Origin of the sequence: Corynebacterium ulceribovis DSM 45146, assembly GCF_000372445.1 — a bacterium.
In the GTDB taxonomy this organism is placed as follows: domain Bacteria; phylum Actinomycetota; class Actinomycetes; order Mycobacteriales; family Mycobacteriaceae; genus Corynebacterium; species Corynebacterium ulceribovis.
The window spans coordinates 113,438-171,108 of sequence record NZ_AQUY01000003.1; the positions used below are offsets into that span (position 1 = coordinate 113,438).

At 59.6% G+C, this 57,671-nt stretch carries 47 protein-coding genes (1 of these 47 cut by a window edge); 22 read left to right on the forward strand and 25 right to left on the reverse strand.

Translation table 11 applies throughout. The features are described from left to right. Positions 1–1,149: the 3' end of a Pls/PosA family non-ribosomal peptide synthetase gene (locus tag A3EC_RS0109085; protein WP_018024871.1), read on the forward strand. The gene continues 2,808 nt to the left of window position 1, outside the view; only the last 1,149 of its 3,957 coding nucleotides appear in the window; its start codon lies beyond the left edge, outside the window; the stop codon is at positions 1,147–1,149. A gap of 1,507 nt (positions 1,150–2,656) precedes the next feature. After that, positions 2,657–5,443 carry a DUF5979 domain-containing protein gene (locus A3EC_RS12560; protein WP_051061053.1) on the forward strand — a complete coding sequence of 929 codons (2,787 nt, stop codon included), beginning with the start codon at positions 2,657–2,659 and terminating at the stop codon, positions 5,441–5,443. Between the two features lie 271 nt (positions 5,444–5,714). Here the strand turns inward: A3EC_RS12560 and ppk2 are convergent, their stop codons facing one another. The 8 genes from ppk2 to A3EC_RS0109140 form a co-directional block, all read right to left on the reverse strand. After that, positions 5,715–6,614, reverse strand: coding sequence for a polyphosphate kinase 2 (gene ppk2 / locus A3EC_RS0109100; RefSeq protein ID WP_018024873.1), 900 nt, complete (start codon positions 6,612–6,614; stop codon positions 5,715–5,717). A 408-nt stretch (positions 6,615–7,022) separates the two neighbouring features. Continuing rightward, complete coding sequence (locus A3EC_RS0109110; RefSeq protein ID WP_018024874.1) at positions 7,023–7,208, reverse strand: hypothetical protein; 186 nt, start codon at positions 7,206–7,208, stop codon at positions 7,023–7,025. A 39-nt stretch (positions 7,209–7,247) separates the two neighbouring features. Beyond that, positions 7,248–7,418 carry a PorACj family cell wall channel-forming small protein gene (locus A3EC_RS12960; RefSeq protein ID WP_018024875.1) on the reverse strand — a complete coding sequence of 57 codons (171 nt, stop codon included), beginning with the start codon at positions 7,416–7,418 and terminating at the stop codon, positions 7,248–7,250. Between the two features lie 593 nt (positions 7,419–8,011). Further along, positions 8,012–8,203 carry a hypothetical protein gene (locus A3EC_RS0109120; RefSeq protein WP_018024876.1) on the reverse strand — a complete coding sequence of 64 codons (192 nt, stop codon included), beginning with the start codon at positions 8,201–8,203 and terminating at the stop codon, positions 8,012–8,014. A 450-nt stretch (positions 8,204–8,653) separates the two neighbouring features. Then, entirely contained in the window at positions 8,654–10,276 is a 1,623-nt protein-coding gene (gene groL, locus A3EC_RS0109125) for a chaperonin GroEL (protein WP_018024877.1), read from the reverse strand. Positions 10,277–10,423: 147 nt separating this feature from the next. Then, a complete protein-coding gene (locus A3EC_RS11970) occupies positions 10,424–11,341 on the reverse strand; it encodes a hypothetical protein (protein WP_018024878.1) in 918 nt (305 codons plus the stop codon). 26 nt (positions 11,342–11,367) lie between these two features. Then, a complete protein-coding gene (locus tag A3EC_RS0109135; RefSeq protein ID WP_018024879.1) occupies positions 11,368–12,090 on the reverse strand; it encodes a hypothetical protein in 723 nt (240 codons plus the stop codon). A gap of 61 nt (positions 12,091–12,151) precedes the next feature. Continuing rightward, positions 12,152–12,595, reverse strand: coding sequence for a hypothetical protein (locus A3EC_RS0109140; protein WP_040428439.1), 444 nt, complete (start codon positions 12,593–12,595; stop codon positions 12,152–12,154). On the opposite strand from A3EC_RS0109140, the gene A3EC_RS0109145 reads away from it, so the two are divergent. The 8 genes from A3EC_RS0109145 to A3EC_RS0109180 all read left to right on the forward strand — a co-directional run bounded on the left by A3EC_RS0109145 (position 12,594) and on the right by A3EC_RS0109180 (position 21,672). Further along, complete coding sequence (locus A3EC_RS0109145; protein ID WP_018024881.1) at positions 12,594–14,033, forward strand: M20/M25/M40 family metallo-hydrolase; 1,440 nt, start codon at positions 12,594–12,596, stop codon at positions 14,031–14,033. The two genes, A3EC_RS0109140 and A3EC_RS0109145, sit on opposite strands and share 2 nt — an antisense overlap. A 177-nt stretch (positions 14,034–14,210) precedes the next feature. Then, positions 14,211–14,753: a hypothetical protein gene (locus A3EC_RS0109150; protein WP_018024882.1), complete on the forward strand. Its 543-nt coding sequence runs from the start codon at positions 14,211–14,213 to the stop codon at positions 14,751–14,753. A gap of 48 nt (positions 14,754–14,801) precedes the next feature. Then, positions 14,802–18,041: a Na+/H+ antiporter subunit A gene (locus A3EC_RS11975; protein WP_018024883.1), complete on the forward strand. Its 3,240-nt coding sequence runs from the start codon at positions 14,802–14,804 to the stop codon at positions 18,039–18,041. Between the two features lie 6 nt (positions 18,042–18,047). After that, positions 18,048–18,533, forward strand: a complete 486-nt coding sequence (locus A3EC_RS0109160; RefSeq protein ID WP_018024884.1) for a Na(+)/H(+) antiporter subunit C — start codon at positions 18,048–18,050, stop codon at positions 18,531–18,533. Then, positions 18,534–20,273, forward strand: a complete 1,740-nt coding sequence (locus tag A3EC_RS0109165; protein ID WP_018024885.1) for a Na+/H+ antiporter subunit D — start codon at positions 18,534–18,536, stop codon at positions 20,271–20,273. Then, positions 20,263–20,775: a Na+/H+ antiporter subunit E gene (locus A3EC_RS11980; RefSeq protein WP_018024886.1), complete on the forward strand. Its 513-nt coding sequence runs from the start codon at positions 20,263–20,265 to the stop codon at positions 20,773–20,775. Before A3EC_RS0109165 ends, A3EC_RS11980 begins: the two co-directional genes overlap by 11 nt. Next, positions 20,768–21,262 (forward strand): monovalent cation/H+ antiporter complex subunit F, encoded by a 495-nt coding sequence (locus tag A3EC_RS13110; RefSeq protein ID WP_018024887.1) that lies wholly within the window; start codon positions 20,768–20,770, stop codon positions 21,260–21,262. The genes A3EC_RS11980 and A3EC_RS13110 overlap by 8 nt, the downstream gene beginning before the upstream one ends. Next, positions 21,262–21,672, forward strand: coding sequence for a monovalent cation/H(+) antiporter subunit G (locus A3EC_RS0109180; protein WP_018024888.1), 411 nt, complete (start codon positions 21,262–21,264; stop codon positions 21,670–21,672). The genes A3EC_RS13110 and A3EC_RS0109180 overlap by 1 nt, the downstream gene beginning before the upstream one ends. Positions 21,673–21,677: 5 nt before the next feature. On the opposite strand, the gene A3EC_RS0109185 is transcribed toward A3EC_RS0109180, so the two are convergent. From A3EC_RS0109185 to A3EC_RS12565, 3 genes are all read right to left on the reverse strand, one after another. Next, positions 21,678–22,898, reverse strand: a complete 1,221-nt coding sequence (locus tag A3EC_RS0109185; protein ID WP_018024889.1) for a glutamate--cysteine ligase — start codon at positions 22,896–22,898, stop codon at positions 21,678–21,680. A gap of 2 nt (positions 22,899–22,900) precedes the next feature. Continuing rightward, a complete protein-coding gene (locus tag A3EC_RS0109190) occupies positions 22,901–23,545 on the reverse strand; it encodes a hypothetical protein (protein WP_018024890.1) in 645 nt (214 codons plus the stop codon). Between the two features lie 77 nt (positions 23,546–23,622). Continuing rightward, on the reverse strand, positions 23,623–24,450 hold the full coding sequence (locus A3EC_RS12565) for a LytR C-terminal domain-containing protein (RefSeq protein ID WP_245532979.1): 828 nt from the start codon (positions 24,448–24,450) through the stop codon (positions 23,623–23,625). 216 nt (positions 24,451–24,666) lie between these two features. On the opposite strand from A3EC_RS12565, the gene A3EC_RS0109200 reads away from it, so the two are divergent. Next, positions 24,667–25,857: a hypothetical protein gene (locus tag A3EC_RS0109200; protein WP_040428441.1), complete on the forward strand. Its 1,191-nt coding sequence runs from the start codon at positions 24,667–24,669 to the stop codon at positions 25,855–25,857. A gap of 774 nt (positions 25,858–26,631) precedes the next feature. Further along, complete coding sequence (locus tag A3EC_RS11995; protein ID WP_018024894.1) at positions 26,632–28,344, forward strand: HNH endonuclease signature motif containing protein; 1,713 nt, start codon at positions 26,632–26,634, stop codon at positions 28,342–28,344. Between the two features lie 137 nt (positions 28,345–28,481). Here the strand turns inward: A3EC_RS11995 and A3EC_RS13180 are convergent, their stop codons facing one another. After that, entirely contained in the window at positions 28,482–28,847 is a 366-nt protein-coding gene (locus A3EC_RS13180) for a DUF3263 domain-containing protein (RefSeq protein ID WP_018024895.1), read from the reverse strand. A gap of 44 nt (positions 28,848–28,891) precedes the next feature. Between A3EC_RS13180 and A3EC_RS12000 the strand changes: the two genes are divergently transcribed. Further along, positions 28,892–29,593, forward strand: a complete 702-nt coding sequence (locus A3EC_RS12000) for a peptide deformylase (RefSeq protein WP_040428443.1) — start codon at positions 28,892–28,894, stop codon at positions 29,591–29,593. A 4-nt stretch (positions 29,594–29,597) separates the two neighbouring features. Further along, complete coding sequence (locus tag A3EC_RS0109225) at positions 29,598–30,758, forward strand: N-acetylglutamate synthase, CG3035 family (protein WP_018024897.1); 1,161 nt, start codon at positions 29,598–29,600, stop codon at positions 30,756–30,758. Between the two features lie 92 nt (positions 30,759–30,850). Here A3EC_RS0109225 and A3EC_RS12570 read toward each other — a convergent pair whose 3' ends face one another. Next, positions 30,851–31,549 (reverse strand): RDD family protein, encoded by a 699-nt coding sequence (locus A3EC_RS12570; RefSeq protein ID WP_018024898.1) that lies wholly within the window; start codon positions 31,547–31,549, stop codon positions 30,851–30,853. 114 nt (positions 31,550–31,663) lie between these two features. Between A3EC_RS12570 and A3EC_RS0109235 the strand changes: the two genes are divergently transcribed. Together A3EC_RS0109235 and A3EC_RS12010 are read left to right on the forward strand one after the other, a co-directional pair. Then, a complete protein-coding gene (locus tag A3EC_RS0109235) occupies positions 31,664–32,533 on the forward strand; it encodes an exodeoxyribonuclease III (RefSeq protein WP_018024899.1) in 870 nt (289 codons plus the stop codon). Positions 32,534–32,697: 164 nt separating this feature from the next. Next, entirely contained in the window at positions 32,698–33,216 is a 519-nt protein-coding gene (locus A3EC_RS12010; RefSeq protein WP_018024900.1) for a MarR family winged helix-turn-helix transcriptional regulator, read from the forward strand. A 189-nt stretch (positions 33,217–33,405) separates the two neighbouring features. Here the strand turns inward: A3EC_RS12010 and A3EC_RS0109245 are convergent, their stop codons facing one another. The 3 genes from A3EC_RS0109245 to A3EC_RS0109255 all read right to left on the reverse strand — a co-directional run bounded on the left by A3EC_RS0109245 (position 33,406) and on the right by A3EC_RS0109255 (position 35,896). Beyond that, complete coding sequence (locus A3EC_RS0109245) at positions 33,406–34,272, reverse strand: ABC transporter permease subunit (RefSeq protein ID WP_018024901.1); 867 nt, start codon at positions 34,270–34,272, stop codon at positions 33,406–33,408. Then, a complete protein-coding gene (locus tag A3EC_RS0109250; protein ID WP_018024902.1) occupies positions 34,272–35,312 on the reverse strand; it encodes an ABC transporter ATP-binding protein in 1,041 nt (346 codons plus the stop codon). Before A3EC_RS0109250 ends, A3EC_RS0109245 begins: the two co-directional genes overlap by 1 nt. Before the next feature lie 68 nt (positions 35,313–35,380). Then, a complete protein-coding gene (locus A3EC_RS0109255) occupies positions 35,381–35,896 on the reverse strand; it encodes an NUDIX hydrolase (protein WP_040428444.1) in 516 nt (171 codons plus the stop codon). Between the two features lie 71 nt (positions 35,897–35,967). Between A3EC_RS0109255 and A3EC_RS12015 the strand changes: the two genes are divergently transcribed. The 4 genes from A3EC_RS12015 to A3EC_RS0109275 all read left to right on the forward strand — a co-directional run bounded on the left by A3EC_RS12015 (position 35,968) and on the right by A3EC_RS0109275 (position 42,197). After that, positions 35,968–37,413: a hypothetical protein gene (locus A3EC_RS12015; protein ID WP_018024904.1), complete on the forward strand. Its 1,446-nt coding sequence runs from the start codon at positions 35,968–35,970 to the stop codon at positions 37,411–37,413. Further along, a complete protein-coding gene (locus A3EC_RS0109265; protein ID WP_156812916.1) occupies positions 37,413–38,450 on the forward strand; it encodes a glutamate ABC transporter substrate-binding protein in 1,038 nt (345 codons plus the stop codon). The genes A3EC_RS12015 and A3EC_RS0109265 overlap by 1 nt, the downstream gene beginning before the upstream one ends. Then, positions 38,443–41,349 (forward strand): serine/threonine protein kinase, encoded by a 2,907-nt coding sequence (locus tag A3EC_RS0109270; protein ID WP_018024906.1) that lies wholly within the window; start codon positions 38,443–38,445, stop codon positions 41,347–41,349. The genes A3EC_RS0109265 and A3EC_RS0109270 overlap by 8 nt, the downstream gene beginning before the upstream one ends. A gap of 86 nt (positions 41,350–41,435) precedes the next feature. Continuing rightward, positions 41,436–42,197 carry a L,D-transpeptidase gene (locus tag A3EC_RS0109275; protein WP_018024907.1) on the forward strand — a complete coding sequence of 254 codons (762 nt, stop codon included), beginning with the start codon at positions 41,436–41,438 and terminating at the stop codon, positions 42,195–42,197. A 129-nt stretch (positions 42,198–42,326) separates the two neighbouring features. Here the strand turns inward: A3EC_RS0109275 and A3EC_RS0109280 are convergent, their stop codons facing one another. Together A3EC_RS0109280 and pta are read right to left on the reverse strand one after the other, a co-directional pair. After that, the gene (locus A3EC_RS0109280) at positions 42,327–43,526 is read right to left on the reverse strand and encodes an acetate kinase (protein ID WP_018024908.1); all 1,200 of its coding nucleotides are present in this window, start codon (positions 43,524–43,526) and stop codon (positions 42,327–42,329) included. A 1-nt stretch (position 43,527) separates the two neighbouring features. Then, entirely contained in the window at positions 43,528–45,009 is a 1,482-nt protein-coding gene (pta, locus tag A3EC_RS0109285; RefSeq protein ID WP_018024909.1) for a phosphate acetyltransferase, read from the reverse strand. A 347-nt stretch (positions 45,010–45,356) separates the two neighbouring features. On the opposite strand from pta, the gene A3EC_RS0109290 reads away from it, so the two are divergent. Continuing rightward, entirely contained in the window at positions 45,357–46,763 is a 1,407-nt protein-coding gene (locus A3EC_RS0109290; RefSeq protein WP_018024910.1) for an FAD-dependent oxidoreductase, read from the forward strand. A gap of 131 nt (positions 46,764–46,894) precedes the next feature. Here the strand turns inward: A3EC_RS0109290 and A3EC_RS0109295 are convergent, their stop codons facing one another. The 3 genes from A3EC_RS0109295 to A3EC_RS0109310 all read right to left on the reverse strand — a co-directional run bounded on the left by A3EC_RS0109295 (position 46,895) and on the right by A3EC_RS0109310 (position 53,003). Next, on the reverse strand, positions 46,895–48,601 hold the full coding sequence (locus A3EC_RS0109295) for a thioester-forming surface-anchored protein (RefSeq protein ID WP_083880012.1): 1,707 nt from the start codon (positions 48,599–48,601) through the stop codon (positions 46,895–46,897). A gap of 581 nt (positions 48,602–49,182) precedes the next feature. Then, positions 49,183–51,276 carry a VaFE repeat-containing surface-anchored protein gene (locus A3EC_RS0109305; RefSeq protein ID WP_018024913.1) on the reverse strand — a complete coding sequence of 698 codons (2,094 nt, stop codon included), beginning with the start codon at positions 51,274–51,276 and terminating at the stop codon, positions 49,183–49,185. Positions 51,277–51,713: 437 nt separating this feature from the next. Next, the gene (locus A3EC_RS0109310) at positions 51,714–53,003 is read right to left on the reverse strand and encodes an adenylosuccinate synthase (RefSeq protein ID WP_026162372.1); all 1,290 of its coding nucleotides are present in this window, start codon (positions 53,001–53,003) and stop codon (positions 51,714–51,716) included. 90 nt (positions 53,004–53,093) lie between these two features. Between A3EC_RS0109310 and A3EC_RS0109315 the strand changes: the two genes are divergently transcribed. Continuing rightward, positions 53,094–53,957 carry a hypothetical protein gene (locus A3EC_RS0109315; RefSeq protein WP_018024915.1) on the forward strand — a complete coding sequence of 288 codons (864 nt, stop codon included), beginning with the start codon at positions 53,094–53,096 and terminating at the stop codon, positions 53,955–53,957. Positions 53,958–53,982: 25 nt separating this feature from the next. Here A3EC_RS0109315 and A3EC_RS0109320 read toward each other — a convergent pair whose 3' ends face one another. The 4 genes from A3EC_RS0109320 to A3EC_RS0109335 all read right to left on the reverse strand — a co-directional run bounded on the left by A3EC_RS0109320 (position 53,983) and on the right by A3EC_RS0109335 (position 57,633). After that, the gene (locus tag A3EC_RS0109320; RefSeq protein WP_026162374.1) at positions 53,983–54,402 is read right to left on the reverse strand and encodes a DUF3151 domain-containing protein; all 420 of its coding nucleotides are present in this window, start codon (positions 54,400–54,402) and stop codon (positions 53,983–53,985) included. Positions 54,403–54,566: 164 nt separating this feature from the next. Next, on the reverse strand, positions 54,567–55,604 hold the full coding sequence (gene fbaA / locus A3EC_RS0109325; RefSeq protein ID WP_018024917.1) for a class II fructose-bisphosphate aldolase: 1,038 nt from the start codon (positions 55,602–55,604) through the stop codon (positions 54,567–54,569). Between the two features lie 55 nt (positions 55,605–55,659). Then, complete coding sequence (locus A3EC_RS12020; RefSeq protein ID WP_018024918.1) at positions 55,660–56,859, reverse strand: glycoside hydrolase family 76 protein; 1,200 nt, start codon at positions 56,857–56,859, stop codon at positions 55,660–55,662. A 105-nt stretch (positions 56,860–56,964) separates the two neighbouring features. Further along, complete coding sequence (locus tag A3EC_RS0109335; protein ID WP_026162375.1) at positions 56,965–57,633, reverse strand: TrmH family RNA methyltransferase; 669 nt, start codon at positions 57,631–57,633, stop codon at positions 56,965–56,967. Positions 57,634–57,671 lie beyond the last annotated feature (38 nt).

Consider the following 57,671-nt stretch of genomic DNA (forward strand, 5'->3'; position numbering starts at 1 on the left):
CATGCGGTCCGTTCCCGTCAGGGTTGGCAGGTGTGGGCTACGGAGCGTCTGATGGATATGGCCCGCACGGAAATGTTCCCGCTGTATGCGTCGGAGCTGACCCCGCTGTGGTTGCGTTCGTTGGGCGCGAAGATTGGTCACAATGTGGAGGCGTCGACTGCGGTGATGGTGCCGCGGTTCGCGGAGGTCCGCGATGGTGCTTTCCTGGCCGATGACACGTTGGTCGGCGGTTATGAGCTTGGTGGCGGCTGGATGGTCACTGGTCCGACCCGCATTGGTCGCCGCAGCTTCCTGGGTAACTCTGGTGTGGCTGGCCCGAACCGTAAGTTGGGTAAGAATTCCCTGGTTGCGGTGCTCTCGTCTACTCCTAAGAAGGCGAAGCGCGGCTCGAACTGGTGGGGTTCCCCGCCGGAGCGTCTGCGCCGTGTTGAGGTGGCAACCGATGGTTCGGATCGCACGTATCAGCCTGGTTTCGGTGTGAAGCTGGCCCGTGGTTTTGTGGAGACGTTGCGTCTGCTGGCGCCGATGGTGTCTGCGCTGATTGCGGTTGCGGTGTTTGCCGGAATGCAGTGGTTGGTGCTGGACTTTGGTTGGTGGGCTGCGTGGGCTGCTGGTGGTGTGCTGTTGATGGCTGGCGGCATTGTTGCTGCGTTGGTGACGGTGCTGGTGAAGTGGGCTTGCGTGGGTCGTCACCGTGCGGGCGATCATCCGCTGTGGTCGTGGTTCGTGTGGCTGGATGAGCTGCAGGACACGTTCGTGGAGACCCTTGCCCGCCCGTGGTTCCTGGAGCCGAACTTGGGCACCGGTGAGCTGAACGTGATGTTGCGGATGCTGGGCGCGAAGGTCGGCCGCGGTGCGTGGCTGGAGTCCTACTGGCTGCCGGAGACGGACCTGTGCCACATTGGTCGCGGCGCGAGCGTCGGCCGTGGTTGTGTGGTGCAGTCGCACCTGTTCCAGGACCGCGTGATGTCCATGGACACTGTGGTATTGGCACCGGGCGCAACCCTTGGGCCACACTCGGTGGCGCTGCCAGCGTCGGAGCTGGGTGAGAACACCTCGGTCGGCCCGGCGTCCCTGGTCATGCGTGGTGACGTTGTTCCTGCCGGCACGCGTTGGCAGGGCAATCCAATTGAGGCAGTGCTTGATTAGCAGGTAGTCGCGTCCCCCGCGATGATTGCTTATTGACGACGAGGGCCGGTGCGGATTTCCGCACCGGCCTTTTGTGTGGCTCAGAAGCTTTGGCGATTCAGAGAGTTTCGCGCTCAAAGTAGCGGCTATGAGACTGTCGGAGATGCTGCTCGCTGCTGCTTGCTACAGCGGCGATTTCAAGGTCATGATCGTGGTTCAAGCGGTCGAGTCGCAATCGTTCTTTGGTAGCGGCTATTAAGGAAGGAAAAGCTTGAACGTGAACTTGTCCTGACGACCGATGGTACTCAATCAGAAATCCGGTCATCATCACCCTCCAGTCCGTCTCGGATCCTTTTGTACTCTTCTCGTAGATTAGCCAATAGGTGCCTGAACCACACAAATATCGTTTGAGATTCTTGTTGCAGGAATATTCTCACCGACTCCGGATAGCCACCACACGGCGTGCCTTATATCCAGAGTGCGACTCTTCCGGATGTGACTACACTCTCATCCGTTTAGCGTTTTGTTTCGTTAGCCAATACTAGGCCAATCCGCACAGAACTTGGACGTTACCTAAACGAACTAATTGGCTTCGGTTAGATACGAACTACTCTCAGCGCCACAACTCAAAAAAGACCGGCCCAGGACCAATCACCGCCCTCAAGCAGCGCCCGTCCTGGGCCGGTCTTCGAATCTGAGCCGACAACTATCAGCCTTAAGCTCTAATCCCCAGCCTGATCGCGTCCACATTGCACGATCTTCGGGTCTGACCGTCCGACAACTTCATGACCCTTGCCGTTGTACTCAAACTGGGACACCACCTAGCTCACGGCGTTAATGCGCGCACATTCCTTGCCGTTGGCCCAAATGGCGACCCTCAACAGACAGAGCCACGAACCTTTTCGGCTTGACAGTCCCAACCTCGGCATCCAAGTCGAAACGCCTGACGACATTCACTGACAAAGCGAACTTGGAACCCAAATGGATACGCAGGACAAACGTGGCACAGCATTCCGCCACCATCCGTTACCCCACGCCCTCGCGAACGCTGGGAGGGGATTCCCCCACACTGAAATACCCCCCCACCTGGTAGCACCTTTGCTTGGCCGAAAGTTAGACATTACTCACAGTTTTTACACACCGTCACCAAATGTCAACACCGCCAAAACCCACCTACCTGCACATATGCAGCATCTTGCACAAAAGCATCATCTCAGTGCATTTTGAGGCTCCCCCCCCTCTTCAATCTACCTGCCGCGGAGACTAAACTACTTACCGCACGGACATAAACAGGCTTTCCCAAAAACGCTATTTACTGACTTTGGTTGGGTTCAGGCCTACCTGTGCGGGGAGCTACAGAAAGGAACTAGCACTTCCTACCCCGGCTTTGCGCTCCAAGACTGAATTTTTCCACCGCGCCTTCTGAGAGTCGGCGCAACTTCAGGAGATAACAACCTTGAAAATATCCCTCCCCCATACTAGGTCGACTTTTCGACTAGCACGGCTGTTTACCGCCATCTTGGCAACGATGTTCATGCTGATTGGACTGTCGACGTTTGCTGCACAGCAGGCTTCAGCCCAGTCCACATGTTCGGGTGGCTCTTGGTCCAACCTCAAATGGCAGGATGGCAGCCCGAGCGTCGAGAACGGTGTCTACACCGGTTCCAACGGGTTTGCCAATGCTCAATTCACCTGGACAGCCGATTCCAACGCAAAAGCTGGTGACACCATTGAGCTGACGCTGCCTCCGCAACTTGAGCCTGCTGACCTTGATCCGGTCCCACTGGAAAACTCCTCTGGAATCGTGGTAGCCAACGGCAAGTGGTCTGGACATACTTTCGTCATTACGCTGACTGAATTCGTTGAAACCAACTTCAATGTTGAAGGCGACGCTTATGTGTCCGTCCAATGGGCAACTACTTCCGAATTCGACGGTGACCTAAATTTCTCAGGATGCGGCACCGGCTCCCTCCCAGGCAAGCTGACTGTCAATGAAAGTGGACTCACTCATGAGGATTCCAAGCGCGGCACTTACCGGCGCTACGATTCCGAAATCGATGCCTACAAGATGGAATGGTCCATTGGTGTAAATCCGCGCGAACATAAAGGTCAGCCAATCGTTGTCAAAGACCAGGCTCCTGAAGGCTGGTCGTTCGTCTGCGACGCCGGTCAGAACGATGGCTACTCTCCAATTTCGGTTTCTTCCTTCATCATGGACGGTCAGGGAAATCCAACCAACGTGCGCCATGTCATTTACGACAGCAACGGCAACCCGGGCGGCGGTCAGACAAATGGCATCACAAACCTTGATGACCCAGATATGCAGACCGGCCACAACTACACGATCCTTTGCTCCCCGGAGCTCATCACGGTCACCTTCCCATATGGACTTTATGTAGAATCCGGCCCAGTCATCAATGCGATTACCACCACGAAAACTAAGCCAGCACCTGGCTCGACGGTAACCAATACTGCGTCCATCGATGGCACCGAGGTATCTGACGGTGTTCTCATTCCAGGGGCCGGTGGCCAAGGCCATGGCCTTAAAGGCGGGTTTACTGTCGAGAAGATTTTGAACGGCGCAACCGCTGAAGAAGCGGGCGAGTTCGAGTTCAACTTTGTCTGTAAGAACCCTCAGGGCGCAGAAGCTAAGTCCGGGACGTTCAAGTTGGCCGCGGGCAGTTTGCACCACGAATCCGAACTGGACAAGGACCTGAGCTGTGAGATCACCGAAACGTCAAAGGACCTCGAAGGCAAAGAGCGCACGACTTCTTGGTCTGTCGCTGCGGCAGGCTCGGACGACGCTACCTCTAGCCATTCGGTAGCTGGTGATTCCGCCACTGTGACCATTGCTTCGCCAGATGTTGAAGCCGCGCATCTGGTCGTCACCAATGCTTACTCCCCTGTGACTCCAGCACCAAAGACCTCTGGCTTTAAGGTTAAGAAAGTTGTGGAAGGCACAGACGCCGAGGATGCTTTCAAGTTCAGTTGGACTTGTTCCGAAGCTGAAGGTGACTCAAAAACTGGCACAGTCGAGTTGAAGCACAATGAGGAAGTCTCCATCAGCGGTATCGCAATTGGTTCTGACTGCTCCGTTACCGAGATTGACCCAGCCGAGGTTGACGGTTTCGACCACGAGCTAGAACTGACTGTCGATGGAAAGCCTGTAACCGACACGGACTCTAAGTTCACGGTGGCAGAAGACCGAGAGGTCGCAGTCTTCGCGAAGAACCTCTACACCAAAATCGAGCAGCCAGATCCAAAGCCGGAAGTTGCTGGTTTCAACGTGAAGAAGGTTGTCGAGGGTACTTCTGTTACTGACGCGTTTGAGTTTGAATGGAAGTGCACCTCTCCTAGTGGGGATGCTGAATCCTCCAGCATTTGGTTGCATGATGGCAACGACACCTCTGTTGATGGTTTCGAGGTCGGGTCTGAGTGTACGGTCTCGGAGATCGCTCCGGCGAAGGTCGACGGATTCGACCACAAGCTGGAACTGACTATCAATGGAAAGGTTGTCGACGGCAGCGTCGCCAAGTTCACGCTTGAAAAGGATAAAGAAATCGGCGTGGTTGCCAAGAACATTTACACCAAAACCACGCCACCAGTTCCTACTCCTGACGTCACTTCGTTTAGCTTGAAGAAGCTCGTTGAAGGCGCCCCTGTTGGTGACGCTTTCGAATTCGAGTGGAAGTGTCAGCAACCGGAAGGCGAAGAGAAGAACGGTGTCGTTCAGCTGAAGGACAAGGAAGTAGCTATCATCGAGGATCTTTTGGTTGGCTCGGAGTGCACCATTTCCGAAAAGACCCCACGTCCAGTTGATGGTTTCAAGCACAAGCTTCAGTGGACAGTTGACAACAATGCAGTTGAGGGGGCCGAAGCAAAGTTCTCGCTGGAGAAGGGCAAGGAAGTCGCTGTAGTTGCTAAGAACATCTACACCGAAACTGACAAGCCTGAGCCGACTCCACCGTCGACCACGACAACCACCACTACGGTAACGTCGACCCCACCGCGACCAAATGTGCCGATCATTCCGATCCCTATCCCGATCCCTTCAAGCCCGTCCGGTAAGACAACTATCCCGGCACCGACTCAGCCTGCACAGCCTGTGCCGTCGACGCCAAGTGCTCCTTCCGAGCAGTCTCAGGACAAACCTCACCAAGAGGGCCAGGCTAGCGACGGAGCCCGTCCGTCTAAGCACCTTCGTGCGAATACGGGCGCCACGGTAATGGAGCTTCTACTACCTCTGCTCGCCTTTGTCGCCTTAGCTGGCGGATTGTTCTTGTTCCTCCGCCGACAGCAGGAGAACGAATCGTAGTTCTCTGCAAGGAGGATTAGCTAGGAAAGCTGAAAATAGCCTCTAGTTTCGCCAATCAGGCGAGGCTAGAGGCCATTTTTCTGTCAATTAAGTACTCGTTGCAATCCACGGCATCAATAGCTACAGATACTGCTGTGTCGGCCAATCCCCCGACTAACACAAATACCGGCACGGATTCTCCCGTACCGGTATTGCCTATTCACGCTGACAATGCGAAGCCCTCGGTCAGCACACTAAGTGCGAATCCCTCACGCTCCGTTCCCCCAACGCTCTAATCCCCAATCTGGTCGCGTCCGCGCTGCACAATCTTCGGGTCTGGCTGTCCGACAACTTCGTGGTCCTTGCCGGTGTATTCGAACTTCGACAGCACGTAGCGCATGGCGTTGATTCGCGCGCGCTTCTTGTCATTCGACTTAATGGTGATCCACGGCGATTCGTCGCTGTCGGTGTAGCGGAACTGTTCTTCCTTGGCGCGGGTGTAGTCATCCCACTTGTCCAGGGACGCCAGATCCATTGGCGACAGCTTCCATTGGCGCACTGGGTCCACCTGACGAATAGCGAAGCGAGTGCGCTGTTCCTTCTGGGTGACGGAGAACCACAGTTTGGTCAGGGAGATGCCGGAGCCAAGCAGCATGTTTTCCAGCATCGGCACTTCGCGCAGGAATTCGGCGTGCTGCGATTCGGTGCAGAAGCCCATGACGCGTTCGACACCGGAGCGGTTGTACCAGGACCGGTCGAAGAACACGATTTCACCGGCAGCCGGGAAGTGTTCAACGTAGCGTTGGAAGTACCAGCTGGTGGATTCGCGTGGCGATGGCTTTTCTAGCGCTACGATGCGAGCACCACGTGGGTTGAGGTGCTCGTTGAAGCGTTTAATGGTGCCGCCTTTACCGGCTGCGTCGCGGCCTTCAAAGATAATGATGTGGCGCTGGCCCGTTTCTTTGGTCCAGTTCTGCCACTTGAGCAGCTCAATCTGCAGGGAGCGCTTGATGTGCTCGTAGTCGTCGCGGGTCATGCGTTCGTCGTATGGGTACGCGTCGCGCCAAGTGTCGACTGGGGTGCCTTCTGGGGTGAGAAGTACGGGGTCGTCTTCGTCGGAATCGTCTACGACGTAGCCTTCGGTTGCCGCGAGGTCAACGAGGTGGAATTCCTGCTCTTTGTTGTCAGCCATACGTCCCATTCTAGTGAAAATGCTGCACTTCTGTCGGTTACGGGGGCGGTTTGCGGCCTCGGTAGCAGTTTCGGTGCTTATTGACGCAAACAGCCCGCCCGCACCTCAGGTGCGAGCGGGCCAGCGGTGCTTATATGCGCTGCCTTAGAGCTCGGAGGAGAACATCAGGTTGTCGAAGATGTCCGCCCAAGTGGCGATGTCTTCGAGCCAAGTGTTGATGATGTCGAACATGAGTTTCTCCCAACGGGTATGTAATCAAACGGACTAGTTGAGAATAATACTCATTACCCGCTCAATTCAATCCCCCAATGCCACTCACGAGGACAACCCCAACGATCACGAAAACCCCGCCCGAAGGCGGGGTTTTGGGTTCAACTATCCACCACTAGAGCGGATGCGAAACTTTCCTTAGGACAGGCGAGAGCTCACCGAGTCGCTCAACAATTCGCCAACGGTCGAGAAGTCGCCGCCGTCGATGAAGTCCCAAGCAACAGACAGAGCGCCGTTGTTACCAATCAGCTTAGCAGCGCCACCGAAAATCTTGCCCCAGTTAGAGAGGTCGTTCAGCCAGACGTTAATCATGTCGAAGTTCATTTTTACTCCTTGAAAAGTGTGAGATGAAGAAGCGGGAGCTTACTTGATGTTCAGGGTTTCCATGACGCGCTCTGCCATGTAGACCAGGCCCTTGCCCAGGTCAGCGGAGCCGCCGAAGAAGTCAGCCAGGGACTTGAAGCCAAAGCCTTCGTCGAGCAGTTCGGATGCAGCGCTGAAGTCGCCGATTACGCCGGAAAGGATGGTGGACATAATGTCTCCTAGGTAGTCAGTACCGAGGAGGTCCTCGGTAACACACTTACAGTTTGAAGCTGATAACAGCCCCGAAATGTCGGGCGCCAGTACCGCAAGGTCTGCGCTCATTGGTCAATATAGCGGGTTATCAGATTTCAGCAACCGCTCCCCCCTGACCTTTCATATCAGATATGTAACGATCTTAGTTCAGCCAATTAGCCACCTGAGCTGCTCTTTTGTAATTGCTTACTCAACCGATCCAGAGTGAAGCTACACACAAACCCGAAAGCAAGTGTGATAGTTATCACATATAAAACGGTAATATAACATTCCTACCGCAGGCTTATCCGACTCTCAGTCACAGGCATTGCGCTGCCCCAAGCCCTCTACACACCAGCGCCTCCATTCAGCATCGCATTCAAGCAGGGCGGAGCCACTCCTGCGCTCCGAGCAAAATGCAACGACCTAAACCAGAACAAGGCGCAACTGCTCTTTACGCTCCGTGCAACATGCCAATCCCAAGCGGCAGATCAAAAACGCGCCCAGAGTAACCTGAGCGCGTTTGGTAACTTCGGAGAGCCCGACAGCTCAATCCGAACTACAAAGAAAGACTAGTTGTTCTCAGAGGAGCCGAAGGAGCTGCCGCCAGCCTCGGTGCCCTTGCTGGAGGAGAACAGGTTCTGCAGGTTCTCGACGTTGCTATCAGGCTTTGCGACGATGCCAGCGAAAGAAATCAGAGCGGTGATGATTGGGACGATCAGGCCAGCAATCTTGATGAAGTCGTTGAAACCAGCGTTGTTCATGGGAGAACTCCTAAAGAAATCTAGAGATTAGTTACGCCTCTGAGGCTAAGCATGTTGCTCAGCACCGCCCCAGCCGGGCTTTCCCATCCTGCGGGCAGGCACATGCAAGATTAAAGCACATTAATTCTTAAGGCTCTAGTTTTATGTCACGAAACCTTCAGCACTGCTGCGCATTTCACGCGCTTTAGTTACATTTTAGAGTCATTCCAGGCCAGTCGGGCTGCATCATTGCGACCATTTAACCTGCAGCTTTACCACACTTCGGCTTGAAAACCAGGCATGCCGTGCACATGTTTGTGAAGCTTCCCACACCCACCACCCCCGCATCAATAAATACCCAAATAGCAGAGCGGCACTAGCGCCCTCAAATCGGGTGCTAGCGCCGCAAAACAGGCTTTAGATAGCCGCTCTTAAGTCAGCCTCTCCTAGCCTCTACAAGCCGTTTCAGACTTAGAACATGCCGCCCATGTCATCGCCACCTGGCATTGCTGGAGCTGCTGGTTCTGGCTTGTCAGCCACCACAGCTTCAGTGGTCAGGAACAGCGCAGCAATGGATGCTGCGTTCTGCAGAGCGGAACGGGTCACCTTCACTGGGTCAGCAATGCCGGCCTCCAGCAGGTTCACGTACTCGCCGGATGCAGCGTTCAGGCCTTCGCCCACAGGCAGGTTGGAGACCTTCTCAGCCACCACGCCAGCTTCAAGGCCAGCGTTCAGCGCAATCTGCTTCAGTGGCGCAGCCAGGGAAGCGCGAACAATCTTCACGCCAGTAGCTTCGTCACCGGACAGACCCAAATCGTCATCAAGCACGTGTGCGGCCTGCAGCAGTGCGGAACCGCCGCCGGACACGATGCCCTCTTCAACGGCGGCCTTTGCGTTGCGGACGGCGTCCTCAATGCGGTGCTTACGTTCCTTCAGCTCAACCTCGGTCGCAGCGCCAGCCTTAATCACAGCAACGCCACCGGCCAGCTTCGCCAGGCGCTCCTGCAGCTTCTCGCGGTCGTAGTCGGTGTCCGCGTTCTCAATTTCCTGACGGATCTGAGCCACACGGCCTTCGATTGCGGACTGCTCACCAGCACCGTCGACGATGGTGGTGTCATCCTTGGTCACGACGACCTTGCGTGCCGAACCCAGCATTGCAATGTCAGCGGTCTCCAGGGACAGGCCGATCTCTTCGTCGATGACCTGGCCACCGGTCAGGATGGCAATGTCCTGCAGCTGGGACTTGCGGCGCTCACCGAAGCCAGGAGCCTTAACGGCCACAGACTTGAAGGTGCCGCGAATCTTGTTCACAACCAGGGTGGACAGGGCTTCGCCCTCGATGTCCTCAGCCAGGATCAGCAGTGGCTTACCGGACTGCATGACCTTCTCCAGGATTGGCAGCAGGTCCTTGACGTTGGAAATCTTGGCAGACACCAGCAGGATGTATGGGTCTTCCAGGACTGCTTCGCCGCGCTCCAGGTCGGTAGCAAAGTAGGCAGAGACAAAGCCCTTGTCAAAACGCATACCTTCGGTGAGCTCCAGCTCCAGGCCAAAGGTGTTGGCCTCTTCGACGGTGATGACGCCTTCCTTGCCCACCTTGTCCATAGCCTTGGCAATCAGTTCACCAATAGCTGGGTCGGCAGCAGAAATGCCCGCGGTTGCGGCAATCTGATCCCGGGTCTCAATTGGCTTGGCGGTCTTCAGCAGCTGCTCGGTCACAGCGGCGACGGACTTTTCAATGCCGCGCTTGATGCCCATTGGGTTGGAGCCAGCAACAACGTTGCGCAGGCCCTCGGAAACCAGAGCCTGAGCCAGCACGGTTGCGGTGGTGGTACCGTCACCTGCGACATCGTCAGTCTTCTTGGCAACTTCCTTGACCAGCTCAGCGCCGATCTTTTCGTATGGATCTTCCAGCTCGATTTCACGAGCAATGGACACACCATCGTTGGTAATGGTTGGTGCGCCCCACTTCTTTTCCAGAACAACGTTACGACCCTTTGGGCCGAGGGTGACCTTAACGGCATCCGCGAGGGTGTTCAGGCCGTTTTCGAGGCCACGACGTGCCTCTTCATCGAAAGCAATGAGCTTGGCCATAAGTTGGATTCCTCCGTGGTAATTCGTCGACACGAAACGTGCTGCGTGCGCCCGCGACGGCACGGCTGGGCGTCGATTTCCAGCCATCACACAACAGCGCTGTGTAGATTTGTTGGCACTTCACCGGAACGAGTGCTAACTCCCGTTTTAGCAGTCGCCCGCCCCGAGTGCAAGATGATGCCACGCCTCCGACGCCGTCAACGACTGCACCAACGCATCCAACATCCCCTGCCCCGCAGCATAAGAACCATCCGCTGGCTGCGCCGCCACCGCAATCCCCACCTGCTTGCCGTTCACATCAGCCACACCCAGCTGCCGCGTCAGATACGCACCCGCCTCATTCGGACCCCAGCCACCCTTCAACCGAGCCCCGTCAATCCGACCAATGCCATACCGCTGTTCGGCCGTCACCTGCGCCATATGCGTCGACACCACACTATCCCGGTCCACGCACTTCAGCTTCGCCGCGAACTTCGCCTGATCCTTCACCGGCCAGTTCGCCTGCCCGAACGCCGAGAACCCCGGCCGCGTCACCTCCGACGGCACATGCGGCGCCGCGGACACCTGCGCAATCTGCTGCTCCACGGCCCCCGCCGCTGCCGCACCGCCACCGAGCGCATTCCACAGCTGATCCGCCGCCGCATTATCCGACGTTTCCAGCGCGCGCTGCACCGCCCCCGCGTCCGCCACGCCCGCGGACACCGCCGCCAACGCCAACGGCACCTTCACAGTCGACCACGCCGGCCCGCTCGAAAGCTCGCCTGCGTCAACGGTCACCCTTCCGTCACTAAGCGAAATGGCGGCCGTGCCCCCAAACTGCGCCGTAGCATCCGCCACCGCCTGGTCCAACACCGCCTGCACCTGCTTTTGGTCGCCGTTACCGTCCGGTTTCCTGGTGGTTTCCGGCTTCGCCGGGGTGCTTGTTGACGGATTGGGCGACGGGGAAACAGTCGTTGTTCGGGTGGCGGTCTGCGCCGTGGAGGACTCACGGTCACCGGAAGTCGCGATGGTGCATGCGGACAGGCTGGCGGCAGTAATAACTGTGGCAACCGCGCTGGCGGCCATCACAAGACTGCGGACTCCGCGCCGCACTAGCGATCGCCCAACGGAACGATGACCTGAACGTTGGCGTTATTGCCACCTTGGCAGGTCACCTCGGTTACTGGTTCACCCTTAGCCGAACACTTCATGTTGTACGTCTTATTCGTCACAGAGCTAAAGGCATCCACTGAGAAGGAATCGCCATCATCTGGTTCCGGCAGGTTCCCCACTTCCTTGGCCACCGACATCGCAAACGGGCAGCTGGTCACATCAGTGACCGCATACACGTCAACTGTACCGACGGAACCACAACTGCGGCCCTGCGGAGACGGCTTATGTTCCTTCCGCTTGGACGTGGTAGACGACGACTCAGATTCCGACGACCCGGAATCGGCAGGGTCTGCACCACCGCCCGATGGGGCGGTTTCGGTGACGGTGACCTCTGCCTGCGCCGACTGTTCCTTGGAATCGTCACCACGCAACACGCCAGTCAGGTACCAAATGGCGGCGCCTGCCACCGCAACGGTCACCAGCAACGCCACGACGATATAACCAAGGTTCGAACCGCCATCATTCCCATCGCCATCCGCACCTTCTGGGCGCTGAAACTGCGGCGGAGGCGGCGGCGACTGCGGCGGCTGATCATACGGAGACGACTGGGACTGGCCTGGGTCATACGGATTACCCCAACCACTACCGCCTTGCTGCGGAGGCTTGTTGTAACTGCCCTGCGGGACAACCCACTCATCCCACTTGTCACGATTGCTAGTCACCGAACGCCACCTATACCTATCTATATAGAGAGCCCCACCTACGGACGCCGACGGAGCTGATTCAGAAAGAGCCGAGGAAGTTACGCACCGGCTTCGTCCACACCATTACCGTCAACAATACTGCTGCACCCAGCAATAGCGCGGCCATGGGCAAGAAGGGCAAACCCATCCACGGGACCAGAGCCAGCACCATCAGCAAGCTAGCGGGCAGCGCCATCATCACCGCCAGCACGCCCGATGCTGCTTTGCCCCAAAACAGCCGCCACGCACAAATGAGCAACAGCACCCCAATAACTGACCAGACGGTGAAAAACACCATGCGGCGACCATCACCCTCTGCCGGAGCCGAGATCCGCGCACCAAAGACCCCAATAAGGCCCGAACCCAACGCCACCACACCCAACAACACCAAGCACAGCACCGCAATGACGGCGTTACGCGGCCGCTCTTGACCATCAATATCCATACTTTCAATCTGCCGGAACGGGCATACACTGGCAAGCATGGTTTCAAGTTCAGATATCCGAACGGCCGTCTACGCTCAGCGGAACGACCTTTTCAACCACCTATCCACCTTCGTCTCCTTCCCATCAGTCCACGGGGACGACATGGTCGCCTGCAAAGGTGCCGCCGACGCAGTACAAGCAGCGTTTGCCGCAGAAGGCGTCGAATTGGAAGCTATCGACACCATTGATGGCTCCATCACCCTGGCCGGATACGTCCCACCTGGCGACGGCAAACCAACGGTGCTGCTCTACTCCCACTACGACGTCCAGCCATCTGGCGATGAATCCGCCTGGACCTCGAACCCGTGGACGCTCACGGAACGTGACGGCCGCTGGTACGCCCGCGGCGCCGCGGACTGCAAAGGCAACATTGTCGTGCACCTAGCAGTGCTGCGGGCTCTGCGTGAGCTCGTGGGTGCGGATGCTGGCGGGTTCGCTGGCACCGGCATTGGTCTGCGCATCATTGTGGAAGGCTCCGAGGAACGCGGCAGCGCGGGCCTGGAAAATCTGATTGCCACCCAACCTGAACGCTTCGCCGCCGACGCCACCCTCATCGTCGACACCGGCAACGTCGCCGTCGGCGAACCAACCCTGAACACTGTGCTGCGCGGCGCCGCGGACGTCATCGTCTCCATCGACACCATGAGCAGCGCCGTCCACTCCGGTGCTTACGGCGGCGCCGCTCCCGACGCACTCGCCGCCCTCATCCGCCTGCTGGATTCGCTGCGCGACGAACACGGCCGGATTGCCATTGACGGACTCGACAGCGACCAGAAGTGGACCGGCCGGGAATACCCGGAAGCCGACTTCCGTGCCGACGCTGGTGTGCTCGACGGTGTCGAAACCTACACCGACGCCGACGTCAATGGTGCTGACGTCAATGGCGCTGACGGCGCTGCTGGCGGCGAACACGCCGTTGCCGACCTGCTGTGGACCCGCCCAGCGGTCACCGTCACCGGCATGGACGTCATCCCACTGGCAAAAGCGATTAACGCTGTCCAAGGCCACGCCGCAGCGCAGATTAACCTGCGAGTGCCACCGGGAATGGACCCGAAGCACGCCCAAGACAAGTTGGTGGCGCACCTGGAAAAGCACGTGCCATGGGGTGCGAAGCTAAGCATTGAACGCGACACCCTGGCCAGCCCGTTTTCCGCCAACACCGACGGTGAGGCGTTTACCCTGCTGCGCGACGCACTGACCGAGGCCTACGGCACCGACACCGTGCTGTCCGGTGAGGGCGGTTCCATTCCGCTGTGCACGGCATTAACGACTGCAAATCCGGAAACGGAGCTGATGCTCTTCGGAATTGAGGAGCCTTTGTGCCAAATTCACGCGATTGACGAATCGGTAAATCCGCAGGAAATCATGGATATCGCAACCGCTGAAGCAATATTCATAATGAAATATTCTAAGAAGGATGTTGCATCCGCTAAGTGAACTGTGTAACTTAGCGCACATGCAAAACATTATTCTTCTCGCGCTCGTAGCGAAGGCTATCAACCCCAACGGAGGCTAGGACTGACCCCTCCGCCTGGGGTTATAGCCGTAACGAACACAGCGCTGAGTCGGTCCAGACCAACAAGAAGAATTAACAAAGTTAGGACCGAAAGAATAATGTTCACCATCACCCGCTCGCACCGCTCCACCACTTACACTTTCTCGAGCACCGCTCCGAGCGAACCACAGTCCCAGGTGCGCGTTTTCGCCGAAGACCCATTCCTGGCTCGTTTCGGTCACCGCCTGCCGCGCGGTTTGCGTCAAGAAGCACGCGGGATGCAATGGCGCCAATTCATGGAGCAATATTCGAATCAGAATGGCCCACTGCGCATCGCTAAGCTGACCTCCACCCCTCAGCGTGGTGGCCGCGTGACCTTCGAAGCCACCATGCAGGTGGAACGCGGCACCAAGCACGAGCACACCATCGAACGCGAAATCACCGCGATGGGCCCAATCTCCGCTGTGACCAACCTGCTGGCTGACGCTGGCCACCGCGTGGAAATCCTGGAATTCCACCAGTTCGAGGTGTTCGAAGCAACCGCTACCTTCGTGTACGCATGCCACAACAACACCAAGGTGTGGACCATGGGCTTCGGCCCAACCCCAGAGTCTTCCATCACTACTGCCATGGCGTGCGCAGCTAACCGTCTGTACCTTTAGTAGTAGTGCCCGCCCAAGCGGGTACCCAACCGGATAAGGACAAACCGTTTGCTGCTACTGCTGTGCGCTCTTTTTGCTACCGCACTGCTGGCACCGCGCGTTATCCGCTGGTTGGGACGCAACGGTTTCTACCTTCTGGCCCTCCCCCTGCTTGCTGGGGCAGTCTGGACCGGCTCCTACGCAGTCAGTTACGCCAAAGACAGCAACCCGCACCTCTTCGACGTCTCAACCACAGATAGCAACGCGACCCCAGCAGATTTCCCCACCGAGTCCATCGCGTGGATGCCCCAAGCCAACCTTGGCATTGACCTGCGCCTGGACCCGCTAGCAGCACTGTTCGCCACCCTTGTCCTAGGCATCGGATTCCTCATTCTGGTGTACTGCGGCCGCTACTTCGACCCACTTAAACGCCCCGCACGCCGCACCGGCGCCTTCGCTGGGCAGATGGTCGGATTCGCCGCCGCCATGTACGGCCTCGTCATCGCCGACGGCCTGCTGCTGATGTACATCTTCTGGGAAATCACCAGTGTGCTGTCCTTCCTGCTGGTCGGCTACTACGCCGAACGTGCCTCCTCCCGCCGCGCCGCCGGCCAGGCATTGATGGTCACCACCCTCGGCGGTTTGGCCATGTTGGTGGGCCTTATCCTTTTGGGCTTTTCGACGGATACCTGGCTCTTCAGTGAATTGACCGCCCGCGGTGCGGATGCCGTGCTGGACCAGTCCACCCTGGGTACGCCTGCTGTTGCCACCGCGTTGGTGCTCATTGTTGCTGGCGCACTGTCGAAGTCAGCGATCGCACCCTTCCATTTCTGGTTGCCCGGCGCGATGGCTGCCCCAACCCCAGTGTCCGCATATTTGCACTCCGCGGCGATGGTGAAAGCTGGCGTGTTCCTGATTGCGCGGCTGGCACCTACTTTTTCTTCCACCGCGTCGTGGCATCTGGCGATTATTCCGCTGGGGCTGATCACAATGGTGATGGCTGGGTGGATGGCGCTGCGCCAACTCGACTTGAAGTTGATTCTGGCCTACGGGACGGTGTCGCAGCTCGGGTTCATTGTGTCGGTCGCGGCGATTGGCACTCGCCCGACGATGCTGGCGGCGCTGGCGCTGACCTTCGGCCATGCCCTGTTTAAGGCGACGCTGTTTATGGTGGTGGGCATCATTGACCACCACACCGGTACTCGTGACGTGCGGGAATTGTCGGGGCTGGGGCGCCGTCGCCCAGAGCTAGCGCTAACAGCAATGGTGGCGGCGGCGTCGATGGCGGGTCTGCCGCCGATGCTCGGTTTTGTGGCGAAGGAATCGGTGCTGACCACGGTGCTTGGTGAGCTGACTTTGCGCGGCATGCCCGCACTGATGATGACCACCACCATGGTGATCGGTTCGGTGCTCACCATGGCGTATTCCATGTATTTCCTATTCGCTGCCTTCGGCACGAAAACGGGCGCTGCCCTTGACGCGGACCCCGACACTGGTGCTTCCCCAGCCGTCCGCGATATGACTCGTCCTGGCTTTGGCATCCAGTGGCCAGCGTGGCTGCTAGCTGGCGCGTCCGTGGTGTTTGGGTTGGTGCCGCAGGTCGTGGAAACTGCCCTCACGCCGTACCTCACCGACGCGTTCCCGACCAATGGTGTCGGCCTCGGGGTGTCCACCGCGATGGAGCTTGCCGACGCAGCGGCGCCCGACCCAACTGCATTTCACCTGGCGCTCTGGCACGGTTTTACTGTTCCGCTCGGGTTGACAGTTCTTATTATTGTCGGCGGCGCGGTGCTGGCCTGGCAGCGCAAAACTGCCCTGACCTTGCAGCCGAAAGACCCAGCGCTCGGCGATGCCGATGCCGCATACGATGCGGTGCTTCGCGGGGCGCAACGCCTGTCGCTGCGAGCTACCTCGCTGACGCAGCGTGGTTCCCTGCCACTGAACGAAGCGGTCATTCTGGTGACGCTGGCACTAGCAGCCGTCGCTGGTTTGTCCTTCGGTGAGCTACCGGCCATTCGGATGGAGCCATGGGAGTCGCCAATTCAGGCACTGGTTGCTGGGGCAATTATTGTGGCGGCGGTCGCAGCCACCCGGATTAATAACCGCTTGTCCGGTGTCATTTTGGTCGGTGTGACCGGCTACGGCTTAGCGGTGCTTTTTGCGTTGCATGGCGCACCAGATTTGGCACTGACACAGCTGCTGGTGGAAACCATCGTCATGATTGTGTTTGTGCTGGTGCTGCGCAAACTGCCTGCCTCCGTCGACCCGAATGCCAGCGTTGGCCACACTCGGATGCGTGGCTGGCTCGGCATCGCGATTGGCACCATTGTCGCCATCGTTGGTGCGTTCGCCATTTCGGCCCGCGCCCATGACCCTGTCTCCACGGTCATTCCAGATTTGGCGAAAGATATTGGTCACGGCGCGAATGCCGTCAACGTGCTGCTGGTCGATATCCGTGCCTTCGATACCCTCGGCGAAGTGTCCGTCCTGGTCATTGTGGCGGTGGGTGTCGCCTCGCTGGTGTTCCGTACCCCGACGGCGCGGCTGAATGCGCAGGCCAAACTGGGGCAGCGCCGCGCAGCCCGCCGCGCGAAGCACAATGCGGCTAGTCGTGCGGCTAGTGATTCAGCTAGTAATACGGCGAGTGCAGAGGGTCGGGCGGAACGCCACAGCGAAAGCCGCAGCGAACGTCGCCGTGGCGCCCGACCACGCTGGCTGACGATCGCCCAAGTCAATAAGCCGATCGAAGGCCCACTCATGTTGGAAGTGTCCACCCGCTTCCTCTTCCCCGCCATGATGGTGCTATCCCTGTACTTCTTCTTCAGCGGGCACAACGCCCCCGGCGGCGGCTTCGCCGGTGGGCTCGTCGCCGGTCTCGCGCTGACGTTGCGCTACCTGACCGGTGGCCGCCAAGAACTCAACGATGTCGTGCCCATTGAGACGGACCGCATCATTGCGCTGGGCCTCGTGCTCGTCACCCTCGGCGCACTGATTCCGATGTACTTCGGCTACCCGCCACTGACCAGTGCCTACTTCACGTTGACGGTGCCGCTGATTGGTGATGTCACCGTTGTCTCCGCCCTCGGGTTCGATGCCGGGGTCTACCTGATTGTGGTTGGCATGGTCGTGTACTTCCTGCGTTCCCTCGGCGGCCGTATCGACGTCGAATCGGAAATCCGCGCCGAGCGTGCCCGCTCCCGCCGCGTCAGCCTGTCGCGGCTGTCCCGGCAGGGGCAAAAACGCAACATCGAGGCAGCGGTGTCGGTCAAGTCGGGCACCAAAACGTCAACAAGCCCAAAGGAACGGTGACCCACCATGGTGTCGAACTTTGCCCTCCTGGCGACCGTCGCGGTGCTTATTGCCGCCGGGGTGTACCTGTTTCTGGAGCGGACGATTACGAAGATGCTGATGGGGATTCTGCTGATTGGCAACGGCGTGAACCTCATGATTCTGACTGCTGGAGGGTCTGCCGGTGCGCCGCCGATTATTGGGCGCGAATCGCATCTGCAGCAGACGACCGCCGACCCGCTGGCGCAGGCGATGATTCTGACGGCGATTGTCATTTCGATGGGGCTGGCGGCGTTCATTCTGGCGCTGGCATACCGGCAGCACCGCTACCGCGTTTCCGACCGCATTGATGACGACCCAGAGGACAAGACCGTCCGCGACCGGCAAGCCGACGACCCGTCGCAGCAGCCGGACCACGACGCGTCCGATGACCCAACCACCGGTAAACCGACCGACGCGGGTGACCAGTTCGGGCCGAAAGCGTTTGAGAAGCCGACCAAGGAGGAGAGCTAAATGCTGGAGCTGACGTGGCTACCTGCGCTGATGCCCTACCTCGTGCCGCTGCCGATTCTGCTGCCAGCGCTGACCGCCGCCGTGAACCTTGGCCTGGTGCGTTTTCCGCGCTGGCAACGTGGCGTGTCGCTGACGGTGCTCGGTGCGCTGCTGGTGGCGGCGATGCTGATGGTCGCCGAGGTCGCGCGCAGCGGGATTTATGTCGTGCAGATTGGTGGCTGGGAGGCGCCGGTCGGGATTAGCTTGGTCGCCGATGGGCTGTCGACGCTGATGATTGCGGTGTCGCAGGTCGTGCTGTTTGCCGTGATGTGGTTCGGTATCGGGCAGGGTATCCGCGACGGCGACGATGACGACCCGGTCGCGGTGTTCATTCCGACATATATGCTGCTGAACATGGGGGTGTCGCTGGCGTTTCTGGCGGGCGACCTGTTCAACATGTACGTCGGGTTTGAAGTGCTGCTGGTGGCGTCCTATGTGCTGCTGACGCTGGGGGCGTCGGCGGCGCGGGTGCGTGCCGGGGTGGCGTACGTGATGGTGAACATCCTGTCGTCGATGGTGTTTCTGCTGGCCCTGGCGTTTATTTACGCGTCAGTGGGGACGCTCAACATGGCGCACGTCGCGGCGCGGATGGCGGACATTCCGTCCGGGGTGAAGCTGGCAGTGTTCGCCACACTGCTGGTGGCGTTCTGCGTTAAGGCGGCGGTGTGGCCGCTGTCGGCATGGCTCCCGGACTCCTACCCGACCGCCCCGTCGCTGGTCACCGCGGTTTTTGCGGGCTTGTTGACGAAAGTCGGCGTGTACGCGATTATCCGGGCGCGCTATGTGCTGTTTCCGGTTGACCGGCTTGATGGGGTGCTGATGCTGGCCGGCATCATGACGATGGTGATGGGCATTTTGGGTGCGATGGCGCAAAATGACATCAAACGTCTGCTGTCGTTTACCCTGGTCAGCCACATTGGGTACATGGTATTTGGTATCGCGCTCGGGTCGCGGTTGGGGCTCGGCGGCGCGATTTTCTACGCGGCGCACCACATTTTGGTGCAGACCGCACTGTTCTTGGTGGTCGGGCTGATTGAGCGGCAGGCGGGGTCGTCGTCGCTGCGGCGGCTTGGTGGTCTGGCGAAGGCGTCTGGGTTGCTGGCGGTGCTGTATCTGATTCCGGCGCTGAATTTGGGTGGCATTCCACCGTTTTCCGGGTTCCTGGGGAAGATTCTGCTGATTGAAGCTGGTGTTGACGTGGCCGGTGGCTTTTTGGTGTGGCTCGGCATTGTCGCTGCGGTGGTGACGTCGCTGCTGACGCTGTACACGATGGTGCTGGTGTGGTCGAAAGCGTTCTGGCGGGACCGATCTGATGCGCCCGACGGGGATCATGCGTTTTCGCGGCCGATGACGCTGACGGAGAAGGCGACGGTCGTGAAGGTGGAGGAGCGTGAAGATGTCGGCGCGATGCCATGGGGCATGGTCGCCCCGACGATGCTGCTGGTTGTGGCGTCGCTGGCGGTGTCGGTGCTGGCCGGGCCACTGTCGACCCTGACGGATCGGGCGGCGGGGCAGCTGACGGAGCCGGGCGTGTACCAGTCTGCGGTGCTCGGCGACCCTGATGACGCGCCGGTTGGTTACGGGCCGGGCACGGGCATTGGCCCAGACCGCACGGGCGTCGGCGACCCCGGCCGTAGCGCTGGCGCCGGTGCCGGTGATGGCGCTGGTGCTGGCGGGAAGGAGGCCAGCGATGCGAACTAAAGCCCGCCCAACGATCGTTGCCGTGCTGTGCCTCACTGCCATGTGGGTCCTGCTCTGGGGCGAGCTGACCTGGGGAAACGTCATCGGCGGTCTGCTGGTGGCACTTTTCGTCACCATCGTGGTGCCAGTACCGCAGCTGAACCTCGGCGGCCTGCACATCCGCCTATGGCCGGTAGTCAAACTCGCGGCGACATTCATGGTTGACTTCACGCGCTCGTCGGTGCAGGTGGCGTGGCTCGCGATTCGCCGCTCCCCTGCCCCGCCGGGTGCGATTGTGCATGTGCCGATGGCGGTGCGCGAAGATTTCACCCTTGCAACGGCCATCACCATGCTGAATCTGCAGCCCGGCGGCATTGTCGTCGAAATCAACAAGCCCCGGCAAACGCTGACGATGCACCTCATTGACGGTTCGTCGACCGGCGCAATCGAGGCGGCACTCCGGCAATTTGAACGCATGCGCCTTCAGCTTATTGACGCATTGGAAGGGGGCAACGATGACTGACAGCGCTTTTGAACTTGCGTTGGCCGTCGCGGCGCTGGGCTATGGGCTCAGCGTGTTGCTGATTGGCTGGCGGGGCTTGATTGGGCCGAACTCGTTGGACCGGCTGGTGGCACTGGATGCTCTGGTGTCGATTGTGCAGGGCGGTCTGGCGGTGTACATGGTGTGGACTGCGGATACGTCGGTGGCGTATGCGATGGTCGCGGTGGCGTTGCTCGGGTATTTGTCATCGGTGTCGGTCGCGCGCTTTCGGACGCCCGATGCCCGCCGTCCGTCACCTACAGCAGACGGCGCTGTGCCTGCTGGCACTGGCGGTGCTGGTGCTGGTGGCACGGTGCCTGGTGGCACTGGCGGTGCTGGTGCTGCGCGACCAGCGAAGGCCGCGCGGACGCTCGAAAGCGATGAAGCGGACCGGACCGGTTTGTGGCAGCAGGATTCTGGTGTCCGGATGCCCACGAAGGACGACGTGCGGAAGGATGAGCGGCAGTAATGTTTGAGTGGTCAATCCATGGTGTAGTGAATCTGGTCGCTGGCCTGCTGATTCTTTCTGGGACTTTCTTTGCGGTGTCTGCGTCGATTGGTTTGGTGCGCTTCCGCGATGTGATTACCCGGATGCATTCGTCGGCAAAACCGCAGTCGATGGGTCTGATTCTGACGGTTACGGGCGTGTTCCTACACTTGGCGGCGAACGATACTGGCAATGTCGCGGTGCGCGGTGACCTCGGGATGCTGCTGCTGATTTTGTTGTTTGCCTTGGTGACGGCGCCGGTGGTGTCGAATCGCGTCGGCAATGTGGTGTATCGCGAAGGTCTGATTGATCGCGATGCCCTGTCCCGCGATGACGAACGGCCAGCCGAGCGCACTGCGGAACGCGGCGCCACCGGCGGGGAGTCAGTTTAGCCCGGCTACAGCGGGTGTTCGGCGGCCATCTCGGCGACGGACAAGTCGACGGCTGCCATCCATGGCAGGTGAATTTCGGTCACGTCAGCGGAATCCGGCAATAGGAGCACCGCCCCGGCGGCCTGCGCTGCTTTGCGTTGCCGCTGGTAGCCAGCGCCGATCTTCAGCATCGGCTCAATCGACGCGAGTTCTTCCGCGCACCCCAGTTCCTCGGCAATTGGCATCAATACGTCAATAAGCTCAATGAGTTCTTCCGCAACCATGGACTCGCGGGTGGTGCGGTCGACGATGATTTCCGCGGCCATGCCGTAGCGGGCGGCGCGCCATTTGTTTTCCTCAAGGTGCCACGTCTGCAGCCACGGGAGTTCCTCGCCGGCGTCGTAGCGACGGTCCAGCCACACGACGAGGGTTTGGATGAGCGCGGTGATGGCGCCCAGTTCGTAGAGGTTCGATGGGGCGTCGGCGATGCGAATCTCAATCGTGCCGAATTTCGATGCCGGGCGGATGTCCAGGTGCATGGAACGCGTATGGGAGATGACACCGGAAAGCGCCTGGTCACGCATGTATTCCTGCCACTGCTGCCACGTCTGCAACTGCGGCGGGAGCGACGCGGTCGGCAACTGCTGATACAGCATCGTGCGGTTGGAGGCGTAGCCCATGTCCTCGGCATTCCACGCCGGTGACGACGCCGACAGCCCGAGGATATGCGGGAAATAGGTCATCAGTGCGTTGATGATTGGCCACACGCGGTCGGCGTCCTTGACCGCAACGTGCACATGTAGCCCCCAAATCATCATTTGGCGGCCCCACCACTGGGTGCGCTCCTGGATTTCGGCGTAGTGCCCCTTTGGGCTGACCGGCTGCGACACTCCACGGGCAAACGGGTGCGAACCGGACGCCCACACGTTCGCGCCGACTTTCTCGGCGGCGCCGCGCACCAGATTCAGCTGTTCTCGCAGCTCAGCGACAGCTTCGGGGACAGTGTGGTGCACACCGGTGACCAGTTCGACGGTGTTTGCGAGGAACTCGCGCTGCACACGGTGGCCGGGGCGCGCCTCGTCGATGAGGTCGAGCACTTCGCCAGCGACCGGGGTCAGGTCGCGAGTGACGGGGTCGGTGAACGCAATTTCCCATTCCACGCCAATGGTCGGCTCTGGGTGGCCGGTGAAATTCTCCGCCGGGATTTCGGCGGTGCTGTCAGTTCGGGGGTCGCGGGCCACGCCCATAATTAGCCTCCGGCGGTTTCGGACTCGGTTGGCTGGTCGGTTAGCTCATCAGCTGGCTCATCAGCTGGCTGATTCTCGCCGACCCATTTAATCCACGGGCCGCATGCCGCGACCTCTGCGCTGCCTGGTTTCACTGCGGCGATGGTGAGCACCTGGACGGGGTCAACGTCGCCGGTGCGCGGTGTGACACTTGCGTTGCCGCCGTCGACGCGCAGTTCCCCGAGTACGGCAAGGTCGTCGGTTGCGCCGGTGATGGCTGCGCAGGATGCGACGGCGTATGCGCGAAGTTCGTAGTTTCCGTCATTAAGCGCGGTGTTGAATTTTTCGGCGACCACGGCGGCGGTGCCTTTGCCATCGTGCCGCAGTTCAACGGTGCCTTCGACGAGGTGGTTGGCGATGAGGTTGTAGCGTCCGCCGGACTGGGTCAGGTCGCTGATGTCATCGGCCCCGCGGGCCCCCTCGGCCCCGCCACCTGCACCGTCAGCGCCACCTGCACCGCCCGCACCGTCACTGGTGATGGCGCCGCGGGTTGGGTCTCCGCCGGGCTGGTCCGATGGCTGTTCCCCTGGCGGCGAGCACGCGGTCAGCGCACCCCCGGCGAGCACGCATGCGCTGGCGGCCAGCGCAAAATTCTTCAGGCGTCGCATGTCATCCTCCGGACGTGTCTCGATAGATCGATACTAAACGAGCCATCAGACAGCCGGTACCCACTGCCCCCGTGCGGTTAAAGTTCGCTGGTCAGGATGAGGGTGACGCCTTGCGACGCTTGGTCCAGTTCGGCGAACCGTGGCTTGGCTTTCACACCGAGTTCCTGCGCGAGCGCTTCGGCGGCGGCCTTTTCGTCGGCGTTGTTCTTGGTGTAGAAGACGGTGGTTTCGGCGATGTTGCCGCTGCCGTCGGGAGCTTCGGCCCAGTTGCCGGTTTTGCCGGTGGTCCAGCCGTCGTCGGCGAGCTTGCCCGCGACGGAGTCGGCCAGCTTCGGCACCAGCGAGTTATTCAGCACCGTAATCGGCACCTTCTTCACGTCGGTGGTTGGTGCTGGCTTCGATGCGGAAGGTTTCTTTTCGCTTGTCGACGTTTTGGAGGCGTCGGACTTCGTCGAGTCGCTCTGGTCATTGCTCTGGGCGGTCTGGCCCGGCTTGCTGTTCTGGCCGTTTTGGTTGTTCTGGCCAGCTTCGCCTGGTTGGCCGGACTGGCCGTTTTGGCTACCGTTCTGGCTGCCATCTTGGTTGGTGGATTGGCTGGTTTCGGAGTTGGCGTTGGTGGTGTCGTCACCGGAGCCGGTGAGCAGGAAGACACCCCACAGAGCCAAGCCCGCGCCAACGGCGAGGAGGATCATGGCGAGGCCGCGCAGCGGCACGCCGCCGGTGCTTTCGCCGGATGCGCTGGTGCCGGTGGCACCATTGGCGCTGGCAGCGCCAGCACCTGCGGCACCTGCGGCGCCTGCGGCACCTGCGGCGCTGGTTTCGGAGGTCGCGGCAGACGATGAACGGGCAGCGTCATCGGCTTGCGCACGGTGGCGCGCGCGACGTGGGTTTGGTTCGTTGTTCATCTCGGTCACGTCCACATCCTAACCTTAAAGTTGCACTTGAGGGTAAAGGCGCGTGGTGTGCTTGACAAGCCCTGACCAGAAGATTCGTAGGTAAACGTCAATAAGCCCCCACCGCACACCAATGAAAAACCGCACAGTTTCCGGCTTGGCATGGACTTATCCTGGGCAGCAGATATTCTAAAGAGCGATGCCGTTGCCGCCTACCTGGGAGGAACCATGTCCACACCACGCCCACGCTCCGCACTGAAATCGGTTGCCGCACTGTCCTTTGTCAGCGTTTTCGCACTCGCCGGATGTAGCGGCGCGGAGGAACCGGCCGACGGGGAGCTGGGCGCAGATGGCACCGTCACCGTCACGGAAACTTCGGAGAAGGAACAGCCGCGGAAGAAGCGCGACAGATTCTTTGGCGACGACGACGCAGAACCGGGCGCAACCTCGTCAGCGAAGGGCGCATGCTCGGATGGCGCACTAGCTGCATATAAGAAGGTATTGGCGGCGCCGCAGGACTTCACACCGGCGAGCGTAAACTCCCACGACCTGCCAGCAAATAGCCGACGCTACGAATACGCCATGGCGGACACCAACGGCGACGGCTGCCCAGAGATGCTGCTGGTCAAACGATTCTGGGAATTCTCTCCGGTGGTCGTAGTTTCGGCGAACGGCGACACCCCAATCGCAACCAAGGGGTACATCGTGGACGGGGCGGGCACTGGCGGCAGCCGCAGCTTCGTGTTCAGCGCCAACGACGGCAACGGCGTGTACGAGCTCACCGGGCAGAGTGTGGGGCCGAACTGGAAGCTGAAGCACTACGCGGTGGCAGGCACGAAGATTACCGGGGACGGCGAAGAGTCGCTGCCGATGAACGCGCGGCCGGACCACGCCACGGAAGTGAACTGGACGAGAACTTCTGATGCGTCGGCACTGAATGCTGTGAAGGGCGGCGGGACTACGGGCGGCACTGGTAGCGGCGCTGGCAATGGCGGATCTGGTGGGGCGAATGGTGCGGATGCTAGGGGCGCTGATAGCGCCGCGAACCTGGGGCCGAACCAGCACCAGGTGACGGGCACAGTGAAGGTGTACACCGGCCAGCAGTGGGCGGATAAGAAGCTCAAGGGGCGGCTGCCAAATCCTTCGGATAGCCCATCGGAGAAGTTCGCGATTGTTGAATTGGACGGGCCAACGACAGTTCATGCGCGCAAGAACGGCCCGGGAGGTATTCAGTCGGACACCCAGAGTTTCGTCTTCTTGCCGAAAGAGTATGGCGACATGACCGGTGGCCAGTATGCGCAACACGACGGCAAACGTGTTGCTGTCATCTACGACGCCGACAAAACCTACTTCCGGAGTGACGCCGCCATGCCGGTCGATGCGTTTCCGGCGCATGTTGTGTCCGTGAAGGTGCTCTAGGACGGGTTTTTGGGGGTCGGCTTTCGGGCTGAGCGCTCCAGCGTTTCGGGTTCTTGTCCACACCATGCTGTTAGCGTCGCGGCATGCGAAATTTTCGGGTGCGAAAGAGTGGCGCTAAAGCCTGGATAGCCAGGCAGTTAGCGAAGTGGGCAAGGAAGCTGCGCGGGGCACTTTCCGCGATTGGCGGGGCGCTGTCCGCGGTTGGCAGGGCGCTTGCTGGCGTGGCGCTGTCCCCTACCGTCGGGGCGCTCGCGAGCAGGCGAAAAAGACAAATTCGAAGCCGTCGCAATATTGCTCTTTGGAGTCTTCTTTTTCGACGCATCGGTGAGGATGTTTGGCGCCGAGGTATTACTGGAATCTTTTCTCGGACCCGCCCTAGCAGCACTTTTCACATTCCAAGTCGGCGTGAAGCCGCTCACCGCGGTCTTGCACGCGGTCACTGAGCTAATTGACACCCAGCTGAGACACTCAAGGGCAAAAGCGGCGTGGGATGCACGCGCGAAACTAGGCCTCGCCAATACCTCCTAGCGGCCGCCTAACAGCGGAATCCCCCCCTCCACTTTCCACCACAGCTCTCAACCCCACACCCCACAACTCCGCATCCCAACCCTCAACCTTGAGCTGACGGTACTTCACCTCTCATACACCTACCAGACACAAAGAGTTATCGAACATGTGTTCCATTTGGCACCTGCCATGTCCAAATCGACAGCTATCATCGAACATGTAAACGAAAGCAAGAGATCAGGCAAATGGAAAACAGGGAGGGGAAACATGTCGATGCCGCAGCCACAGAATAACGACCAGCAACATACCGTCATTAAGCTACCCAGCAGCACCAATGGCTCCCGCCAACATCCCTGCACCACCCACCTCGCCGCACTTAAGCACCACTTAACAGCTTTTATCGACTCCGTCACCAGCGATCTACACCAAGAAGAACTGTCATTCTGGGAGCTCATCGAAGTCGCACAGGATTTCGAGAACACGCTACAGCTACGCAACCTTATGGACCTGCATTTGGTGCGAACGCTGCTCACCCCAGCGGGTATCGCGACCATCGGCACCCGCAACACCACCCGTTTCCTCGTTGACCGGCTGGGAATCAGTCCCCGCGAAGCCAGAGAACGTGTGCGTGCCGCGGAACTCGACGGTGATATTGAACCTGACAATTCCAAGGAATCCCTCTCCCCCGACGCCGCTGCGGAGCCTGAAACGCCGCTGACCGACGAGGAACTCGCCGCCGAAAACGCCCACCAACAGCAGCAGGCCCGCAAGCGAGCCGCCAACGCCCGCGCCGCCTGGGATGCCACCGCTGATGGCTACCTGACCGCCGAAACCCGCGCCGCCATCCGCATGGAACTGTCGAACCTACTTCCGGGCGGCACCATGACCGCCGAAGATATCAAGGCAAAGGTGTACGCCGAGCTCGATGACCTAAACAGCACCGAAATCCGTGCACTCACCAGGAAGCTTGTTGACGAATCGAATGACACCGTGAACAAGCCGAAAGATCCCTTTGCTGACCAGCGCCGTCGTAGCGTTTTTGTTGGCAAACCCGACCGCAACGGCAACGTAAGAATCGGCGGGGTCCTCGATGCAGCTTCTGCCACCCTAGCGCTGAAACTTTTCGGCCAATACGCCAAACGCGGCTACGGCACTCACGTCGAAGCCATCGACGACAAACGCACCCTCGGCCAGCTCAACGCGGACGCACTGGCGAAAATCCTTCGCGATGCCATGGCCCAAGCGAACAGTCGCACCAACAACCGCGGTGGCCTCGCCAGCATCGTCGCCGTTGCTGACGCCGCGGACTTCGCAGCCCCAGATGCTAACGACCCCGGCAGCTGTAGCAGCAACCCGTGGTGGAACCGAAAGTTCCACACCAACGTCGGCACTTCACTCAATGCCATCCAGCTGCTTCGCCTCGGCGTGACGGACAATATGCTGCTCAGCCTCATTGACACCCGCGACGGAATGGCGCCAATCGACATGTCTCTATTCCGCGGTCAACGCATCGCCAGTTTCGAACAGCGCATCGCCCTGCAAATCCTCGACGGCGGCTGCCAACACCCCGGCTGCGACCAGCCGATTGACCAGTGCGACGTCCACCACATCCTGGCGTTCATCGCCGGAGGTTTTACCGATATCGAAAACCTCGTACCGATGTGCCGCACCCACCACCGCCAAAACGACGACACCCAACGCGCCCGAAACCGCAGCCACATGTGCGCACGCACGCCAGAAACCAACTTCCGTTCCGGAAGTGTGCATATTGACGAACACGGCCATCGCCACCCACCGAAATTCAATACCGGCCCAATGGCACAGCAAGCCCCCGGCTATGTCCAACCACCAGAACCCGGCCAACCAACAAGATCTGGCCGACCGCCTAAACCTGGCGTGCCACCGGAATCGGGTGTGCCTCCGGAATCGGGCGTACCACGGGAACCTGGCGCACCGCCGGGCCCGGCGCGGCACACTTGACGATCCGCTCTATCCGCCACCAGCCCGGTTCTGCGCCTTATCAGGTTCCCCGCCCGGGTCCCCAACTAGCAACCAATCAGGCATCCCGCGTCGGGTGCCTGATAGACGTGTTCGAAAACCCGGGTGTCGTCAGAAACCTAGGCCAACCCTCGACGCTGCAATTCACGCTGCTCCCGCAGTCGCCGCAGCCGCCCAACCAAGGTTGGGAATTCCGCCAACGCCACCTGCGAATCCAACAACTTATTCAGCCGCTGGTAGTACCGAGTCACGGTCCAACCAAAGGTGGTGCGGATATCCTCTTCTTTCGCCGAAGCATCGCGCCACCAGCCCGACTCGAACTCCAGGACCGCCCGTTCCATGTCCGACAATCCTGCCCCACCCGAGGCACCCGCACCGCCCGAGTCCCCTGCACCACCCGAGGCACCCGCACCCTCGGCACCCCTCACGCCTTCCCCCGACAGTTCAGCAGTGGTTGGGGTCGGTTGGGTTTCGTCGGCAAGCATGTATGCATTATTGCAGTCACACCTCCACGTCTTAGTATTGACGCATGACTATTAGGCCCATCGTGATTGCCGGCGACCCTGTGTTGCACACCCCTACGCAGCCAGTGACTGAAACCGTGGCTGAGCTCGCGGAGCTCATCGCGGACATGTACGAGACGATGGACTTCGCCAACGGCGTGGGCCTCGCGGCGAACCAGATTGGCGTCGGCAAGCGACTGTTTGTGTACAACTGCCCGGACACCGACGGCCCAGATGGCACCGAAAAGTCCGAGGCGGAAATCGCCGCACAGGGTGGTCCGATGCGGCGTGGTTGTGTGATTAACCCGGTGTTGGAGACGTCCGAGATTCCGAAGTCGATGCCTGCCGACGATGGCAGTGACGAGGAAGGTTGTTTGTCGGTGCCGGGTCTTGGCTACCCGACGGGCCGTGCGGATTGGGCGCGGGTGACGGGCACGAATGAGCTGGGTCAGCGGGTGGACATTGAAGGTTACGGTTTCTTTGCCCGGTGTTTGCAGCATGAGGTCGGCCACCTTGACGGGTTGTTGTACACCGACACGTTGATTGGCCGGTGGAAGCGTGCGGCGAAAAAGGATTTCAAGGCGTGCGGTTTCCATGAGCCGGGCCAGACGTGGATGCCGGGCACCGATGAGGATCCGTTCGACCACCAGGAGCCGAATGTGATGGCGCCGGGTACGCCGGGTGGGGTCCCTGCCGATTGGACGCCGGACAACGGGATCACTGAGTAGCCGTATGGTTTCTTCGAACGACGGTTCCGATGCCGTCAACCCTGATGCCTCCCCAGCCTCCCCCGCCCCGGATTCCGATCTCATCCGCAACCGGGTCGACCCTGCCACCGGCCTGCCGATTAGTCGTTGGGGTATTGGTACGGTTGCGCCGGGTCGCCGGGTGATTGTGCGTCGCCGTTTGTCCGCCGCCGAGGCGAAGGAGTCCGGCCGGAAGGTGACGGACTTGATTGGTCATGTGGTGTCTGTGGCGCCGTTCCGGGTGCGGCCGCAGAAAAGTGCGGGGGTCCGCGCTGATGAGTCGGTTCCGGCGGTGGAGTTCGACCCGGCGGAGCTGATTGTGGTGAAGGCGCTGCCTGATCGTCCGGTGCGTAATTCGGATATCCGCAACATTGAGTTTGCTACCGCGATGGCGTTCCCTGGTGTCGAGCATCGTTGGGTTGACGGTTGGTTGTTGCGTGCGGGCGATGGCATTACGGAGCGGTCGAATTCGGCGATTCCGTTGGAGCCGTCGGCGTCGACGACCCGTGTGCCGCTTGCTGCCGTCACGGAGTTTTATGCGCGCCATGATTTGCCGGTGCGTATTTGTATTCCGGATCGGATTTGTCGCCCGGCGCAGCAGTTGGTTGCGCGTGCGGGGTGGACGCTCGGCCCGGAGATTTTGGTGATGGCCCGTTCGCTTGGTGACGACGCCCCGCCCCTTCCGGCCGCGACTCCTGCCGATTTCGCGCCTGCTGCCCCTTCGGGTCTGCGCGCGGAGGTGTTAGATAAGCCCGATGATGCTTGGCTTTCGATGTACCATTTCCGCGGCCACGCGCTGCCTGAGCAGGCTCTTTCTTTGTTGCAGAAGGAGATCGACGGTCGGATGTGTTTCGGCCGGATGGTGGATGCCGAGGGCAGCACTGTGGCGATTACTCGGGGCACGTTGACGGAAAGCCCGGATGGCCGCACTTGGTTGGGTTTTTCGGCGGTGGAGGTTGCCGAGCATCTGCGTCGTCGCGGTATTGGCACGCTGATGGGTTTGCATATGTTGCATTGGGGTCAGCAGCAGGGCGCCGATGCGGCGTATCTGCAGGTGATTGAGAGGAATGCGGCGGGTATTGCGTTGTACCGTGCGTTGAATTTTACGGAGCATCACCGTCACCGGTACGCGGAGCTGACGGCCTAGCGCCCAGCCCGCCCAGCGGCCCGCCCGCTCGGTGCCCCGCCCGCTCGGTGCCCCGCCAACCTAGCCGCCAAACCGCCCAGCCATCTCTCGGCCTACCGCCCCAGTTCCGCTCGCCGCATATTGCGCCGCGCCAGTTCTTCCTGCGGTTTCTTGTGCACGACTTGGGTTTGTGCCCACCGGTCGGCTTGGTTTTGTTTGATGGCGTCGGTGCCGCCGTTGGCGCTCATGACTAGTGCGGCGATGCCCCATGCTGGTGGGAACATCATCAGTAGGTGCCATAGGTTGCGTTTTGCTGCTTGGCCGGTGGATATCGGTAGGTTGTTTGGCCCGACGACCCGCAGTCCCATGATGTGTTTGCCTGGTGAGCCTTCCAGTACTCCTTCGGTGAGGGTGCGGTAGGCGTAGAACCCGAGTGGTGTCATCAGGATGGATGCGCTGAATAGTGCGATTCCGCCTTCGCTGATTCCGAGGGCGGTCATCACTGCTACGAGCACGGTGAGTACGACGCCGTACACCAATCCGTCGATAAGCAGGGCGCCGGCGCGTTGGCCTTGGGTGGCTGGGACGTTGGCGGGGTCCATCCCGCGGATTTCGGCGATTTGGTTGGGGGTTGGGCGTTGTGGGATGCCGAGGGCGTTCCGCATGACGGGCATGATGTCGCGGCCGAGTGTGACTGGCCGGTCGAGGTAGTTGTTGGTCAGGCCGTCGGTCCATGCGGTGGGTGGTCGCGTCGCGTCTCGTTCGGGGTCGTTGATGCGTCCGTCGGCCCAAGGATTGTAGTCACTGAGCACTGTGTCCCTCTCTTTCTATAAGGAACAACGCTTCGGCCACTAGTTTAGTTCCTTTTCCAGCACTTTGAGTCCGACTTGTTACCGACCCCCGCGCCTGCCATCTAGGCTGGTGGTATGCGTATTGCCACTTGGAATGTGAACTCTATCCGCACCCGCATCGACCGCGTGGTGGATGTTCTGCAGCGTCATGACTTGGATGTGTTGGCGTTGCAGGAGACGAAATGTCGCGACGACCAGTTCCCGTTCGCGGCGCTTGAGGCCGCTGGGTATGAGGTTGTGCATTGGGGTTTGTCCCAGTGGAATGGCGTTGCGTTGGTGTCCAGGGTGGGGCTTATTGACGTTGAGACTGACTTCGGGCAGCCGGGTTTCGTGAAGGAGCCTGAGGATGGCGTGGCGGCGCCGCAGGAGGCGCGGGCGATTTCTGCTGTGTGTGGCGCCGGTAATGGCGGCGCTGGTACTGGCGGTAGTGGCGACGCTGGTGCTGGCGCTGGCGTGCGGGTGTGGTCCTTGTATGTGCCGCATGGCCGAGCGCTGGGCGACCCGCATTACCAGTACAAGTTGGCGTTTTATGAGGCGCTGGCGCAGTACGGGGCCGACGAACTCGCCCGCAACCCAATGCTAAACATGGTGCTGACCGGCGACTTTAACGTGGCTCCACGTGATGAGGACGTGTGGGACATGGCGGCATTTGCCGGGAAGACACATGTGTCGGAGCCGGAGCGGGCGGCGTTTTCGAAGCTGGAGCAGGTCGGGTTTGTGGATGTGACGCGGGATTTGGCGGAGGGCCAGTACACGTATTGGGATTATCAGCGGTTGCGCTTCCCGAAGAATGAGGGCATGCGGATTGATTTCCAGCTGGCCAGCCCGGCGATGTCGGCGGCGGCGGTCGCGGCGCAGATTGACCGGGAGGAACGCAAGGGTAAGGGCGCGTCGGACCATGTGCCGGTGATTGTGGATTATGCGGTCGATGATTTTGACGTGTAACGCGGCATGTAACGCGGCACCTAGTTCGACGTGTAGTTCAGCGCATAGTTCAAGAATTGTGGCAATCTCGCGAAAATCCCCATCGCGGACATAATTGTATCTATAGTAAAACTAATCCAACGAGATACCGATATAACTATCACCGATTGAGATTGGTTCGTGCTATGGCTATCCCACTTCCGACCCCACGCAATTACGATGACGATACGGCGCAGCAGGCGGAGGCCCGCGGCATTGCGCACGCGCTTTATGATTTCCTCGCTGCGACTCGCCGCTTGGGTGAGCGCCCCAACCAGAAGGTGCACATTTCGCAGTCTGAGATGGAGGTGCTCCATTTCGTCGCCACGCACCCTGGTTGCGGTGTGAGTGATATTGCGCGTTTGCGGTTCCTTCGGCCGTCGAATGTGTCGGCCACAGTTAGGAAGCTTATTGACGAGGACCTTATTCTTCGCCGCGATAATCCGACGGACCGTCGTGCTCAGGACCTTTATGTGACCGAGGCTGGTGAGGAGATCATCGGCAAGATGGTCGACTATTGGTCGAATATCGTGTTTAAGGTTGTTGGCTCGATGGAGAAGAATGAGATTAAGGCGCTTCGGCGTGCGGTTCCGGCGTTGTTGAAGCTGGCGGATCACGGCGAGGCTTATGTTGAGGAGATTCAGCGCCGGAAGAGCGCGATGTAGTTCGGTCTGCTTGCCCAGCGTGCACGCCCTCCACCCGGCCCTAACCCGCTCGGCGCCGCCTTTGGCCTAGGAAAGAGGCACGAAAAAGGGCCGCGGACCTGTAGTCCACAGCCCTTAACGCGCCCCGGCGCCAGCGTCACTCCAGCACTGGTGTCACTCCAGTACCGACACCGGCACCAGCGTCACGTGCTACGCGTCGCGGCGGTAGAGTGCGATGCCACCGGCGATAAGGATGGCGAAGCAGATGGCGCCGAAGTACAGCGGGTTGTAGTTGATGTTGTCCCATGGCATGGCGTCGAATTCTGGGCCGGCGTTGTTGATCCAGGCGCCCATCAGGGAGAACGGCATCCATTCCGTCAGCGTGCTGCCGATTTTCGGGATCAGCCCGATCATGGATTCAACGACCAGGATCCACAGCAGCAGGATGGATAGTGCCCCTGCGGTGCGGCGCACGAGGAAGCCCATGCCGACACCAATGATGACGGTCAGGATGACGTCGAGCAGGTTGGCCCAGAGTCCGCGGAGGAATTCGCCGTCGGTCAGGCTCATGTTTGCGGTCAGTTCTTTAGTCGTGATTGGGATTTGCACGACATAGAACGCGGCGATGTAGGACACCGCTGCGAGCGCGACTGCGAATGCGCCGTAGACCAGCACTTTTGTCAGTAGTACGACGAAGCGGTTTGGGGTGGCAGCCAGGGTGGTTTTCATCATTTGGCTGTTGTATTCGTTGGTCACGGTCATTACGGCCATGATCATGAACACCATGGTGGCGAACATGAAGCCGAGGGAAACCATGCTTGGTTCCAGCGCGAATGTTGCCGGGTCGACGCTCGTTGGGGCGAGCGCTTCCGGTGGCAGTGTTGCTGGGTCGACGCCTTCTGGGATTTCTGGCGGGTTCTTCGCTTGTTCGACGGCGGAGTCGAAGGCTTGTTGTTGGCCCCAGCCCATGACCCAGGACAGGCCGACGATGAGCAGCAGGACGATGCCGGAGGTCCACCAGAAGGATTTGCTGGTGGTGAGTTTGAGCCATTCGGCACGAATTGAGTTCAAAAGCATTAGTTCTCCTCCGCCTTGTTAGGTTCCGCCACTACGTCAGCCCCAGCGTCCGCCGCAGCAGCGTCCGCCGCAGCAGCACCCGCCGCCCCAGCATCCGCCGCCCCAGCATCCGCCCCGTCGACCGGCAGGTCCGCGCGGTATTGCACGTGGTCGCCGGTGCGTTGCATGTAGACCTCTTCCAGGGAGGCTTTTCGTTCGGCCAGTTCGAGCAGTAGTGCGCCGAAGCTGTAGGCCACTTGGCCCACTTCGTCGGTGGAGTGTCCTGGCACCACGTAGGTCATCCGCCCGTCGGCGTCGATTTCTTCACGGAATTCCCAGTTCATTTCGCGCAGCGCCCCGGCCAGTTCCTGCATGTGTTCGGAACGCACCACGGTTGTCACCTGCGACGATTCCTTAATGAATTCATGCACGGACGTGTTGGCAATCAGTTTACCGCGGCCAATCACCACGAGGTGGTCGGCGGTTTGCGCCATTTCGCTGAGCAGGTGGGAGCTCACCAGCACTGAGCGTCCTTCCGCTGCCAGCTGCTTCAGAAACAGTCGTACCCAGCGGATACCTTCGGGATCCAGCCCGTTGACTGGCTCGTCGAGCATGATGGTTTGCGGGTCGCCGAGCAGCGCCGTCGCTAAGCCCAGACGTTGGCCCATGCCGAGCGAAAACCCTCCGGCTTTCTTTTTGGCAACTTCGGTCAGGCCCACCATTTCTAGGACTTCGTCGACGCGTTGGTCGCCGATGCCGTTACTGCGGGCGATCCAGCGGAGGTGGTCGCGGGCGCTGCGGTTGGGTGCGAACCATTTGGCGTCGAGGAGGGCGCCGATTTGGGTGAGTGGGTTTTTCAGTTCGGCGTATTGTTTGCCGTCGATGGTGGCGGTTCCGGCGGTTGGGCGGTCGAGGCCCATGATCATCCGCATGGTGGTGGATTTGCCGGAGCCGTTGGGGCCCAGGAATCCGGTAACAATCCCGGGTTTGACCTCAAAGCTCAGGTCGTCGACGGCCCGGACCGTACCGTATTGTTTCGTCAGTCCTTCAACTCGAATCATGCCGTCCAGTTTTGCATAACTTCCGCACGCCTGTTCACCGAGTCCCCGTCACCACTGCACGTGTGCTGCTATGGTTGTGGGTTTTTCCTGGCTGTAAGGTCCGCTTCTGCTTGTTGACGGATTCGTGGCCACGCCGCGGCGAATGCTGGGAGCAGCGGGTAGTTGGCAACCTCGTCGAGCGGTACCCAGGCCAGTTCGAGGGATTCTTCGTTCGCTTCGGTCGCTAGTTCACCTGCGGTGCTGCCGATGACTGTGGTGTAGGTCCAGTCGCCGGCGATGTCTGGCCGGTTGGGGTCGGCGGGGAATGGTCCGGCGGTGACTAGTTCGGTGTGGACGGTCACGGATTCTGGGGCGATGCCGGTTTCTTCGTGGGTTTCGCGGAGTGCTGCTTCGGCGGCGGTTTCGTGGGAGTCGCGGGCGCCGCCGGGTAGTGCCCAGGTGCCGCCTTGGTTGGTCCATGGTGCGCGGTGTTGCAGTAGGACGCTTCCGGAGTGGGTGATAAGTAGCAGGCCAGCGGCGCCGTACTTCCCCCACATGGATGTGCCGTTGGGTCCAGCGGCGTAACCATTTCCGTCGTTTCTCATATCTTCAACTGTAGGGAATTTCGGCCGGTAAGATCAGGGCAAGTAAGCGTTTCGACGGAAAGGGGGCGGGCATGCAGCGTTTGACCCGCCGCACTCGTTTCCGTCGCACTGCCGCGGAGCCGAATGGTGCTAATGGTGCGGCCGCACTGCCAAGCTTGGTCGAGGATGACGATTGGGTGTTGGAGATCCGCGAGTCGCATCCGTTTTTGGATCGTGTCCGGGCGGCGTTGTCGCCGGTTGCGGTGTATCCGATGCGGACGTTGCGGTTTTTGCGGACGTCCCCGGGCTTGATTTCGTTGGTTGGTGTGGTGTTGGTGGCCGCTATTTTGGCGGCGGGTTTTGCCATGTCGTCGACGGCGTCGAGTCAGGAGCGGCAGTTGCAGGTGTTGTCGGATAGTACTGAGCCGTTGGCGAATTCGTCGCAGAATTTGTATTCCAGTTTGTCGGAAGCGGACGCTATTTCGAATACCAGCTTTATTCGTGGCAGTTTGGAAACTCCGATTGCGCGGCAGCAGTACAATACCGCCACTGCGAATGCCAGTTTGTCGATTCTGGAGTCGGCGATGGGTATGGGTACGGGCAATGAGAAGGCGGCCCGGTTGCTGGCGGAGATTCAGACGAAGTTGCCGGTGTATTCCGGGATGGTGGAGTCGGCGCGGGCGCAGAGCCGGGCGGGTAATCCGGTGGGTAATGCGTATCAGGCGAGTGCGTCGGAGTTGTTGCGTACGGAGATTTTGCCGAATGCGGCTGAGCTGCACAGTTTGACGATTGATGAGGTGTTTGAGCAGCAGCGTCAGTTGGCGACGCCGCCGTGGGTGCCGCTTTCTGGGCTGTTGGCTGCGGTGTTTTTGTTGTTGCTGGCGCAGCGTTGGTTGGCGGAGCGGACGAAGCGTCGTTATAACGTTGGTCTTGCCACGGCGACGGCGTTGATGGTGATTGCGTCGTTGCTGGTGGGCATTGTGTCGGCGGTGACGTGGTATGACTCGAATAATTCGCAGCAGGCGGCGACGGGCCGTAGCGCCCCGCTCAGCCAGTTGACGCAGATGCGGATTACGGCGCAGCAGGCCCGTTCGATGGAGACGTTGTCGGTGATTGAGCGGCCTGCCGATTCGGTGACGACCGAGTTTGATGCGGCGTTGGATCATGTGGAGATTCCGCTGATGCAGATGCGTGATTCGGTGAAGGATCCGCTGGCGGTCGACCATGCGTTGACGTTTATTGGTGAGTGGCGCCGGTCGCATACGCTCACGCAGGCCCGGCTCAGTAATGGTGACCATAAGGGTGCGGTGGCGATTATTTTGGGTAATGACCCGCAGCAGAATTCGGCGTCGGCGTTTAATAATTTGGATAAGGTGCTGCAGACTTTGATTGTGTCGGCTCGCGCGAATTTGCGGGAGTTTATGAAAAACTCGTTGCTGTTTTCGCAGGCGATTGCGCAGATGGTTTTCGTGTTGTCGCTGCTTGCGGTCGCTGCGGTTGGTTTGGGGCTGCGCCCACGTCTTCAGGAGTACCGCTAATGAGTCGTGTCCATTGGCCAATACGTCGAAAAGCGCAATGTTTTTTGGGCTTTTTGACGGCAGGGTTGCTGCTCTCCGCCTGTTCGGGGACCACGGAAACCGCCGCCCCGTTCGAAGAGTTGGACTTGGGCGCCAGTGCCACCGCCGGGAATGTGCCGTTGCCGCCGGGCAGCCGGGTGACGGAGGCGAAGGACATCCCGAAGGAAGATGTCTTGGATGAGCAACCTGCCGGGACGCTGCGGCCCGATGATTTGGAGCCGAAGAAGCGGGTGCCGCAGATTGTGCAGCGGGGTCATTTGATTGTTGGGGTGGACCAGTCGCAGAACCTGCTGAGTTACCGCAACTCGGCATCCGGTGACTTGGCGGGGTTTGAGGTGGATTTGGCGCGGGAAATTGCGCGCGATATTTTCGGTAACCCCGATGCGGTGGACTTCCGATTTGTGGATTCGGAGACGCGGACGCAGGCGCTGCGGGAAGGCCGCGTGGATATTGTCATTCGGACGATGACGGTGACGAAGAAGCGGCAGGAGCAAATCGCGTTCTCTGCACCGTATTTGACGGCGGAGGCGCAGCTGCTGGCGCCGAAGGAATCCGGGATCGTGTCGACCGATGACCTGGATGGGCGGACGGTGTGCGTCTCGCAAAGTTCGACGAGTATGGCGACGGCGCGGAAGTACGCTCCTGATTCGAAGGTGCTGCTGGTGCGGAGTTGGGCAGACTGTTTGATGGCGCTGCAGCAACACCAGGCCGATGCGGTGCTGTCCGACAATGTGATTTTGGCGGGGATCCGTGAGCAGGACCCGGCGATGGCGATTGTGGGGCCAGTGCTGACGAATGAAACGTATGCGGTGGGGATTCCGAAGCCGACGCCGGATATTCCGACGGAAGGGCTGGTGCGGCAAGTGAACTCGACGCTGGAGCGGGTGCGCCACGATGGGACGTGGACGCGGATGTACCACGACTGGCTGGGTGAGTATTTGGGTCCGATGACGTTGCCGCAACCGGAATATCAGCCGGAGGAGGAAGCTAATGGCTGATTCGGAGCGTCGCGACGACAATCCGTCTGCTGAGGTAGAGCGGGACTCGTTTGAGGAGCCGTCTTCTGACGTGGAGCGGACGCCGGACCCGGAGCGGAACCCGCCGCGCGACCCTGACTATTCGCTGCGGTTGCCTGAGCATCAGGCTACTTTCCATATGCCGGAGGGTGACCGGCATGCGCATAATCTGCACCAAAGTACGTCCGGCTCTGGTGGTATCGGCACTGGTGGCGCGGGTGGAGTCGGCACGGGTGGAGTCGGTGGAGTCGGCGCGGGCGATGCGGGTGCTGTCGATGACTTCTCCGAACACACTGGCGGAGTCGCACGCACCGGCGCGGTAGCGCGTACCGGCGCTGTGCCCCACACCGGCGCTGTGCCCCACACTGATGTGGCGCAGACCGGCGCCGAAGCACATACCGGCACTTCGGCGGTGTTCTTCGATCCGTTCGCCGACGACGATGATGACGAATACGACGTCGATATTGCCGCGCTCGGTGATTTAGGGGACTTGTCGAAACTGGCGAATAAACCAGGAGCCTCCCCCGCCGCCACTTCCCCCGCCGAGTCCGGCGATGGCCCGACGGTACGCACCGATGTGCCACCTTCCGGTGACGGCCCGACGGTGCGCACGGAAGTGCCACCAACCGGTGATGCCCCTACCGCGCGACCGGATCAGGACCCTTCGGCTGCTCAGGAGAACGCTGGGCGGGAGTCGATGCGTCGGGCGATGGATACGTTCCGGAAGCGGCGCGGTAACCGTCGACAAGGCCTCAATGTTGCTGACGGCATGGTCACGTTGCCGTTTATCACCCCGACCGACCCGGAGTCCGCCATCATTGACCCGGCGGCGGCAGTTGCGAAGGGCACCCCGGCTCCGACGCTGAAGGCGGGCGACATTATCGCTGGTCAGTATGAGATTCGTGGGCCGATGGCACATGGTGGGCTCGGCTGGATTTACTTGGCGATTGACCATAATGTGTCGGACCGCTGGGTGGTGCTGAAGGGCATGATGTCCGGCGCGGGTAGTCAGTCGTCGGCGGTGGTGGATGCGGAGCGGGCGTTCCTGGCAGATATTACGCATCCCGGCATTTTGAAAGTGTTCAACTTCATTGACCAGGAGGGCTCCCCGACTGGCTACATTGTCACCGAGTATGTGGGTGGTCCGTCGCTGCGGCAGTTCCGTAAGCGGCAGCCGAAGGAGCTGTTGGAGGTAACGCAGGCGATTGGTTACATGTTGGAGATTTTGCCTGCGCTGGACTATTTGCATTCCCGTGGTGTGGTGTACAACGACCTGAAGCCGGACAATATCCTCATCACGGAGGACCAGGTGAAGTTGATTGACTTGGGTGCGGTGACGGGTATCGGCGCGTATGGCCACATTTATGGCACGCCGGGGTTCCAGGCGCCGGAGGTGGCGGTTGATGGGCCGACGATTGAGTCGGATCTGTACACGGTAGGCCGTACCCTCGCGTCGCTGATTGTGCGGTTGCCGGTGGAAAATGGCCGTTATGTGGATGGGTTGCCGTCGCCTGCGGATGAACCACTGTTCCAGCGCCATTTTTCGTTGTATGCGCTGCTGGCGCGGGCGACGCATCCGAAGGCGGAGTTGCGGTTCCATTCGGCGAAGTCGATGGCGAATCAGCTGATTGGTGTGCTGCGCGAAATTTTGGCGACCCGCGATGGGAAGCTGCACCCGTATAACCAGTCGCAGTTTTCGCCGCAGCGTTCGACGTTCGGCACGAAGCATAAGGTGTTCCGCACGGACCGGCTGATTGACGGTGTAGAGCGTGACATTGCGATTAATGCCACGGAGATTGTGTCGGCGTTGCCGGTGCCGTTGGTGGATCCGACGGATCCGGGTGCCCGCCTGTTGACGGTGGTGAGTTATGCCGACCCCGAGGAAGTGGTCGATACGCTGCAGCGGGCGGCGGCGAACCCGGAGTATGACGAGAGCGCGGAGGTGCCGTTGGGGATGTCGCGCGCCCTGTTGGAGCTCGGTGAAATCGAAAGTGCCCGTAAGGTTTTGCAGGATTGCCTGCCGAAGATTCAGCGGACGTGGCGGCATAGTTGGTACACCGGCGTCACTGCCCTGCTTTTTGACGATTACCCCGAGGCGCAGCGCCGATTCGCGGAAGTCTTGCGGATTGTGCCAGGTGAACCGGCTCCGAAGTGGGCGCTGGCGGCGACCTGTGAGCTGATTTTGCAGCAGGCTGGGTTCGCGGATGAAGCGTTGCTGGACCCGGAAACGGTGTTGGGCACAATTTTCCCGCATTCGTCGAAAGGCCGGGAGTCGTTGCCGTTTCTGCCGGAGCGCACGGAGCTGCAGACGGAGCTGCTGGGGCGGTTGCCGACGACCGCGGAGATTCCGTCTGAGGATTTCGAAATGATGCGCTTTTTGACGTTGCACCTGTATTCACTGGTGTGGACGACGAACCCAACGACGGTGTCGACGGCGTTTGGTTTGGCGCGGCATCTGATGGCTGAAGGGTTGATTGAGCAGGCAATAAGTGCGCTGGACCGGGTGCCGGCGCCGTCGATGCACCAGCGGATGGCGCAGCTGACTACCATTTTGATGTTGGTGGAAGGCGCCCCGAAGGAGTTGACGGAGTCGCGGATTCGCCGGGCTGGTCGACGCCTCGAGGAGTTGCCGAATAATGAGCCGCGTTTGGAGCAGATGCGGCTAGCGGTGATGAGCGCGGGGCTGAATTGGTTACGCGAGCATGATTTGAAGGAGTCGGCTAGTTCTAATGAATTGTTGGGGTGGCCGTTTACGCAGCGGGGGCTACGGGAGGGGCTGGAAAAAGGGCTTCGTCAACTAGCCCGGAACTCGCCTTTTGCATCTCACAGATTCAAATTGGTGGATATGGCTAACGCTATTCGTCCGCGGACGATGTTCTAAATGACACAGGCTTTAATTAGGTCTTTTTTAAGTTCTAGTTGGGCTGCAAAAATGCAAGTTAAAATTGAAAAGGCTATTCTGACCCCATGATTTTTTTCCAGCGTCACGCACGCAAGAACACGTCCTCCCTCCGCCACTCTGTAGTTGCGCTGGGCGCGGCTGCTGTGATGGCGCTGGCGCCCCTCGGTGCTGGTGCTGTGGGCGGCCCAGCTCCGGAAGCCCAGGCACAGTCCGCTGCCGGCTCTTCGGATTTCTTTAGCAACCCACAGCGTGCTGCACAGCAGTACGTCAATGAGTTGAACTCGGCGAACTCCAGCAGCCGCGAATTCCTCGGTGTGGAACTGCGCAACGCCGCTAAGCACAACCCGGTTATCGCCGAAATCGTGAAGCTGATTGACCGCACGGCCCCTGGTCTGCTGCCTAAGCCAGCTCCGAAGCCTAAGCCGACCCCGAAGCCTGCGCCGAAGCCAGCTCCTAAGCCTGCGCCGAAGCCACGCACGTCCCCATGCCCACCGAATGCGAAGGCGTGTGTGGACTTGAAGGGCCGTAAGACGTGGATTCAGAAGAACGGCAAGATTGTCTACGGTCCGGTGAACCACGCTCCGGGTAAGCCGGGTCAGGAAACCCCTCGCGGTTCCTTCACTGTGAAGTACAAGGTCAAGGACGAGATTTCCCGCGAGTTCAATAACGCGCCGATGCCGAACGCGGTGTACTTCACCTACAACGGCCACGCTTTCCACTACGGCGACTTGAGCTACTTGTCCGCTGGTTGCGTCCGCCTGCCATGGAATGCGTCCGAGTACTACTTCAATAACTTGAACCCAGGTGACTTGGTGTACATCTGGTAATTCCAGCGCCAGCGCCATTCTGGTGCTTTGCGCTATTGCAGCGCTAATGCCAAGAGCCGGCCTCCAGTTCGTTCTGGGGACCGGCTTTTTGACGTTTACGGGCGCGCTCCGCGCGCCCACTGTCGTGAACTACTTTTCGGTGAGCTCCAACGCGTACTGGGCAATCGCCAGTTCTTCGTTGGTTGGGATGACGAAGACTTTCACGGTGGAGTCGTCGGTGGAGATCAGACGTGCTTCGCCGGTGTTGTTTTCGTTGCGTTCCGGGTCAATCTTGATGCCGTAGGCTTCGAGATCCTTCAGGACGTCGGCACGCACTTGGGCGACGTTTTCGCCAACACCTGCGGTGAAGTTAATGGCGTCGACGTGGCCCAGCGGAATCATGTAGGAGCCGAGGTAGCGGCGCAGCTGGTGGATGTAGATGTTGTATGCCAGCCATGCATCTGGGTCGTCGTCAGCAATCATCCGGTTGATTTCGCGGAAGTCATTTGCACCGCAGATGCCCTTCAGGCCGGACTTCTTGTTGAAGATGGTGTCAATCTCGTCGATGGACAGGCCGTTGCGGTACAGGTGGAACACGACACCTGGGTCGATGTCACCGGTGCGGGTACCCATCATTAGGCCCGCCAGTGGGGTCATGCCCATGGAGGTGTCCACTGCGCGTCCACCGGAGACTGCCGAGACGGAAGCGCCATTGCCGAGGTGGAAAGTGATCTGGTTGATTTCCGATAGGTCCTTGCCCAGCAGCGCTGGGGTCTGCTTGGACACAAACTCATGCGAGGTGCCGTGGAAACCGTAGCGGCGCACACCGTGCTCGGAGGCAACTTCTTTGTTCAGTGCGTACACGGCTGCTGCTGGTGGCAGGTCGTAGAAGAAACCGGTGTCGAACACGGCGACGTGCGGCAGGTTCGGCAAGATTTCGCGTGCGGTCTTGATGCCTGCGACGTGCGCTGGGTTGTGCAGTGGCGCCAGTGGGATCAGGTCTTCAATCATGCCCTGAATCTGGTCGTCAATAAGCACTGGGGTGCTGAACAACTGACCGCCGTGCACCACTCGGTGACCAACCGCAACTAGGTCCAGCTGGGTTGGGCCGACGTTGTGTTCGGTCATCAGGTCGAAGGCTTTGGACAGACCTTCGGTGTGGTCGGCGATTGGCGTTTCGATTTCGTACTTTTCGCCGCCAACTTTCAGGACGATGGCGCCGTTGTCTTCACCGATGCGTTCGACGAGACCGGAGATCAATGGTTCGGTGTCGGTGTCGCCTTCGGCGTCCAAGATTTGGAATTTGATGGAGGATGAACCGGAGTTCAGAACAAGAGCGAGCTTCGTCATATTATTTTCCTCCAGCTTGGATAGCGGTAATTGCGACGGTGTTGACGATGTCATCGACGGTCGCGCCGCGCGACAGGTCGTTGACTGGCTTATTCAGACCCTGCAGAATCGGGCCGACTGCGAGTGCGCCACCGGTGCGCTGGGCAATCTTGTAGCCAATGTTGCCGGCATCTAGGTCCGGGAAGATGAAGACGTTCGCGTTGCCGGCCACCTTGGACTCTGGCATCTTCCGCTTACCGGTTGCTGGGTCGACAGCAGCGTCGAACTGCAGTGGGCCGTCCACTGGCAGGTTCGGGTCAAGGCCACGAGCGCGCGACAGTGCTGCCGCAACCTTCTCCACGTCTGGGCCGGTGCCGGATGCGCCGGTGGAGTACGACAGCATGGCCACGCGTGGGTCAATGCCGAACTGGGCGGCGGTCTTTGCAGAGACCACTGCTGCTTCACCGAGCTGCTGGGCAGTTGGGTTCGGGGAGACTGCGCAGTCGCCGAATGCCCACAGGCGATTTTCCATCACCATCATGAAGATGGAGGACACAGCGGATACGCCTGGCTGGGTTTTGATGATCTGGAAAGATGGCTTGATGGTGTGTGCGGTGGTGTGCGCCGCGCCGGAGACCATGCCGTCGGCTTTGCCCTTGTGAATCATCATGGTGGCGAAGTAGGAGATATCCTTCATCGTCGCCCGGGCGTCATCGAGGGTGACGCCCTTGTGCTTGCGCAGTTCTGCGAAGTCCGCGGCGAATTCTTCCGCCAAGTCGGAGGTCTCTGGGTTGAACATCTGCGCCTTCGACAGGTCAAAGCCGAGCTTTTCCGCGCGGGCCTTAATGTCCTCAACATCGCCGAGGATGGTGATGTCACAGATGTCTTCAGCCAGCAGGCGGTGTGCTGCTTCCAGGATGCGGTCGTCTTCGCCTTCTGGCAGCACAATGTTGCGCTTGTTCAGCTTGGCTTTAGCCAGCAGTTCCGCTTCGAAGCGCTGCGGAGTCATCACTGGTTCGACGTCAGTGGCCACGAGGTCGCCCAATTCGTCATCAAGCTTAACGACCGGAACCCCCAGGTCCGGCAGCTCCCCGGCTACCTCTCCGGTGACCAACACGCCGGCGACGGTGGCGAAGCGGCGCTGTACCTGGGCAATGGCGACGCGGGCGCGGACCAAGGCAGCTTCGGAGACGCAGGCGGCGCCGGAGAGGGTGAGGACGACAGCGGAGCCGAGGACGGCGGCGATGCGGGCGTCGAAGTCGAGGTTGTCGGTGCCGGTGTAGATGTAGTTTCCGGCAGGCAGTTTGTTCACATTGCCGACAATGTGGGTTAGGGCTTCGCCTGGGTTGTCGAGCACGAGTTCTGGGGAGACACCGTGTGGGCCGCCGACCGTGTGCACGAGCTGGGCGTTGTCCATTGCGGCGGTTAGGGCGGCAATGACGTCTACCTGGCGGTCTGAGGAATCAATGGCGGCAACGAGTACCGACTGTCCAGTAGTGGTCACTAGGTGTCCTTTCTTCACAGAATTCACCGAGCACAGCTGGGGTTCACTGGGCTGCGCGTCACGCTTCACAGCATTAACAACTTCACAAAAACATAGTGACTTTCATCCGTCATTGTTCCAGATTGTGAAGCCAGTTACATAAATCAGCCCGTCAACTAACCCCGTTCGCCACCAAAACCAAAGGTCAGGCGCCACACCACCCCGCACTATGTGCGGCAAATCACCTTCACAGGGTGGGTTTGGGGTACCTGCCGCGGGTGGCGCAAACCGTGTTCGTTCCTGCCGACCGGAACCAGTACCATATAAGGCACACTTACATATTCTATTTCCCAGCGAGGTAGCAACACATGACTCGTCCTTTGCGAGTAGCTGTCATTGGCTCCGGCCCAGCAGGCGTTTACGCATCCGACGCCCTGCTGAAATCTGAACGAGAGGTCAGCATCGACCTATTCGAAAAGATGCCGGCACCGTTTGGCCTGATCCGCTACGGCGTGGCCCCAGACCACCCGCGCATCAAAGGCATTATCCGCTCCCTGCACAAGGTGATGGACAATCCGAACCTTCGCCTGATTGGCAACGTCGAAATTGGCAAAGACCTTGCCATCGACGACCTGTGGAAGTTCTACGACGCCGCCATCATTGCCACCGGCGCTGTTGGCGACCGCCCAATGGGCATCCCTGGCGAGGACCTCGACGGTAGCTGGGGCGCCGGCGAGTTCGTCGGTTTCTACGACGGCAACCCACTATTTGAGCGCGACTGGGACCTGTCTGCGGAGAAGGTTGCGGTTATTGGTGTCGGTAACGTGGGCCTGGATATTGCGCGCGTGCTGGCGAAGACCGCCGATGAACTGCACGTGACGGAAATTCCGGACAATGTATATGAGGCACTGAAGAAGAATCAGGCCAAGGAAGTGCATGTGTTCGGTCGCCGTGGCCCAGCGCAGGCGAAGTTCACGCCGCTGGAGCTGAAGGAACTGGACTACTCCGACACCATCGAAGTGATTGTGAACCCGGAGGACATTGACTACGACGAGGCGTCGGAAAATGCGCGCCGTAGCTCGAAGATTGTGGATATGGTCTGCGAAACGCTGGAGGGTTACGCCATCCGCGACCGCCAAGGCAACCCACACAAGCTGTACATTCACTTCTTTGAGTCGCCAGTGGAGATTCTGGGTGAGGACGGCAAGGTTGTTGGCCTGCGCACCGAACGCACTGAGCTGACTGGTGATGGCCGCGTGCGGTCGACCGGTAAGACCACGGATTGGGATTTCGGTGCGGTGTACCACGCGGTGGGTTACAAGTCTGATCCGTTGCCGGATGTGCCGTTTGACGAGCGCACGAACACCATTCCGAATGAGGGCGGCCGTGTGCTGGTGGAGCCGAAGCGTGAGGTCCCTGCCGGTGAGGTCGGCGATGAGGTTAATGCGTCGACGAATGCGTTCGTCACGTCTCTGTACACCACTGGTTGGGTGCGCCGTGGCCCGGTCGGCCTGATTGGTAACACCAAGGGTGACGCCAATGAGGCGGTTGCGAACCTGCTGATGGATTCGGAGCAGGGCTACCTGAATGACCCGGTCGCGCCGGAAGAGTCGGCGATTATTGAGGAGCTGGAGTCCCGCGGTATCCGCTACACCACGTGGGAGGGTTGGCACCAGCTTGATGCCGCGGAGCGCGCCGCCGGTGAGGCCGAGGGCCGCGAGCGGAAGAAGGTTGTGGAGTGGGAGGACATGGTGCGCCACTCCCGCGGTGAGTAGGTGGTCACCGGTTTCGCTTATTGACGTTTATAGGCGGCGAAGTGAAGGGGCCCAGGGAAGAAATTCCCTGGGCCCCTTTCTTGTTCCTTAACTCTTACTGCCTAGGTCTGGCTACCTCTGACTAGTCCGGGTTAGTCTTCCGTGCGGCGGCGACGGATGACGTATGCCAGTGCTAGGCCGGCGGTTGCCATCGCAAGAAGGGCTAGCGCGAACATGGTGATGTCCACACCGGTGCGTGCCATGACACCACGGACACCAGTTGGTGCAGTGTAATGTCCGGCAGCAACCGCCTCTGCTGGGGTGTTATTCGCTGGCGCACTTTCCGCTGGGGCGTGCGCACCAGGGACCTTGACAGCTGGAGCTGGCTGGGCTGGTCGGTAGGACTTGATCGCTTCTTCTGGTCGGTTCGGGGTGCGGTCCGCCTGGTAGGTCGGCGTACCGGTAATGCCATAGAGCAGGCCGCCGATGCCGAACAGGCTGGTCAGAATGGTTACGATCCATCCCATGTCGGCTGGCTTTGGCGAAGGCTTCGGCGCAGGAGCAGGAGCAGGAGCAGGAGCTGGCACTGGTGCCGGCGGTACGTCCTCGTCGGCTTCAGGAGTCACTGGTGGAACAACTGGTGCCGGTGGAACTTCCTCCTCTTCGACAGGCGTCGGAGCTGGCGGAACAACTGGCGCCTCTGCAACGCGCACAGTCTGGTCAACATCGTTAATGTCCTCATGTTTACCAACAAATCGCTTCGCTAGGTCCTCCAACTCAGGAGCGGAATCCTCGGCAATCGCGCCTTTGAAAAGGTACTCAAAGACAACAAGTTCTTTACCGGCGTAGCCTTCTGGGACCTCAAACTCGACATCTACTTCGTTGGTTGCACCAGCGACGAATTCCTTCTTACCGCCGATCGCGGTGATAGCAGGCTTGCCGAAAGCATCCTTGTCCATGATGCGACCGAGCAAAGTGTAGGTCTCGCCTTCTTCAAGGTTGGTGATCGTGACCTTGTCAGTGACCTTGCCGCCTTCAGCTGGAACAACCTTGTTGTCCGCGGCGTTGTCGGTCGTAGCGAAGGTGTCGACGTGTGGTTCCTCCAACGAGCGACCTGTTTCTTTGTGCACCGGTTCAGCACTCAGCAGGTGCTGGTAGCCATTACGGCCACTGTCATCCAGAGGAGACAGGTAAATGTGAAGCGCCATTTCTTCTGGCACAGTCACAAGCTCGGGAGCGTCCTCAACATGATTACCGATGAGTGCCTGGTATGCGGATTTCATTGCTGGCCGGATATCCGGAGTCGCGTAGTTGTAGCTCGGAGAAGCCCCACCGATGGTGCTCGAGTCTGTGAAGTGCCAGACTGCATCCTGAGTGACTTCGTAGAATGCACCGTCAGACAGTCCAAAGTGTTCTTTCAGTCCGGCTGCATTGTTGTCGTAACCATTGTAAATGGCGGTAAGGATTCCCTTTTCCAAAGACTCGGCATCCTCAAGTGGTTTCATTGCGAGTTCATGGAACCCGCCATTGGTGACTAGAGTTCCAGTGAACTGGGGCTTTTGCGATGAGCTACCCAGTGGTGGGTACGAACGCTGCAGGTTGAAGCAGTAGACAGTTTTGCCGTCTGCTGCGGTCAGTTCGCCGTCCAGCTTCTCGGAAACAAACAGGAAGTTATCGAACGAGGTTTGTCCGTTCGTTTCCAGCCCTTTTTCATCCATGTAGCCGCGGAACACTCGTGCCTGCTGAGCGCCATCTGCTGCTACGCCGTCCGTGGCCTGCGCCACGCGCGCGCAGGCGAGCATCATGCTGAAGGCTAGGAGCACCGCCAGCATTAGTCGCAAAGGGGTCACCTTTGTCATTGTCACCTCCGTGTAGAGCGGAGCTTTTCTACTGTGTCTAGAACCCCGCGATTTCAAGTATGAAATCAGAAGCTATACCAAGCTAAATACACGGCACAAGCAGGCATTATCTTGAAAATCCACTACCAAAGTGGACAGATCCGTAATCCCCCTTCGCCTGCCATCAAACTTCATTATTCAGCGCTGGTTCAGCGGCTTTTTTACAGTAGTCACCAACATGAAAAACACCCGCGCTACCCCCTGACCCAGCCTCATAGAACACACTTCCCTCTGCGCGTGGGTAACTTTCGCGTGTTTTACTATCCCAGCAGCCTGATCCTTGTCGGAAAACTTCATCATTTGCGCTGGAAAACACACACATTCTGGACTATTACTCAGCGCACTTGTCCTGCAAGGAAGTGCCCGGCTGCACCTGCGGCGGTGTGCCAGATACGCGACACCATCAGATCAGCGCCCGGCTACTTGCAACCAACACAGAAAGAGGCAGCCTCCCATTTCACTGGGAAACTGCCTCTTTTGATGAAGTTTTGCGGGCTACCTAAGCCCTAGTTGTTCGCTTTTCGACGGATTGAATCCGTTTCTTATGCGTTGCGGCGGCGTAGTGCAGCTGCGAAACCTGCAGCGGACATCAGCATCAGCGCCAACACAGCCAAGAAGATATTCACGCCAGTATCCGCAGAGATACCGCGGGAATTATTCTGAGCCGACTGGACGCCTTCGGACAGCTTCGGAGCAGGCTTCTGCCCTTGTGGGGCTGGGTTTTCAGGCGACTTCTGACTTGGCTTATCTGCCTTGCTTGGGGAGTCCTTGCCCGGAGTCTTCGACTCAGGCTTGGAAGCCTTGTCGTCCGGCTTCGGAGTCTTCGGCTTGTCTGGGGTCGAAGAACCAGACGAGCCGGAAGAGCCATTGGAGCTCAAACCGATCAGACCGACCACACCAACAATCAGCGCAATAATCCAGCCCCACTTGCTAGAACCGTTGGTATCTGGAATCTCTGGGACTTCCGGCACTCCAGGCACCTCTGGTGCCGTCACAGTGACAGTCTGACCCGCATCGTTAATATCGTCGTGAGACTTGATGAACTTCTGATCGCCAGAACCATCACCCGACTCAGGATTGACCACGCCTTCAAACAAGTACTCAAAGACCACATACTCAGAGTCTTCATCCACAGTCGGAGCAGTCAGCTCCACATCAACAAATCCATCAGGATCATCACTGGTCGTGAAAGTCTGGTTCTTCACATCTACCGGCTGCGGATCCCCAGTTGGAACAAAGCCTTCCTTCTTCACCAACATCGCAATCAGCGTGTATTGAGTATTCGGCTTCAAACCGGTGTATGTCACTGTGTCGACAATGGTGCCACCGGACTCAACAGATTTATCCTCGTCAGCCTTATCCTTCGCCACCGTGCCCAAGGTGATTGGGTTGTCTGCATCAGCAATAGTGAACGTCTGCTTCTCGTCCATGATGTCTTCATGGACAGCAATCGGCTCGCCAACAGGATTCCCGTAGGTATCTGCCTTGTACAGCCGCTCAAACACAACCATCGTACGGTTGTGCCAACCAGCCGGAACATCAAACTCCACATTGACCGTGTCGCTGGTGTTAGTAGCAGTCGGACGGAACTCCGCCGACCGTGCCTTGATGTTGGTAACAACGGTTTCACCGTTCTTACCCTTTTCCATCAGCTCACCAACAACTACATAAGGCTCACCAATATTCAGGCCCTTGTACTCCACGGTATCGACAACCTTGCCACCTTCAGCGGCAAGCACCTTGTCACTGTTGCTAGGAACAGTCACAGTGGTACCAAGAATTTCTGGATTTGCTGGAGCAGGAACTACTGGTTCCTCCACGAGAGGTTCGCCGGTTTCGTCAACTGGGACGGCGCTCAGTAGGTTCTGATATTCTTTCCAACCGTCTTTGAGAAACCGATTCTTAGCGACGTATAGATGTAGCGCCATTTCTCCTGGAACCGGCTTCAACTCGGGGACACTGTCCACTCCAGCGAGAACCGGTGCATCTGTTTGACCCAGCAAAGTAAAATAAGCTTGTTGCATTGACAGCTGTGCATCTACAGCTGCGTCGCTAAAGCTGTTAGCTGCAGCAGAGTCGGTATAGAACCAAATTGCAGCCTGGGTGACTCTATAGAACTCACGGTTGCTAAGCCCAAATCTCTTCTGGATCGCGTTATGGGCACCTTTTTCTACGTTCTGATTAAAGCCATTGAGGATTACCGACAGCACATTTTGCTTAAGCGTTGCTGGATCGCGCGGGTTCTCTGCATGCTCCTTAATTTCGGCTTCCGACGAGATTACCTCTTTGTATAGCTGAACAGCTTCACTTTGTTTAGGTGCTTGGTCTGTTACATCGCCGTGAGGCGGGAACGCACGACTCAGGTTAAAACAATAGGCAAGCGTGCCATCTTCATGGGTCAACTCATCATTCAGATTTTCAGAGACATAGAGCGCCGGCTTCCGATTTCCACCCCGATCAGCCAAGGCATCTTGATCCATAAAGCCTCTAAACTTGTACTCACTGTCTTGGCCTACAGTTGCATCAGCTGCAGGGTCATTTAGATCCTGAGCCTCCGCAGTACGCACAAATCCTGTCAATAGGCTGATAGTCAGCAGCACTGCAAGTAACAGGCGCCAAGGAATGGGCTTTGCCATATTTCCCTCCGAATTAAGCGGAGCCTACACTCGACCCCACAGCTTTACACTTGATACTCAACAGTACAGGGGGGGAGACAGTGTATCGCAACGACTCAGAAACATGCACGTCTCCCACATTTTTTGTGCTCTAGCAACTAATTGACATAGCCGACACAGCACACCTGCTGCCACCAGCGAAAACCTCGACACCATCGACCTCAACAAGCCCTAGAATTAACACCACACATGGTCGAACTAAACATGAGATTCACCTTGACGTGTGGCAAGGTTCACTTACTTTTCAATTAAATACGTCTGGATTTGTGTCCAGAACTTTAGTCATAGTCAGAAAACACGAAAGGCAGTCTCCCGAAAATCAGGAAACTGCCTAAAATTGTGCGCACTCGGCGCGTGATTCAATACGCCAGCTAACGTGCGCTCCTAGTGTGCGACCGCTACGCGTCCATCACATCATGCACGGTAATCGTCTGGTCGCGGCCTGGGCCGACGCCAATGTAGGAAATGCGGCAACCCGACAGCTCTTCCAAGCGCTTCACGTAGTCCTGCGCGCGCTGCGGCAGCTCCTCGAAAGTCTTGCAGCCAGTGATGTCCTCATCCCAGGCAGGCATGGTCTCGAAAATCGGCTCCGCATGGTGGAACTCCGACTGGGTCAGCGGCATCTCATCATGACGCACCCCATCAACGTCGTATGCCACACAGATTGGAATCTCACCAATGCCGGTCAAGACATCCAGCTTGGTCAGGAACAGGTCAGTGAAACCGTTCACCCGGCTGGCGTAGCGGGCCAGCACGGAGTCGTACCAGCCGCAGCGGCGCTTGCGGCCAGTGTTCACACCGACCTCACCACCGACGGTCTGCAGGTACTCGCCCCACTTATCAAACAGCTCCGTTGGGAACGGACCAGCGCCCACACGGGTGGTGTACGCCTTAATAATGCCCAGCGTCGAAGTAATGCGGGTTGGGCCAATGCCTGCGCCGACGCACGCACCACCAGACGTCGGGTTCGAGGAAGTCACGAACGGGTAGGTGCCATGGTCGACGTCCAGCATCGTCGCCTGGCCACCTTCCATCAGCACATGCTTGCCCTCATCCAGCGCCTGGTTCAGCACAAAAGTACTGTCAATCACCATTGGGCGAACCCGGTCGGCGTAGGACAGGAAGTACTCGGCGACCTCATTCGGGTCAATCGGCGCGCGGTTGTACATCTTCACCAGCATCTGGTTCTTCACATCCAGTGCGGATTCAATCTTCTGCCGCAGAATCGACTCATCGAAGAGGTCCTGCACGCGGATACCAATGCGGGCCACCTTGTCCGCGTAGGTCGGGCCGATGCCGCGGCCGGTGGTACCAATCGCGCGCTTGCCCAGGAAGCGTTCCTGCACCCGGTCCAAGGTGATGTGGTACGGCGACACTAGGTGTGCGTTCGCGGAAATGCGCAGGCGGGAAGCGTCCGCGCCGCGGGCTTCCAAGCCATCAATCTCTTCGAAAAGCGCCTCGAGGTTAATGACAACACCGTTGCCAAGCACTGGGGTTGCGTTTTCGGAGAGGACACCAGCTGGCAGCAGCTTCAGTTCATACTTTTCGCCGCCCACCACAACGGTGTGGCCAGCGTTGTTACCGCCGTTTGGTTTGACCACGTAGTCGACGAGGCCGCCGAGAATATCGGTTGCTTTACCTTTGCCTTCGTCGCCCCACTGAGCACCAACAATAATAATTGCGGCCATAGTCACGTCACTTTCCGAAAAATCGAGCATGGACGTTTCTTTATTCTACAGCACCGGCTGGCGCATTTTCCCGGTTGCTACAGTTACGGCATGCGCCTGCACCTGCTGACCTGTGGCACCGAGCTGCCCGACGCCGCCCAGACCGTCCTGCGTGACCTGGAATTCCCGGTGACCGAACACAGCTTGCCGCCGGTGCCCACCCGCCGTGACCTCACTTTCATCCGCGACGCCGCGAAAGAAGTCCTGCCGGTCGATGACTGCCCCACCGAGGCAGAGATTCGGCAGCGCCCTGATGTGCCCCACCAAGGGTCACCCGAACGCGCCCCGCAGCAGCCGTCAGAACCGTTGCGGTTGGTGGTGTTTGGTGCCGATGCCGCGTTGGCCGCTGTCGCTGGGCAGCTGACTAAGTGGGGTTTGCTGTGGGTTGAAGTCGCGTTTGTGCCGGTGGTCCATTCCGTCGCCGCCACGAACTGGGGCCTAAACACTGACATCGCCGCCGCCACCCGCATCGCGGCCACCGGTGACGTGCAGCCGGTGCCGCTGATTCGTGACGAAAACGGCCACGCCATCGTCGGCTACGCGCAGCTACTACCGGCCGCAGATGCCGACGACTCCCCCACCGCTTTGACCGGAGAGGTATGGGTCGACCAGGCCGAGCTGTTCTCCGGGACCACCGCGGGGGTTCAGGTCCGACCGCTTATTGACGCGCCAGGGCTTGTCGCTGCCGAAATCGCGGAACCGCAGCCCGCAGGATGGCCAGCAAAACTTCGGCATAAGACTGTGCTGCGCGATGTGCACGGCAAACCGCGGCAGCCCCGCCGCCCACTGACCGGGCGAGCTGTGCAAGCTGGCTCCCCTGGCTTCACCTATATCCACGACGGGGTTGCGGCGAAAAAGCCACTCGAGCGAGTGACCATCTACCGGCACCTATTTGACTTGCAGCTGGTCCGCTAGCTGCGCAGCCAGCTGGCGCGCGGGTTTAGTCCGCTAGCCCGGTGTGTGCCATTGCTTCTGGGTCGAAGTCAGAGACCAGCACTCGGCAGCGCTCGTACTCATCGTCTTCGCCGATGGCTTGCGCCGCCAGCGCCAACAAAGCAGTTGCGCGGATGACGCCACGGTTCGGCTCATGCGACCACGGCACCGGCCCGAAACCGCGCCAACCATTGCCACGTAGCGCATCCAGTCCGCGGTGGTAGCCCGTGCGGGCGAAGGCATAAGCGGTCACTGCGTCACCATCTTTCAGTTCCGCTTCAGCTAAATCTGCCCACGCAGCGGAGTCTTTCGGGAAGTCGCGCACAATATCGCGAGCACTGTCGCCAGCCGCCCGACGCTGATCAACGTCAACAAGCGCAGGGAGGCGGACTGGGGCCGGGGCCATCATGTCTTTCCTTGTAACCATGCAGCCGAGCCTAGCCAGAAGTGGCGCGACAGGGGGCGAAACCGCTGGCAACCGGCTGACGACCAGCCGGCAACCGGATCGCAAAAGGCAGCTTCCACGGCGGGAAACTGCCTGATGGGTGGCTCCGCTGAAGTCAGCGGGACCGGCGGAGCCGATGTGCGATTTTACTTCGCGGAGATGGACTTGCCGACGGAACGCAGTTCCTGAGCAGCCTGAACGATGCGCTCAGCCATGCCAGCTTCTGCCTTCTTCAGGTAAGAACGTGGGTCGTAGACCTTCTTGTTGCCGACTTCGCCGTCAATCTTTAGCACGCCTTCGTAGTTGGTGAACATGTGGTCCACAACTGGGCGGGAGAATGCGTACTGGGTGTCGGTGTCAACGTTCATCTTCACCACGCCGTACTCCAGGGATTCCAGGATCTTCTCTGGCTCGGAGCCGGAGCCACCGTGGAACACGAAGTCAAATGGGCGTGCTGCCGCATCCAGACCCAGGTACTTCGATGCGGTCTGCTGACCGTTCAGCAGGATCTCTGGGCGCAGCTTCACGTTGCCTGGCTTGTAGACGCCGTGCACGTTACCGAAGGTAGCGGCCAGCAGGTAGCGGCCCTTTTCGCCGGTGCCCAGTGCGTCCACAGTCTTCTCGAAGTCCTTCGAGTCGGTGTACAGCTTCGCGTTCGGGGAAGCTTCCACACCGTCTTCTTCGCCACCGACAACGCCGATTTCCACTTCGAGGATGATCTTCGCCTTAACTGCTGCTGCCAGCAGTTCCTTCGCGATGGTCAGGTTCTCATCCAGCGGAACAGCGGAGCCGTCCCACATGTGGGACTGGAACAGTGGGTTCTCGCCGCGGTCCACGCGCTCCTGGGAAATGGCCATCAGTGGGCGGACGAAGGTGTCCAGCTTTTCCTTCTGGCAGTGGTCGGTGTGCAGCGCCACGGTGATGTCGTACTGCTTGGCAACCTCGTGTGCGTACTCAGCCAGAGCGGTAGCACCAACGACCATGTTCTTGACGTTCAGACCGGAACCGAATTCTGCGCCACCGGTGGAGAACTGGATGATGCCGTCAGAGCCGGCGTCTGCGAAGCCCTTGAGAGCAGCGTTGATGGTCTCAGACGAGGTGCAGTTGATGGCCGGGAAGGCGTAGCCGCCCTTCTTAGCCTTGTCCAGCATTTCGTTATAAGCTTCGGGAGTTGCAATTGGCATGAAAATACCTCCAAAGTCGGAAGGGGCGTATACAAAGTCGATTATGCCTGCGAAATCACTTTTCTGCCGGGGATGTTCCCTTCCCATCGGGGGTAGCCATCAGTTTTGCAGCCGCTTCCATCAGCATCCAGCCGCTGAGCTGCACAGATAGATCCCGCTCCGGCAACTCCGACGAATTCACGGCACCACCAACCGACGCTGCCAGCACACTCCCAGATTGCGGCACCCGCGCATCAGCTGCCCAATCCGCCGAAAACAGTGGCAACCCATCCAAATCCAGCCGGTGCCGCCACGCCGAATCCGCTGACTGCAGCACCAACCGTCGCGCAATCTTCCGAGTCGCCGGATCCGACGCCTCCAACGCTGCCAGCGCCAAATAGCGCACCAGCACCCCGTTGAACAGGCCACCATCACCGCCGCCACCGCCGCGCACAACACCCTTTTCATCGGCAAGGTGCTTAGCGACGGAATGGACCAAGTTCGCAGCCCGCGACTGATACTCCGCTGCCTTCTCCGGCTGCGTCGCAGCTAGTCGCTTCGCGATCTCCAAGCAAGCACCGATCATCACACCCTGGTTGTAGCTGTAGGCCCATTCCTCAGTAACCGGTCCGATCATCTCCAGACGGATGCCGTCTTTGATCAAACCGTCATTGCCCAGCAGGTTGTCGAAGATCCAGTCCGTTAGCTGCGCCGCTTCGTCAATACGCCCAAGCCGGGCAAAAAGCATTGCCGCCGGGCCGTTAGTGGGCACGTTGTAAAACGTCATGCCGACCTTCCACGGCAGCACGCCCGTGGCGGAATCGACCGCATCCGTCAGGTTCATAATCAGCGGGCGCAGTGCAACCGACCGATGTGTTGGCACCAGCATTTTGTAGCGCTGCAAGGCCAACGCAAGCCACGCCTTATCGTCGTAATAATGGTTCGATGTGACCCGGCCAAAGTTCCGCAGAATCATCGAATTGCGGGTCGCCCGAACTGTCTTCAACCGTTCCTTCGTCGGACGGCGCGACACCGCATCGAGCTGGCAGTCCAGATAATGTGCCTGCCACCAGTAATGCCACGTCAACGACCAACGGTGCGCCGCCGCAGCTGGCCACGCCGTTGCCGCCAAGTTCGTTCCGGGGATGGCCCACAGCCGATGGCCATGCCGATTACGCACCGCAGATTCCGCCAGGTCAGCGCGGTGATCCCACAGATCAGCCTGCACTTCCGACGGCACCGGGTTCGCCGAGAACTTCTTACTGCGATAAGGCATATCGCCCCTTCCAGCCGGGAACACAGAGTCTCTGGGCTAAGGGTACGTCACCGCTCAGACACACGTCGCGCCATTCGAACACGCCTGGGAGACGCTGCCCAGCAGCTACCAAGCCTGCGACAAATCCGCATGCTGACGCACCCACGCATGCATCGCAATGCCCGCAGCCACACCCGCATTAATCGACCGCGTCGAACCGAACTGCGCAATCGACACCGTCATTCGCGCCGCCTGCTTCGCCAACTCCGACACACCCGGCCCTTCCTGGCCGAACAACAGCAAACACTTCTCCGGCAGCTCCGCGGTCTCTAGTGGCACCGACCCCGGCACATTATCCACCGCCACCAGCGTCAGGTCATTCGCGGCGGCATACTCTGCCACCGCATTGACCGTGTCGTGGTGCATCAGGTGCTGGTAACGGTCAGTGACCATCGCGCCGCGCCGATTCCACCGACGCTTGCCCACGATATGCACGGTATCGACGGCAAACGCATTCGCGGTGCGCACCACCGTGCCGATATTGGCATCGTGCTCAAAATTCTCAATCGCCACATGCAGGCTGTGCCGGCGGGTATCAATATCCGCGACAATCGCTTCGCGTCGCCAATAGCGGTACGCATCGACAACGTTGCGGCGATCACCTTCAGCCAGCAGCTCTGGGTCGAACTGTGCGCCCGTCGGAGCTGGCTCGCCAGGGTGCTCCTCGGCCCACGGGCCGACGCCATGCGTGCCTTTGCCCCATTCCGTTGGGCCAGGTTGGTCCGAGCTGGTCAGACCTAGTCCCGGCTGGTCGGAGCTGGCTGCGGGAGTGC

Bases quoted from the DNA above. Each gene is read 5' to 3' on its own strand.
- A3EC_RS12560 (WP_051061053.1), top strand. From the start codon at position 2,657: ATGTTCATGCTGATTGGACTGTCGACGTTTGCTGCACAGCAGGCTTCA.
- ppk2 (WP_018024873.1), bottom strand. From the start codon at position 6,614: ATGGCTGACAACAAAGAGCAGGAATTCCACCTCGTTGACCTCGCGGCA.
- A3EC_RS0109110 (WP_018024874.1), bottom strand. From the start codon at position 7,208: ATGAACTTCGACATGATTAACGTCTGGCTGAACGACCTCTCTAACTGG.
- A3EC_RS12960 (WP_018024875.1), bottom strand. From the start codon at position 7,418: ATGTCCACCATCCTTTCCGGCGTAATCGGCGACTTCAGCGCTGCATCC.
- A3EC_RS0109120 (WP_018024876.1), bottom strand. From the start codon at position 8,203: ATGAACAACGCTGGTTTCAACGACTTCATCAAGATTGCTGGCCTGATC.
- groL (WP_018024877.1), bottom strand. From the start codon at position 10,276: ATGGCCAAGCTCATTGCTTTCGATGAAGAGGCACGTCGTGGCCTCGAA.
- A3EC_RS11970 (WP_018024878.1), bottom strand. From the start codon at position 11,341: ATGGCCGCCAGCGCGGTTGCCACAGTTATTACTGCCGCCAGCCTGTCC.
- A3EC_RS0109145 (WP_018024881.1), top strand. From the start codon at position 12,594: ATGGTTTCAAGTTCAGATATCCGAACGGCCGTCTACGCTCAGCGGAAC.
- A3EC_RS0109140 (WP_040428439.1), bottom strand. From the start codon at position 12,595: ATGCTTGCCAGTGTATGCCCGTTCCGGCAGATTGAAAGTATGGATATT.
- A3EC_RS0109150 (WP_018024882.1), top strand. From the start codon at position 14,211: ATGTTCACCATCACCCGCTCGCACCGCTCCACCACTTACACTTTCTCG.
- A3EC_RS0109160 (WP_018024884.1), top strand. From the start codon at position 18,048: ATGGTGTCGAACTTTGCCCTCCTGGCGACCGTCGCGGTGCTTATTGCC.
- A3EC_RS0109165 (WP_018024885.1), top strand. From the start codon at position 18,534: ATGCTGGAGCTGACGTGGCTACCTGCGCTGATGCCCTACCTCGTGCCG.
- A3EC_RS11980 (WP_018024886.1), top strand. From the start codon at position 20,263: ATGCGAACTAAAGCCCGCCCAACGATCGTTGCCGTGCTGTGCCTCACT.
- A3EC_RS13110 (WP_018024887.1), top strand. From the start codon at position 20,768: ATGACTGACAGCGCTTTTGAACTTGCGTTGGCCGTCGCGGCGCTGGGC.
- A3EC_RS0109180 (WP_018024888.1), top strand. From the start codon at position 21,262: ATGTTTGAGTGGTCAATCCATGGTGTAGTGAATCTGGTCGCTGGCCTG.
- A3EC_RS0109185 (WP_018024889.1), bottom strand. From the start codon at position 22,898: ATGGGCGTGGCCCGCGACCCCCGAACTGACAGCACCGCCGAAATCCCG.
- A3EC_RS0109190 (WP_018024890.1), bottom strand. From the start codon at position 23,545: ATGCGACGCCTGAAGAATTTTGCGCTGGCCGCCAGCGCATGCGTGCTC.
- A3EC_RS12565 (WP_245532979.1), bottom strand. From the start codon at position 24,450: ATGAACAACGAACCAAACCCACGTCGCGCGCGCCACCGTGCGCAAGCC.
- A3EC_RS0109200 (WP_040428441.1), top strand. From the start codon at position 24,667: ATGTCCACACCACGCCCACGCTCCGCACTGAAATCGGTTGCCGCACTG.
- A3EC_RS11995 (WP_018024894.1), top strand. From the start codon at position 26,632: ATGTCGATGCCGCAGCCACAGAATAACGACCAGCAACATACCGTCATT.
- A3EC_RS13180 (WP_018024895.1), bottom strand. From the start codon at position 28,847: ATGCTTGCCGACGAAACCCAACCGACCCCAACCACTGCTGAACTGTCG.
- A3EC_RS12000 (WP_040428443.1), top strand. From the start codon at position 28,892: ATGACTATTAGGCCCATCGTGATTGCCGGCGACCCTGTGTTGCACACC.
- A3EC_RS0109225 (WP_018024897.1), top strand. From the start codon at position 29,598: ATGGTTTCTTCGAACGACGGTTCCGATGCCGTCAACCCTGATGCCTCC.
- A3EC_RS0109235 (WP_018024899.1), top strand. From the start codon at position 31,664: ATGCGTATTGCCACTTGGAATGTGAACTCTATCCGCACCCGCATCGAC.
- A3EC_RS12010 (WP_018024900.1), top strand. From the start codon at position 32,698: ATGGCTATCCCACTTCCGACCCCACGCAATTACGATGACGATACGGCG.
- A3EC_RS0109245 (WP_018024901.1), bottom strand. From the start codon at position 34,272: ATGCTTTTGAACTCAATTCGTGCCGAATGGCTCAAACTCACCACCAGC.
- A3EC_RS0109250 (WP_018024902.1), bottom strand. From the start codon at position 35,312: ATGATTCGAGTTGAAGGACTGACGAAACAATACGGTACGGTCCGGGCC.
- A3EC_RS0109255 (WP_040428444.1), bottom strand. From the start codon at position 35,896: ATGAGAAACGACGGAAATGGTTACGCCGCTGGACCCAACGGCACATCC.
- A3EC_RS12015 (WP_018024904.1), top strand. From the start codon at position 35,968: ATGCAGCGTTTGACCCGCCGCACTCGTTTCCGTCGCACTGCCGCGGAG.
- A3EC_RS0109265 (WP_156812916.1), top strand. From the start codon at position 37,413: ATGAGTCGTGTCCATTGGCCAATACGTCGAAAAGCGCAATGTTTTTTG.
- A3EC_RS0109270 (WP_018024906.1), top strand. From the start codon at position 38,443: ATGGCTGATTCGGAGCGTCGCGACGACAATCCGTCTGCTGAGGTAGAG.
- A3EC_RS0109275 (WP_018024907.1), top strand. From the start codon at position 41,436: ATGATTTTTTTCCAGCGTCACGCACGCAAGAACACGTCCTCCCTCCGC.
- A3EC_RS0109280 (WP_018024908.1), bottom strand. From the start codon at position 43,526: ATGACGAAGCTCGCTCTTGTTCTGAACTCCGGTTCATCCTCCATCAAA.
- A3EC_RS0109290 (WP_018024910.1), top strand. From the start codon at position 45,357: ATGACTCGTCCTTTGCGAGTAGCTGTCATTGGCTCCGGCCCAGCAGGC.
- A3EC_RS0109295 (WP_083880012.1), bottom strand. From the start codon at position 48,601: ATGACAAAGGTGACCCCTTTGCGACTAATGCTGGCGGTGCTCCTAGCC.
- A3EC_RS0109305 (WP_018024913.1), bottom strand. From the start codon at position 51,276: ATGGCAAAGCCCATTCCTTGGCGCCTGTTACTTGCAGTGCTGCTGACT.
- A3EC_RS0109310 (WP_026162372.1), bottom strand. From the start codon at position 53,003: ATGGCCGCAATTATTATTGTTGGTGCTCAGTGGGGCGACGAAGGCAAA.
- A3EC_RS0109315 (WP_018024915.1), top strand. From the start codon at position 53,094: ATGCGCCTGCACCTGCTGACCTGTGGCACCGAGCTGCCCGACGCCGCC.
- A3EC_RS0109320 (WP_026162374.1), bottom strand. From the start codon at position 54,402: ATGGTTACAAGGAAAGACATGATGGCCCCGGCCCCAGTCCGCCTCCCT.
- fbaA (WP_018024917.1), bottom strand. From the start codon at position 55,604: ATGCCAATTGCAACTCCCGAAGCTTATAACGAAATGCTGGACAAGGCT.
- A3EC_RS12020 (WP_018024918.1), bottom strand. From the start codon at position 56,859: ATGCCTTATCGCAGTAAGAAGTTCTCGGCGAACCCGGTGCCGTCGGAA.